We start from the raw sequence: 53126 nt of genomic DNA on the forward strand, positions 1-53126 counted from the left end.
CTGCAGGCCATGGCGCGGGCCGTGACCCTGGGCGTGGCGCCCAGCGCCACGCCGGTCAGCACCGACACGCCCGCGTTGCGCGAAGCCGCCGGCGCCATCGAAGCGCTGCGCGCCACCCTGGCCGGCCCCGGCTTCGCGGCCGACCCCGGCCGCGCCCGCCCGCCTTCCCCGACAACCCAACCGGACTGAACCATGTGCCTTGCCGTCCTCGCCCTGCATACCGTGCCGGGCCTCCCCGTCCTGATCGCCGCCAACCGCGATGAATTCCACGCCCGGCCTACGCTGCCGGCGGCGCAGTGGGCCGACGCCGCCCACGTATACGCCGGGCGCGACGGGCTGGCCGGCGGCACCTGGATGGGCGCGACCGATGGCGGCCGCTACGCGCTGGTCACCAATTTCCGCGAACCCGGCCGCGTGGTCGCCGGCGCGCCCTCGCGCGGCGCGCTGGTCGAGGACTTCCTGCGCGGCACCGCCTGCGCGGCCGACTACATCGCCGCCGCCCATGCCGCCGGCCAGGCCTACAACGGCTTCAACCTGATCGTCGGCGATGGCGATGGCGCCTGGTATGCCAGCAACCGCGACGGCGCGCCCCAGCCGCTGGCCGCCGGCGTCTATGCCTTGTCCAACCACCTGCTGGACACGCCCTGGCCCAAGCTGGCGCGCACCAAGGCCGCCTTCGAGCGGGTGCTGGCGCGCCATCCGCAACCGGACCTGCCCGCGCTGTTCCAGGCACTGGCCGACCGCAGCCCGGCCGACGACGCCGACCTGCCCGCCACCGGCCTGGCGCCGGATCGCGAAAAGCTATTGAGCAGCCCCTTCATCGTCAGTCCCAACTATGGCACGCGCAGTTCCACCGTGCTGGCGCTGCGCGACGACGGTACCGGCCTGCTGACCGAGAAGCGCTTCGCTCCCGACGGCAACGCCAATGGCGAAAGCGTCCTGGCGTTCGCCTGGCACGATCGATGCGCGAGCGATACGCCCCGGTAGTCCATTGCCCAAGAAAACACCTCGCCGGCGGCGAACTTGCCGCCCCCGTGCCGGTCGAACTTCTTGCGTGATCATCCCTTCAAGGAGAATTGCATGAACAAGCGCATCGAACGTTGCACCCTGGCCGCCGCCATGGCGGTGGGCACCCTGGCCCTCGCCGGCTTCCTGAATGCCGCCCAGGCGGCCCTGCCTGCCGTCCAGCACCAGGGCAGCGTGCAATATGTCAGTGGCGGCATCGGCCTGGACGAATCCGAGGCCATGAAGGCCGCCGCCAAGGACTACCCCCTGGCGCTGACCTTCGCCGCGCAGCGCGACGGCAAGGCCGACTACGTCGCCGACGTCGCCGTCGTCATCAAGGACGGCCACGGCAAGCAGGTGCTGCAGGCCGAGTCGCAGGGCCCCTACATGCTGGTCAAGCTGCCCGCCGGCAGCTACAAGGTCTCGGCCACCTTCAACGGCAAGACGCAGGAACGCGAAGTCAGCGTGCAGAACAGCGGCACCGCGCGCGCCGTGTTCGAATGGAAATGAAGCGAAAGTGAAGGCCATGTCGCCTGGCCGGGCGCGCGGGGCGCACCGGGCCATGCATGGACCATGGCCGCGGGCTACACGCCCGCGAACAGAATGGCGATGATGAACCCCACGCTGATCGCCCACACCAGCGAACGCAGCGCGCCCCACCCCGCCAGGTACATCGCCAGATATCCCAGGCGCACGCCCAGCCAGCAGGCCATCAGCGTGGCCACGTGCATGGGCGCCGCCTGGTTGTACAGCGCGAACAGCACCGCCGCATAGAAAAACGGCAGCGCCTCAAACGTGTTGGCCTGCGCCGCGTTGGCGCGCGCGCGCCAGCCTTCCTGCCGCGCCAGCCATGCGCGCGGATCGTTGTTGTCGAACTTCTTGCCGCCGGCCTTGGCGACGATCGTGCACACAAACGGCAGGATCGCCGCCGCCAACATCAACCATGCGATCAGTTTCATTGCTGCTCCTTGTGCGGAACGTGTTCCTTGCCGCCACCGGGCGGGAAGCGCCGCTGCGGCATGGTCGCCCGAAAGCGCGCAAATGAAAAGCGGCGCGGCGCAAACGGAGGCCGCGCGATCCGGCGCTTACACTTGCGGCTTTGGGCGCCTGCCGCGAACGCGATGCCGGCGGCGCGCCGCCCGTTGCCCCACAAGAAGCACTATGTCCCTCGCCTCTCCCGGCTCCCTGATGTTCCTGGCTGCCGCCCTGCTGTGGCCGCCGGCCACACGCCGCTGGGCGCTGCTGCCGCTGGCGCTCGCCTATGCCTGGGCCTGGGCGCAGGGCGGTATCGAGCCCCTGGCGCTGGCCTGGCCCGCGCTGCTGGCGATGGCCGCCGTGCTGGCGCGGCCGGCCATGGCTGCGCCCGCTCGCGCCACTGGCCATGCGCTGTTCCTGGCCCTGGCAATGCTGCTGTTCCTGCATTGGCTGCCCGGTTTCCACAACCCGCTGGTCATCCCGCGCGCCGCACTGACGCCCGACGCCGTGCCCTTCGCCATGTACCTGAACCTGGACAAGCCGTTGGTGGCGTTCTGGGTGGTGCTGGCCGCCGCGCCCGCCATGGCCGGCGCCAGCGCGCGCGCCACGCTCACGGCGGCGCTGGCGGCGTGCGCCGGCGCGATCGTGGCCTGCCTGGGGCTGGCCCCGGTGCTGGGGGTGGTGGGATGGACGCCGAAGTGGCCCGACTCGGGCTGGCTCTGGCTGGTCAACAACGCGCTGTTGGTGACGCTCGCCGAGGAAGCGCTGTTCCGCGGCTATGTGCAGGAACGGCTGACGCGCGCCTGGCGCGACCGCCCCTGCGGCGCCACGGCCGGGCTGCTGGTCGCCGCGCTGCTGTTCGGGCTGGCGCACTACGCCGGCGGCTGGCAATGGATGCTGCTGGCCGGCATTGCCGGCGTTGGCTACGGCCTGGCCTACCGCCACGGCGGCCTGGCGGCCGCCGTGCTGGCCCACCTGGGCCTGAACGCGGCGCACTACGGCTTGTTCACCTATCCGATGCGCGCCGCGCTGCATTGACGCGCAAGCGCCGCCGCCGACCCGCCGCGACCGGCAGCGGCGCGCCGCTTCAAGCCGTCGCCAGAGCCGGATAGTCGGTGTAGCCCGCCGCGCCCGAGGCGTAGAAGGTCGACGGATCCGGTGCGTTCAACGGCGCGTTCAGCGCAAAGCGGCGCACCAGATCGGGATTGGCGATGAATTGCACGCCGAACGCCACCGCGTCGGCGCGGCCGGCGGCAATCGCCGCCTCGGCCGATTCGCGCGTGAAACCTTCGTTGGCGATGTACACGCCGCCGAACGATTCCTTGAGCTGTGGCCCCAGGCTGTCGGCGCCCTCGTGTTCCCGTGCGCACAGGAACGCCAGGCCACGGCGGCGGGCCGCCCGCGCCACATAGTTGAAGGTGGTCGCCGGATCCGAATCACCCATGGTGTGGGCATCGCCGCGCGGCGACAGATGCAGGCCGACGCGGCCGCCTCCCCAGACGCCGACGCAGGCGTCCACCACTTCCAGCATCAGGCGCGCCCGCGCCTCGAGCGAACCGCCGTAACCGTCGGTGCGATGATTGGTGCTGTCCTGCAGGAACTGATCCAGCAGATAGCCGTTGGCGCCGTGCACTTCGACGCCGTCGAAACCGGCATCCTGCGCCAGCTGCGCGCCACGGCGATAGGCCTCGACAACCCCCGGGATCTCATCGGTGTCGAGCGCGCGCGGCACCACATAGCCGCGCTTGGGACGCACCAGGCTCACATGACCGCCGGCCGCGATCGCGCTCGGCGCCACCGGCAGCTCGCCATTCAGGAACACGGGATCGGAAATCCGGCCCACGTGCCACAACTGCGCGAAGATGCGACCGCCGGCCTCGTGCACCGCCGACGTCACCTTGCGCCAGCCCTTGACCTGCTCCTGCGACCACAGCCCCGGCGTATCGGCATAGCCCACGCCCTGCGGCGTCACCGAGGTGGCCTCGGTCAGGATCAGGCCGGCGGACGCGCGCTGGACGTAGTACTCGACCATCAGGTCGTTCGGCACCCGGCCCTCGCTGGCGCGCTGGCGCGTCAACGGGGCCATGATGATGCGGTTGGGCAGGGTCAGTTCCCCCACTTGCAAGGGTTCGAACAGCAGGCTCATAACAATCCTCGTGCCCGGCGGGCGGGCTTGGGTAGCGGCGGCAGGCTACATGTCTTGATTCAATTGCCGCAGGAACGCGGCAATCACGGGTTCATTGCGACGGAAAAACACCCACTGCCCCACCTTGGTGGCCGAAATCAGCCCCGCGCGCTGCAGCACCGCGAGGTGCGAAGACACGGTGGACTGCGACAACCCGCAGCGCCCATCGATATGGCCCGCGCACACCCCGTGTTCGAAGGTATGCCCCGGACGCTCCTCGAAGTGCGCCTGCGGCGTCTTCAACCACCCCAAAATCTCGCGGCGCACGGGATTGGCCAACGCCTTGAGAATGGCGTCGACATCGATCTCCGTGGTGGCCTCGGCGGCGGGGGCAGCAGTGGTCGTCATATTGAAATATCGCAATTTATCGAATCTTATATCGAGACATCCCGATATATCGTTATACCCCTGCCGGCCGAGGGGCCTTCTTCGGAATTCAAGGGACCCTCACTCCCCCTGCACCCGCCCGCGCAACCGCTTCACCTCGCCATGCAGCACCTTGCGCTGCACCCGCCGCCGCTGCGACGCCCGCGTCGGCTTCGTCGCCCGCCTCGGCTTCTCCACCTTCGCCGCCGCGCGCACCATGTTCACCAGCCGCTCGATCGCCTCCGCCCGGTTCTTGTCCTGGCTGCGGAACGACTGCGACTTGATGACGATCACCCCCTCCTTGGAAATGCGATGGTCGCTCATCGCGCACAACGCATCCTTGATATCCGCCGGCAACGACGACGCCCGCACATCGAACCGCAGATGCACCGCGCTCGACACCTTGTTGACGTTCTGCCCGCCCGCGCCCTGCGCCCGGATCATCGAGAACTCAATCTCGCGCTCGTCGATATAGAGAGAATCTTGAACATGAAACATAGCGCGAGAGTATATAAGCCTTCGCCAGGCGATAAACCCTCCGCTCCCCCCACCCCATGGCGCGAAAATCCCTCACGCCACCCCCCCTCGTGGCGCAAGCACAACACCGCCCCCCCAGATCCGCCCCCCTCGCGCATCCGCCACGCCTGCGCGCCAGCGAACCCCGCCCAACACCCCACACCGCGTATGCCTGGAGCGGCCGCCCGGGCGGCCACTCCAGGCGGGCCCAGCAAGACTCTCCAGAACCCTGAAGCCCCGCAGCGCCACGCACCCAGGGCGACCTACGAAGCCCCCCGGCAACGTCACTCAAACGCCCCAACAAACGAGAAAAAGCCCACGACATCAAGGACATCCCAAACCCAAGCTCCCAAGACCGACTAAAATAATGCCCTTTTGCCCCTCCCTGGCGCGCCGCCCAGCGCCACTCCCCCATGACCTACACCGCCAAAGAGATCTTCAAAACCCTGCAAGGCGAAGGCGCCCACGCAGGCCGCGCGGCGGTCTTCTGCCGGTTCGCGGGCTGTAATCTCTGGAGCGGCCGCGAAAGCGATCGCGCCAGCGCCGCCTGCACCTTCTGCGACACCGACTTCATCGGCACCGACGGCGACGGCGGCGGCAAATTCGCCACCCCAGAGCTGCTCGCCGACGCCCTCGAAGCCGCCTGGGGCCCCGACACCGCCAACCGCTACATCGTCTTCACCGGCGGCGAACCCCTGCTGCAACTGGACGAAGCCCTGCTGGCCGTCGTCCACGCCCGCGGCTTCACCGTCGCCATCGAAACCAACGGCACCGTCCAGCCGCCCCCCGGCATCGATTGGATCTGCGTCAGCCCCAAAGGCACCGCCCCCGTCGTCATCGAACGCGGCAACGAACTCAAGCTGGTCTACCCCCAGGCCAACGCCCTGCCCCCGCGCTTCGAACACCTGGACTTCGACCACTTCTTCCTGCAACCCATGGATGGCCCCGCCCGCCAGGCCAACACCGAACAGGCCGTCCAATACTGCATGCAGCACCCGCAATGGCGCCTGAGCCTGCAGACCCATAAATACATAGGCATTCCATGATTTCCGTGACCCGCAGGCTTGAATTCGACGCCGGCCACCGCATTCCCGACCACCGCAGCCAGTGCCGCAACCTGCACGGGCACCGCTACGTGCTCGAAATCACCCTGACCGGCGACGTCGTCCAGGCCCCCGGCGAGTCCGACAACGGCATGCTGATGGACTTCGCCGACATCAAGCGCATCGCCAAGACCCACGTCGTCGACGTCTGGGACCACGCTTTCCTGGTGTACGAAGGGGACACCGCCGTGCGCGGCTTCCTCGACTCGATGCCTGGCCACAAGACCGTGGTGCTGGACCGCATCCCCACCGCCGAAAACCTGGCCGCCATCATCTTCGGAATCCTGGCGCCGCACTATCACGGCCACTACGGCGCCGACCTGCGCCTGACCCGCGTGCGCCTGTACGAAACGCCCAACTGCTGGGCCGACTGCAACGGTTGATGCCCCTACGGGCTGCCGGCATGGCTGCCCGCAAATCGATTTGACGGCATGCGCGTGCCGCCCGGCGCGGCAACGCTTGCCGGGCGCTTGTTGCCCACATGGCAGGCACGGATGATTGCCGGCCTTGGATGACGCCAGGCTCGCGCCAGCCTGGCCGCCCTGCATCACGCTCTCCCGCCACGTCAAAGCCGCCCCTCGCCGCCCACCTTTCCACTCACGGAAAATCCGCCCCTGATTTTCCCGATTGAAAAAATCAATGGAGATCTTCGCCATTTTCAATTAATAGTAAGCTAATAGATAGGATACAATCGATTTCCATGAACACCCCCACCGACTCCCAACTCATGGCTACCACCGCCAACCTGATGGTGCTGTCGCGCGCCTACCGCGGCGCCGCCGACAAGGCCCTGGCCGACTACGGCTTGTCGCAAGCCACAGCCTGGCCCGTGATCCTGACCGGCCGGTTGGGCGACGGCGTGCGCCAGGGCGCGCTGGCCGAGGCCCTGGGGGTCGAAGGCCCGTCGCTGGTGCGCGTGCTCGACCAACTGGTCGCCGCCGGCCTGATGGAACGCCGCGAAGACCCGCACGACCGCCGCGCCAGGACCCTGCACCTGACCGACGCCGGCCACGCCCTGCGCAAGCAGGTCGAGGACGTGCTGGTGGAGTTGCGCCGGCGCCTGTTCGGCGGTGTCAGCGAAACCGACCTGCAGGCCTGCCTGCGCGTGTTCGACGCGCTCAAGGCCGCGCTGGGCCGCAGCGCCGCCGGGGCCCAGGAGGCCCCGCGGCCATGAAACTGCCCAACGTCCGCGAGACGGTCTTCTCCCTCAAGAGTTACCTGGGCGCCATCATGGCGCTCTATCTTTCGTACAGCATCGGCCTGCCGCGCCCGTTCTGGGCCATGACCACGGCCTACATCGTGGCCCAGCCCTGGTCCGGCGCGGTGCGCTCCAAGGCGCTGTACCGCCTGATCGGCACCTTCTGCGGCTCGGCCATGACCGTCTACATGGTGCCGCGCCTGTCCAATTCGCCGGTGGTCATGACCGCCGCCATGGTGGCCTGGGTCGGCTTCTGCCTGTACCTGTCGGTGCTGGACCGCACGCCGCGCTCGTATCTCTTCATGCTGGCCGGCTACACCGCCGCCATGATCGGCTTTCCCAGCGTCACCGACCCGTCGCTGGTGTTCGACACCGCGTTGGCGCGGGTCGAGGAAATCAGCCTGGGCATTGTCTGCGCCACGCTGGTCCACAGCATCGTGCTGCCGCGCGGCCTGGCGCCCGCCTTGACGCTGCAATTGGACAAGGCGGTGCGCGACGCCAAGCTCTGGATCCACGACACCCTGAGCGGCAAGACCACCGAACAGAAAGACCGCGACCGCCGCGAACTGGCCAACGACATCACCCAATTGCGCCTGCTGTCGACCCACGTGCCGTTCGACACCGGCAACCTGCGCTGGACCGCCGGCGCGGTGCGCGCCATGCAGGACCAGATCGCCGCGCTCACTCCCGCCGTATCGGCCGTCGAGGACCGCATGCGCGCATTGCAGGCCGATGGCCAGGCGCTGCCCGAGCCCGTCTCGCAGGTGCTGGCCGACATCTCCGAATGGATCAACGCCGGCGCCCAGGCCACCCATGAAACCGCCGTGCAGTTGCGCGCCGCCGTCTCGCGCCTGACGCCCGCCATCGACAGCCATTCCGGCTGGCGCGACGCGCTGCTGGCCAGCCTGATGACGCGGCTGCGCGAACTGATCGACACCTACGACGAATGCCTGGCGCTGCGCCGCGAGATCCGCGCCGGGCTGGCCGGCGCCCCGCTGCGCGCACCGCGCGCCGCCGCCAGCGCCACCAACCGCGCCCTGCACCGCGACCGCGGCATGGCCTTGCTGTCAGCCGCCGCCGCTGGCGTCGCAATCTCGGTCGTCTGCCTCTTCTGGATCGGCACGGCCTGGAGCAACGGCGCCACTGCCGCCCTGATGGCCGCCATCTTCAGCAGCTTCTTCGCCTCGCAGGACAATCCGGTGCCGGGCATCATGCAGTTCCTGACCTATACGGTGTATTCGATTCCGCTGTCGGCGCTGTACCTGCTGGGCATCATGCCCGCCATCCACTCGTTCGAAATGCTGGCGCTGGCGATGCTGCCCACCGCCTTCGTGCTCGGCATCTTCATCGCGCGGCCCGCCTCCACCGGCAAGGCCATGGCGGTGCTGTTCGGCTTCCTGGGCACCATGGCGTTGCAGGACACCCATGCCGCCGATCTGGTGTCGTTCATCGATTCGCAGGTGGCGCAATGCCTGGGCGTGGCCACCGCCGCCACCATTGCCGCCATCTTCCGCACCGTCAGCGCCGACTGGAGCGCGCGCCGCATCCAGGCCGCCAACTGGCACGAACTGGCCGCGCTGGCCAGCTCGCCGCGCGCGCCGGCCCGCCATACCTATGCCGCGCGCATGCTCGACCGCATCGGCCTGCTGCAACCGCGCCTGGCGCTGGCCAAGCGCGCCGACGACCTGGTCGCGGCCGACGCGCTCAAGGACCTGCGCGTGGGCCGCGACATCGCCGAACTGCAACGCGCCCGCCGCCACCTGCCCATGGCCGACGCCAGCATCGGACCGGTGCTCGACAGCCTGGCGCGCTTCTTCCGCGAACGCTCGGCCAATCGCGCTGGCGACAAGACACCCGCAATGCTGGCGCAGATCGACCGCGCCCTGGCCAGCGTCAGCGCCACCCCCGGAACCGTCGCCGCCCGCGACCGCGCCGTGGTGGCCCTGGTCGGCTTGCGCCGCGCCTTCTTCCCGGACGCGGCCGATTACCAACCCGCCCATCCCACGCTGGAAACCCCATGATCGGCGAATTCAACCTCTACGGTATCTACTTTCCCTGGCTGCTGGTGCTGGGCGTGGTCACCCTGGGCGTGGCCTGGGCCGTGCGCCGCGTGCTGGCGCGCGCCGGGCTGTATCGCCTGGTGTGGCACCCGGCGCTGTTCGACCTGGCGCTGTTCATCGTGCTGCTGTATGGCGTCTCCCTGATTTCCCCTTATTTTCTGCAGAGATAGGTATGAAACTCCCCAATGCCCTGCGCCCCGCCGCTCTCGGCAAGTTCGCGGTGACCGCCGCCGTGGTCGCGGCCGCCGCCTACGCCGGCTGGCAACTGTGGGTGCACTATGAAGTCGAACCCTGGACCCGCGATGGCCGCGTCAAGGCCTACGTGGTGCAGGTGGCGCCGGACGTGTCCGGTCTGGTGACCGCCGTGCCGGTGCACGACAACCAGGACGTCAAGGCCGGCGACGTGCTGTTCGAGATCGACCGCGCGCGCTTCCAGCTGGCCTACGACCAAGCCGAAGCCTCGGTGCGCTCGCAACAGGTGGCGCGCGACCAGGCGTTGCGCGACGCCAAGCGCAATCGCTCGCTCGGCCAATTGGTGGCCGCCGAAACGCTCGAGCAAAGCCAGACCAGGCTGCAGCAGACCGAGGCAGCACTGGCGCAGGCCGAGGTGCAATTGAACACCGCGCGCCTGAACCTGGAGCGCAGCCGGGTGCTGGCCGTGACCGACGGCCGCGTCACCAACCTCGACCTGCGCGCCGGCTCGTACGCCAGCGCCGGCCACGGCGTAATGGCGCTGGTCGACGCCGGCTCGTTCTACGTCGAAGGCTATTTCGAGGAAACCAAGCTGCCCGGCATCCACACAGGCGATCCCGTGACCGTAACGCTGATGGGCGACAACCGCCAGATCCACGGCCACGTCGAAAGCATCGCGCTGGGCATCGCCGACCGCGACCGCAGCACCGGCGCCAACCTGCTGCCCAACGTGAACCCGACCTTCAACTGGGTGCGCCTGGCGCAGCGCATCCCGGTGCGCGTGAAGCTCGACGAAGTGCCCGCCGGCGTGCGCCTGGTCGCCGGCCAGACCGCCACCGTCGTGGTCAACGCCGCCCCAGCCGCCCAGGGCGGCGCGCGCCAGCCCTCTTGAGCGCCGCTTTGCCGCCCCCCCGCAACCTTCCAGACAACGCCAAGCCGTAACCACCATGAACACCAGATTCCTCCTGCCGCTGATGCTGTCCGCCGCGCTGGCCGGCTGCGCCGCCGTGGGCCCTGACTACCAGGTGCCCGCCGACGCGGCCGTCTCCCGGCCGCAGGCGCAGGGGCCGTTCGCCGAGGCGCAGGCAGGCGTGTTCCAGCGCGACCAGGTACCCGGCCATTGGTGGCGGCTGTACAACGATCCGGTGCTCGATGGCCTGGTGGCAAAGGCGCTGGCCGCCAACACCGACCTGCGCGTGGCCAGCGCCAACCTCGAGCGGGCTCAAGCCGCCGTGCGCGAAACCCAGGCGCAGCAACAGCCCAACCTGGGCGTGAACGCCTCGCCCACTTTCGGCCATGTGTCCGGCCTGCAGGAAATGGCGCCCGGCATCGATCCGCCCAACCGCTGGTCGTATTCGGCCGGGGCCAGCATGTCGTATCAGGTGGACCTGTTCGGCCAGATCCGGCGCGCGGTGGAAGCGGCCGGCGCCGACGCGCAGGCAGCCCAGGCGGCATACGACGCGACCCGCGTCACCGTGGCCGCCGAAACCGCCCGCGCCTACGCCAACCTGTGCGCGGCCGGCATGCAACTGGCCTCGGCCGGGCATTCGGTGAAAGTGCAGCAGGAATCGCTGGACGCCGTCAGCCGACTGCAGCGCGCCGGCCGCGGCACCGCGCTGGACGTGACGCGCGCGCGCAGCCAACTGGAACAACTGCGCGCCAACCTGCCGCCGTTCCAGGCGCAACAACGCACCGCGCTATACCGGCTGGCCGCGCTCACCGGCCAGACCCCGGCCGAGATTCCGACCGCGCTGCTGCAATGCGCCGCCGCGCCGCAACTGAGCCAGACGATTCCGGTGGGTGATGGCGCCGCGCTGCTGCGCCGCCGTCCCGACATCCGACAGGCCGAACGCACACTGGCCGCCGCCACCGCGCGCATCGGCGTGGCCACGGCCGACCTGTACCCCAAGATCACGCTGGGCCTGTCCGGCGCCTCGGGCGGCCCGGCCGCCATGTTCGGCGACCGCGGCACCTTCAGTTGGAGCGTCGGTCCGCTGATCTCCTGGACGCTGCCCAACACCGGCGCGGTGCAGGCGCGCATCGCCGAGGCCGAGGCCAACACCAAGGCCGCCGTGGCGCGCTTTGACGCCTCGGTGCTGAACGCGCTGCGCGAAACCGAGAGCGCGCTGGTGGTGTATGCACGCCAGCTCGACCGCCAGGCCGCGCTGCAGGCCGCGCGCGACCAGGCCGCCCAGGCCGCATCGCAGGCGCGCCAGTTGTTCCAATACGGCAAGACCGACTACCTGACGGTGCTCGACGCCGAGCGCACGCTGGCCAGCAGCGAAAGCGCGCTGGCCGCCGGCCAGGCCGAACTCAGCAACGACCAGATCGCCGTGTTCCTGGCGCTGGGCGGCGGCTGGGAAACGTAGACGCGGCGGGCCGCCCGGCCCGTCCATCGTTGCGGTGCGCGGGCCGCTTCTTCACCTCACGGACATCGCGCCGCGCTTGCCGCGCGTGATCGTTCGCCCCCCCACTGCCCGTCCCAGCGCAGGACCTGTATCAAGACCCCGCGCACATCTGGGCGCACGCCTCAGCGCCTATCTCACCCTGCGCGCGCCCCACGCGGACGATGCCGCCGGCCGGGCCGATTCGCCATATCCCTCCCGTCTGGCCTGTCCCGCCCGGCTATTTTCAAATAGATTCCATAATATGGAGGCAGTGTTGTGAATCGGCGCCGCCCCCTCTTAGAATCATCTTCATATCATTATTCAAACTCATATAGAGACAAAGCAATCCTCTGGAAATCCCTCGATTCCTGGAGCGATTTCGATCAAATATCCATAATATGGAAGACTGTAAGCCTATCGGGCCCGCGCGCATCCTCGACAGCATCACCAAGCTGGCCCCCACAGACGCCGGCCGCGTGGTGATCGCCGGTTCGCACGGCGGCAGCTACGCCGCCTATTGCGCCGCCCGGGGCCGGGTACGCGCGGTGGTCTTGAACGACGCCGGCGTGGGCTGGCAGCAGGCCGGCATCGCCGGCCTGGACGAACTGCAGCAATGGGGCGTAGCCGCCGCCACCGCCGACTACCGCAGTTGCCGCATCGGCGACGGCGCCGACATGGCGCGCCACGGCATCATCAGCCACGTCAATGGCCTGGCCCACGCGCTCGGCTGCCGCCCTGGCATGGCCGTGGCGCAGGCCGCGCAGCGGCTGGCCGAGGCCGACATGGCGCCAAGCTGGCCGGCGCCGCGCCACGAGGCCCGCGCGGTCCTGGCCACGGCCGCCGACGGCACGCCGCGCGTGATCGGCGCCGACTCGGTCTCGTTGCTGGAGGCGGACGACGACGGCCGCATCGCCGTCACCGCCTCGCACGGCGAACGGCTGGCCGGCCTGGCCACCGACGGCGTGCGCCCGCGCCCCTGGCTGGTGACCTTCAACGATGCCGGCATCGGCAAGGACAGCGCCGGCATCGGCCGCCTGCCCCTGCTGCAGCAGCGCGGCATCGCCGCACTGACGGTGTCGGCCCATAGCGCCCGCATCGGCGACGCGCGCTCCTGCTACGAGGACGGTGTGGTGTCGTGCGCCAACGCCCGCGCCCGCGAACTCGGCTGCCGCATCGGCGCCCCCCTGAAATCCTTTATCGACGCCCTGCTGGCCGGGCGCGCAACCCACCTGGAGCATTCCCCGCATGTCGGAAACCCTTGAAATCACCGGCGGCGAAGCCATCGCCCGCATGTTCGCGGCGCATGACGTCGGCCTGATGTTCGGCATGGGCGGCTTCCAGCTGCTGCCGTTCTACGACGCGGTGCGGCGCCTGAAGCTGAACCACAACCTGATCAACGACGAACGCTGCGCGGTGTTCGCCGCCGACGCCTACACCAAGGTCAGCGGCCGTCCCGCAGTGTGCGACGCCACCCTCGGCCCCGGCGCCACCAACCTGGTCACCGGCCTGGCCGAGGCCTACAACGCCGGCACCGCCATGGTGGCGCTGGTGGGCGACTCGCACCGCATGCATTCGTGGAAGAACATGACCCAGGAGGCGCGCCAACTGGAAGTGCTGCGCCCGGTGGTCAAGGACGTGCTGCGGGTCGAGAAGATCGAGCGCATTCCCGAACTGGTGCGGCGCGCCTTCGCCATCGCCACCAGCGGCCGGCCCGGCCCGGTGGTGCTGGACGTGCCCGAGGACATCGCGCATGAAGTCCACGCCTTCGACGCCGCCGCCTTCCACGCCGGCGAGACCTACCGCCGCGCGCCCGCGCTGCGCTGCCGCCCGGATGCCGACGCGCTGGCGCAGGCCGCCGCCATGCTGGCCGGCGCCGACCGCCCGCTGATGCTGTGCGGCGGCGGCGTGCACATCAGCGAGGCCGCCGAGGCGGTGCAGGATTTCGCGCGGCGCTACAACGTCCCGGTCGCCCACACCATGAGCGGCAAGGGCGCCATCGCCTGCGACGATCCGCTGAACGCGGGCCTGTTCGGCCGCTACAGCCGCATCGCCAACGACCTGATCGCCAAGTCCGACTGCCTGTTCGTGGTCGGTTGCAAGCTGGGCGAAGTGGCCACGCGCCGCTACGACCTGCTGGCCACCGGCGCGCCCATCATCCACCTGGACATCGTGGCCGAGGAATTCGACCGCACCACCACGCCGACGCTGCGGCTATGGGGCGACGCCCGCGCCACGCTGGCCGAACTGGACCAGGCCCTGGCCGCCCAAGCCGACCACGGCGGCGCCCGCCGCGAAAGCTACGCCGCCGAAGTCGGCCAGGCGATGCACACCTGGCGCGAATCGGTGCGCGCCAAGCTGACCTCGGCTGACCGGCCCATCGGCATGGCGCGCCTGATGCACGAGATCAACGCCAGCCTGCCCGAGGACGGCGTGCTGGTGGCCGACGGCGGCTTCGCCGCGCACTGGGGCGGCCTGCTGTTCGACACCAAGCGCGCCGGGCGCGGCTTCGTGCCGGACCGCGGCTTCGCCTCCATCGGCTACGGCATCCCCGGCGCCATCGGCGCGGCCGCCGCCGCGCCCGGTCGGCAGGTGGTGAGCCTGACCGGAGACGGCGGCTGCAACATGTCGCTGGGCGAACTGGAAACCGCCGTGCGCATGGGCCTGGCCTTCACCCTGGTGGTGGTCAACAATGCCGCCTCGGGCTATATCAAGGCCTTGCAGCATCTGATGTACGGCAGCGGCAGCTACCAGTCGTCGGACCTGGCCGAGACCAACTACGCCAACGTGGCGCGGGCGCTGGGCTGCAACGGCATCCGGGTGGAGGACCCGGCCGAGATCCCGGCCGCGCTGGCCGCCGCCTATGCCTGCAAGGACCGCCCCACCGTGCTGGACGTGGTGGTGACGCGCGACCCCGCGCACATGCTGCCGGGCGTGGACAGCCGGGCCGCCAAGATCAAGCCGGGCGACCGCATCGCCTGAGCCTGAATAACAACACAGACATTCCAAGCGAGGAGACAACCCCATGAAAATCCGTACCTGGCTGACCGTGGCCGCCGCCGCCCTGGCCACCGTGCTGGCGCCATCCGCCGGCGCCCAGAGCAACTACCCCGACCGCCCGATCCGCCTGATCGTGCCGTTCCCGCCCGGCGGCACCTCGGACGTGGTCGGCCGCATCTTCGCCGAGGCTCTGGGCAAGCAGATCGGCCAGCCCGTGGTGGTCGAGAACCGCGGCGGCGCCGGCGGCACGGTCGGCACGCGCGCGGTGGCCAGCGCGCCGGCCGACGGCTACACGCTGCTGCTGGGCACCTCCAGCACCAACGGCACCAACTCGGCGGTCTACAAGAACCTGCCCTATGACGCGATCAAGGACTTCACGCCGGTCACGCAGATCATCCGCGTGCCGGGCGTGATCGTGGTCAACAAGGATTTCCCGGCCAAGGACTACGCTTCTTTCGTCGCGCTGATCAAGGGCGCGCCGGGCAAGTATTCGTATGCCTCGTCGGGCAACGGCGGCGCCACCCACATGGCGATGGAGTACTACAAGTCGCTGTCGGGACTGGACATGATGCACGTGCCGTATCGCGGCACCGGCCCGGCGCTCAATGACGTCATCGCTGGCCAGGTGCCGATCCTGTGGGACACGGCGGCCTCGTCGATGGCGCACATCCAGTCGGGCAGCCTGCGCGCCATCGTGGTGGCGGCGCGCAAGCGCCTGCCGCAACTGCCGGATGTGCCCACCTTCGCCGAGGTCGGCCTGCCGACCTATGACGCCGAAATGTGGAACGGCCTGCTGGCCCCGGCCGGCCTGCCCGCGCCGGTCCTGGCCAAGTTGGGCGAGGCCTCACGCCGTGCCCTGGCCGACCCCGGGGTGCAGGCCAAGTACGCCGGCGTGGGCGCCTACGTGGTGGCCGACAAGCCGGAGGCCTTCGCCGCGATGATCAAGGAAGACGTGGCCAAGTGGAAGAAGGTGGCCGAGTTCGCGCACATCTCGGTGGACTGACATGGGCCAGCGCATGCAGGGCAAGACCGCGCTGGTGTTCGGCGCGGGTTCTTCCGGCCCGGGCTGGAGCAACGGCCGCGCCGCCGCCGCCCTCTATGCCCGCGAAGGCGCGCACGTGTTCGCGGTGGACCTGCGGCCGGAATCGGCCGAGGAAACCCGCCGCATCATCACCGGGGAAGGCGGCCGCTGCACCGCGCTGGCGGCCGACGTGACCGACAGCGCGCAGATCCTGGCGGCGGTGCGGGCCGCGCTGGCCCAGGCCGGCCGCATCGACGTGCTGCACAACAACGTCGGCATCACCGAGATGGGCGACCCGATCGAGGCCAGCGAGGATAGCTGGCACCGGGTCATGGACACCAACCTGACCGGCGTGTTCCTGACCTGCAAGCACGTGCTGCCGGCGATGCTGGCCCAAGGCGGCGGCAGCATCGTCAACATCTCGTCGCTGGCCTCGATCCAGGTCAACACCTATCCATACACCTCGTATTACGCCGCCAAGGCCGGGCTCAACCATCTGACCCGCGCCCTGGCGGTGCGCTACGCGCCCGACAACATTCGCGTCAACGCGGTGCTGCCGGGCGTGATGGACACGCCGCTGATCTACGCGCAGATCGCCGGCCAGTTCGAGGATGTCGAGGAAATGCGCCGGCGCCGCCACGCCGCCAGCCCGATGGGCCGCATGGGCGACGCCTGGGACGTGGCGCACGCGGCGCTGTTCCTGGCCAGCGACGAGGCGAAGTACATCACCGGCGTGTGCCTGCCGGTGGACGGCGGCAAGTCCTGCGCGGGACGATAGCCGGCGTAGCAGGCCTGGCGGCGTCGCGCTTCAGGCCGGACGCGGCCCCAGTTCGGCGCCCAGTTCCGTGGCGGCGCGTTGCAGCGCCGCCACCACTTCCTGCAACCGCGCCCCCGACAGCCGCGAGCGGATCGCGGCCACGCTGAGCGCGGCCACCACGTGCTGCTCGCGGTCGTACACCGGCACGCCCACCCCCAGCATGTCCGGGATGATGCGCCCCGGGTTCAGCGCATAGCCATTCTTGCGGGCCGCGGCGATGTCTTCGCGCAGCATGGCGGTGGACGGCAGGTCGGGCGCGGCCGAGGCGTCGTAGCGCGCCAGCACCCGCTCGATATCGTCGTTGGGCAGGAACGCCAGCAGCGCCAGGCTGCCCGCCCCCACACCCAGCGGCCGGCGGTGGCCGACCTCCAGCGTCAGGATCTTGATGGGAAAATCGCCCGTCTTGCGGTCGACGCAGACCGCCTCGTGGCCGGAGCGCACCGACAGGAAACTGGTGTCGCCGGTCGATTGCGCCAGCCGCAGCACCGCCGATTCGGCGAACGCCTTGATGCCGTGGCGGCTTTCGGCCGCCAGCCCCAGGATGTACGACTCGCGGCCCAGGCTGTAGGTCTTGAGCTTGGGATTGAGCGCCAGGAAGCCCTCCTGCAGCAGGGCCGACAGCATGCGGTGCGCGGTGGGCGGCGTCAGGCCCAGGTCGCGCGCCACGTCGGTCAGGCCGACCCCGCGCGCGGGCGCGGCGCCCACGTACTTGAGGATGCGCAGCACGCGGAAGATGCTCTGCGCGCCGCCGACCGGATCGGCGTCGCGCGCGGCGGCGGGGGATTTGGCGGGGCTCATCCGGGCAGGCTCATCCGATGGGATTCAGCGGCGGAATTGATCAGGCCGACATGGTATCTGCAAATGCCGGCGTCGCGCGCCTTCAATGCACCGTGGTGCCGTCGGGCGGCGACTGGTTCAGGCCCAGCGCCGCTTCCCAGCTACGCAACGGCACGCAGGTCTGCAGGCGCACGATGGCGCGCTGGATCAGGGCCGGATGCAGTTCGTGGCCGACGTGCGTGGCCACGTCGATGGTCGAATCGCCATGCAGTTCGTCCAGCCGCGCCTGCGCCGCCTGGATCAGGGCCACCGGCATTACCGGGTCGTTGGCGCCATGCAGCAGGTGCAGCGTGGTGTACTGTGGCGCGGCCTTGGGCAATTGTGCGTAGCGGCCCGAAAACGCGATCACGCGGCCGGCCATGCCGTCGTGCGCCTGCACCAGTTCGAGCGCCATGATGGCGCCCTGCGAGAAACCGGCCAGCGCGGTGTCGGACTGCAACAGGCCGAAGCGGGCCTGGGCCGCCTTCACATAGGCTTCCAGCGGCGGCAGGGCCTGGGCCACGCGCTCGGGCCGGTTGTCCTCGGACACGCCGCGCACCGAGAACCACTGGCGGCCGGCGCCGCCGCCGTCGAAGGGCTCGAAGCCTGCGGGAATCAGCACCGCCGCGCTGGGAAACGCGGCGCGCACCGCTTCGGCCAGCGGCACCAGGTTGTCGGGCGAGCCACCGACGCCATGCAGCAGGATGAACAACTGTCGAACCTCGGTGCCGGGCTCGGGCAGGAATTCGATTTCGTGGGGGGACGCGGGGGAAGAAGTGGCCATGCTACGGCTCCGGACAGGCTCTGGATGGCCCCATTGTAAAATGCCCGCCACACGCAATCCTAGGCAAGGCGCCCACCGGGCCGGCTACTGCCCCCGGTGTCCACCAGGCGCTGACGGGCGTTCGTGGCCAGCGCAGCGCTTTGCATCAACCTGTGCATTCCATGAAAACACCGACGACAGATTCGGGAACCCCGCCGGCCGGCAAGAACCAGTTGCACCGCGTGCTCAAGGCGCGCCACCTGACCATGATCGCCCTGGGCGGCGCCATCGGCACCGGCCTGTTCATCGCCTCGGGCGCGGCCATCGCCCAGGCCGGCCCCGGCGGCGCGCTCACGGTCTACCTGCTGATCGGCCTGATGGTCTATTTCATCATGACCAGCCTGGGCGAACTGGCCACCTTCATGCCCGTGTCGGGCTCGTTCTGCACCTACGCCTCGCGCTACGTGGACGGCGGCTTCGGCTTCGCGCTGGGCTGGAACTTCTGGCTCAGCTGGGCCACGGTGGTGGCGGTGGACGTGGTGGCCGCCCAACTGGTAATGGCGTACTGGTTCCCCGACACCCCCGGCTGGATCTGGAGCGTTCTCTTCCTGGCCCTGACCTTCGGCCTGAACGCCTTCTCGGCGCGCAGCTTCGGCGAAGCCGAATACTGGTTCGCCATCATCAAGGTGGTAGCGGTACTGTGCTTCATCGTGCTGGGCCTGGCGATGCTGGTGGGCATCATCCATAGCGACGCGCCGGTCGGCCTGGGCAACTGGACGGTGGGCGACGCGCCCTTCGTTGGCAACGCCGCCACCTGGGTCGGAGTGGCCATGGTGGTGGCCTATTCGTTCCAGGGCACCGAGCTGGTCGGCGTGGCCGCCGGCGAATCCGAGAACCCGCGCCGCAACGTGCCGCGCGCCATCAACCACGTGTTCTGGCGCATCCTGCTGTTCTACGTGCTGGCGATCCTGATCATCGGCCTGCTGATCCCCTACACCGACCCGCAGTTGCTGCGCAACGAGGTCGAGGACATCGCCGTCAGCCCCTTCACGCTGGTGTTCCAGCACGCCGGGCTGCTGTCGGCGGCCACCGTGATGAACGCGGTGATCCTGACCTCGGTGCTGTCGGCCGGCAATTCGGGCATGTACGCCGCCACGCGGATGCTGTTCAACATGGCGGTCGAGGGCCAGGCGCCGAGGCTGTTCCAGCGCGTGACGGGCAACGGCGTGCCGCTGTACGCCCTGCTGGCCACCACCGCGCTGGCCTGCCTGTGCATGTTCAGCGTGGTCTACAGCCCCAAGGCGGTCTACATCTGGCTGCTGAACTTCGCCGGCATGACCGAATTCATCGTCTGGCTCAGCATCGCCGTCAGCCACTACCGCTTCCGCCAGGGCTACGTGAAGCACGGCTACGACACCGCCAACCTGCCCTACAAGGCCGGCCTGTTCCCGTTCGGGCCGCTGCTGGCCTTCATGCTGTGCCTGCTGGTCACGCTGGGCCAGAACTACCAGGCCTTCCTGGACGAGCGCATCGACTGGATCGGGGTGGTCTCGACCTACCTGGCGATCCCGCTGTTCCTGGCGTTCTGGATCGGCCACCGGCTGGTGAAAAAGTCGCGCTGGATCCGCTACCAGGACATGCAGTTCTACGGTTTCGAGGCCGACCGCGCCGCCGGCGTGGGCCAGGACGCGCCCGTGGCCGCCGGCCAGCCCGCGCGGACCTGACCCGCGCCGCCCCTATTCGAAGCTGTCGCGCGGGCGCTGCGCGATGACGCCGTACCAGCCCAGGCCGGCATAGGTCTCATAGCCCGGCGTCAGCGAGAACCCCACCAGGCCGCGATCGGCGTTTTCGTAGTAGCCGCGCGGCCGCTCGTCGTGGCGCAGCACGTAGCGCTCCTTCAGCGACACGGGGCCGTCCGAGGCGGCGATGACGCGCTGGCGGCTGTCGACCAGCAGGCAGCGGGTGCGCGCCCACTCCTCTTCCGACAATCCCACCGACCTGACGATACTGTCGGCCTGCTGGCTCCAGTCGAAGAACACCCCCAGCACGCCCAGCGGTTCGCCCTGCTTGTCGGCATCGCGTCGGATCGCAGTGGCGTAGGTGGCGACGTGGGCGCCGTCCAGCAGGCGCTCGCTGTCGATGTCCATGGCCACGTACTCGCCGCCGTCGGCCGTGGCCATGCCGCGCCGGAACCATTCGGCCTGGCTGACGTCGGCGCCGCGCGCCTGGGGATAGCGGTCCGGGCGGCCGCTGGCCACCACCCGGCCCTGCGCGTCGGCCACCCACAGGTCCAGGTAAACGGTATAGCTGTCCAGGATCACGCCCAGCCGGCCGCTGGCGTGGCGGGCGCTGTCGGCGCCGGGTTCCTGCAAGGCCCGCACCACCGCGGAATCCGTGGCCCACCAGCGCACGTCGCAGGAACGCTCGTACAGGTTGCGGTCCATGGTCTCGATCATGTTCAGCGCCAGGTCGCCCAGGCGGCGGCCCTCGTAGCCGCGGATTTCGTGCAGAGTGTTTTCGCCGATGCGGATCAGGTCGGCGATGGACCCGGCCAACTCTTCCTTGAGCGCGTCGGCGATGCCGGTGATCTGCTCGGACACGTACTGCACCTGGTTGGCCACCACCGCGAAACCGCGTCCCGCCTCGCCCGAGCGCGCGGCTTCGATGCGCGCGTTCAGCGACAAGTACTTGGCCTGCTGGTTGATGTCGACGATGCTCTCGATCTTCTCGTTCGAAATGCGCTCGACGCGGCGTGACAGTTCGACGATGCGTTCGGGTTGATGGGCCATGTTCAGCACTCCTTTTGTTGGACGTTGTTGCGTGAGGAGACGGTGACATGGGGACAGAAGCAGGAAGCGTGCCAAGCCGTGCACGGGTTAATGACCGGCACCTGCCAGGGGCGTGGCGCGGGTGGCGACGGCGCATCGCGCCTCGAAGCGGGCCTTGCGGCGCGCACCAATACGGTGCAAGCGACAGATACATCCGGTGCCTTGCGGGTCGGGTAAAATACTGTATATTCATACAGCAACAAGCGATTCCGGACAGGCGCTTCCCTGCCCGGCCGTACCGCCGCCCACCGAATCTTCACCCAGGAAAACCGGGTCGTCCGCCCGCCATGCCGTCGCCAGAACAGATCCATCCCGCGTTGTGGCGCGCCACCCAGTTGGCGCGCGGCGCCGCCCGCAGCCTGCCCACCGGCCACGCCGCCCTGTCGGCCGAGCTGCCGGACGGCGGCTGGCCGCTGGGCTCGCTGATCGAGCTGCTGGCGCCGCAACCCGGCATCGGTGAAATCCGCCTGCTGCGCCCGGCCCTGGCGCAACTGGAAACGCGCCGCGCCATCGCCCTGGTGCAGCCGCCGCACGCGCCGCACATCGCCAGCTGGATGAGCTGGCGGCTCGACCCGCGCCAACTGCTCTGGGTCGCCCCCGAAAAACCGCTGGACGCCCTCTGGGCCGCCGAACAGATCCTGAAAAACGGCAGCTGCGGCGCCCTGCTCTGCTGGCTGCCCCACGTGCGCCCCGAATCGCTGCGCCGGCTGCACCTGGCGGCCCAGGCCAGCGACCTGCTGTTCGTCGCCCTGCGCCCGGCCAGCGCGGCGCAGCACGCCACTCCCGCCCCCTTGCGCCTGGCGCTCGCGCCCGCGCCGGGTGGGCTGTCCGTCCATATCCTCAAGCGCCGCGGACCGGTCTGCGAGGCCCCGCTGTACGTGGGCCTGGAGCCCGGCGTCCTGGCGCCCACCCGCCATGCGCCTCTGGATCGCCGCCTGCCTGCGCTGCCTGCCGCTGGACGCACTGCGCCCGCACTGGCCGCTTGAGGCGCAGGCCTACGCGGTCCTCGACCAGGAACGCGTCGCCGCCCTCACGCCCGCCGCGCGCCAGGCCGGCGTGCGCCCGGGCATGCGCCGCGGCGGCGCGGCCGCCATCGCGCCCACGGTCGAACTGCTGGCGCGCGACCCGCTGGCCGAGGCCGACACCCTGCAAGGCGCGGCGCTGGCGCTGCTGCAATACACCCCCGAGGTCGCGCTGGCGGACGCAGACACCGTGCTGCTCAACGTCGGCGCCAGCCTGCTGTTCTTCCGCGGGCCGCGCGCGCTGCACCGGCGCGTGGCCGCCACGCTGGCCGCGCTGGACCTGCGCGTGTCGCTGGGCATGGCGCCCACCGCCGCCGGCGCCTGGCTGCTGGCGCACCGCGGCGGACGCCGGCCGGCGCGCCGGGTGCTCACCCCGCGCACGCTGGCGCGCCGGCTCGACGCCCTGCCCGTGGCCCTGCTGCCCCAGGCCCGGCCGCGCCTGGACTGGCTCAACGACATCGGCTGCCACACCCTGGCCGACCTGCGCGCCCTGCCGCGCGCCGGCCTGCAACGGCGCAGCGCGCCCGACCTGCTGCAGGCGCTGGACGCGGCCTATGGCCAGTCGCCCGAACTGCACCGCTGGATCGAGCCGCCGCCGCGCTTCGAGCGCCGCATCGAGCTGATGGAATACCTTGAACACACCGACGCGGTGCTGGCCGTGGCGCGGCGCCTGGCCGAGCAACTGGGCGGCTGGCTGGCGGCTCGGCAACTGGCGGTGCGGCGCGTGCTGCTGCGCCTGGACCACGAACGCGGCCGCCATGCGCGCCCACCCACCGACCTGGAACTGGCGCTGGCCCAGCCCGTGTGGCAGGCGCCGCAGATCCTCAACCTGCTGCGCGAAAAGCTCGGCCGCCTGACGCTCGAAGCGCCGGTGATCGCGGTGACGCTGCTCGCGCCCGACACCACCGAACAGCCCGCCACCAGCACCACGCTGTTCCCCGAACCCGGCGGCACCGCCGCCGACCACGCCCGCCTGCTGGACCTGCTGACCGCGCGGCTGGGCCGCGACCAGGTGCGCCACGCCTGCCCCATCCCCGACCATCGGCCCGAAGCCGCCAATGCCTGGGGCGACGCGCTGGAACCGCCGCCGCGCCCCGAACCGCAGCCCGAACCCCTGGACCGCCCCTTCTGGCTGCTGGACCCGCCGCTGCCGCTCAAACTCGCCGGCCACCGGCCGCAATACGCCGGCCAGGCACTGCGGCTGATGCGCGGCCCCGAACGCATCGAAAGCGGCTGGTGGGACCCGGCCTTGACCGTGCGCGACTACTTCGTGGCCGAGGACGCCGCCGGCGCGCGCTACTGGATCTACCGCGAGCGCGACGACGCGCACGCGCGCTGGCACCTGCACGGGCTGTACGCCTGACTCCGCCATGCAAGCGCCCGACGATCCGCATGATGACGCCCCCGGTCCGCCTGTCGGGTTGCCCGGCTACGCCGAACTGCAATGCCAGTCGAACTTCTCGTTCCTGCAGGGCGCCTCGCACCCCGAGGAACTGGCCGCCCGCGCCGCCGAACTGGGCTACGCCGCCCTGGCCATCACCGACGAATGCAGCCTGGCCGGCGTGGTGCGCGCCCACGTCGAAGCCAAGACCCAGAAGCTGCCGCTCATCATCGGCGCCACCTTCCGGTTGCGCGCCGGCCCCGAGGCCGCGCCGCTGGACCTGACCCTGCTGGCCCAGACCCGCGAGGGCTACGGCAACCTGTCCGAACTCATCACCCTGGCCCGCACCCGCGCCCCCAAGGGCGAATACCGGCTGGCGCCCGAGGACCTCACCCATCCACCGCCGGGCTACGAACACCTGCGCCACCTGCCCGAATGCCTGGCGATCCTGTCGCCCGTCTACGGCGACGACCCCGACCGCATGGCGCAGCAGGCGCGCTGGCTGGCCGCCACCTTCCCGCGCCGCGCCTGGGTCGGCCTGACCCTGCTGTACCGCTCGCGCGACGACCTGCACCGCGCCGCCGTCGACCACGCCGCGCGCGCCGCCGACCTGCCGGTGGTCGCGCTGGGCCAGGTGCAGATGCACGTGCGCTCGCGCAAGCCGCTGCACGACACCCTGACCAGCATCCGCACCCACCAGCCCGTGTCGCAATGCGGCTACGCGCTGTCGGGCAACGCCGAGCAGCACCTGCGCACCCGAATGCGGCTGGCCAACCTGTATCCGCCCGAGGCGCTGGCGCAGACCCTGGTGGTGGCGCGGCGCTGCGCCTTCTCGCTGGACGAACTGCGCTACGAATACCCCGACGAAATCATCCCGCGCGGCCACACCCCCGCCACCTACCTGCGCCAGGAAACCCTGGCCGGCGCCGCGCGGCGCTTTCCGGGCGGCACGCCGGCCCACGTCAGCGAACAGATCGAAAAGGAACTGGCGCTGATCGCCGACCTGCAATACGAGGCCTACTTCCTCACCGTCTACGACATCGTGCTGTACGCCCGCAACAACGGCATCCTGTGCCAGGGGCGCGGTTCGGCCGCCAACTCGGCGGTCTGCTACTGCCTGGGCATCACCGAGGTCGATCCGCGCCGCGGCACCAACCTGTTCGAGCGCTTCATCAGCAAGGAACGCAACGAGCCGCCCGACATCGACGTCGACTTCGAACACCAGCGGCGCGAGGAAGTGATCCAGTACATCTACCGCAAGTACGGCCGCCAGCGCGCCGCCCTGACCGCCGTGGTGATCTCGTACCGCCCGCGCAGCGTGCTGCGCGACACCGGCCGCGCGCTGGGCGTGGACCCGGGCGTGATCGACGCGGTGGCGCGCGCCCACCAGTGGTGGGACAGCAAGCAGGAAATGCTGCGCACCCTGGGCGCCTGCGGCCTGGACCCGGAATCGCAAATGGCGCGGCAGTGGGCCGCGCTGGCCCAGACCCTGATGGGTTTTCCGCGCCACCTGTCGCAGCACCCGGGCGGCTTCGTCATCTCGCGCGGCAAGCTGTCGCGGCTGGTGCCGATCGAAAACGCCGCCATGGCCGACCGCAGCGTGGTGCAGTGGGACAAGGACGACCTGGACGCGCTCAAGCTGCTCAAGGTCGACGTGCTGGCGCTGGGCATGCTCTCGGCGCTGCGCCGCACCCTGGAACTGGCCGGCCAGCGCCGCGGCCAGCCGCTGCGGCTGCAGGACATTCCCGAAGGCGACGAACCCACCTACGACATGATCTGCGAGGCCGACACCATCGGCGTGTTCCAGATCGAATCGCGCGCCCAGATGACCATGCTGCCGCGCCTGCGGCCGCGCGAATACTACGACCTGGTGGTGCAGGTGGCCATCGTGCGGCCCGGCCCGATCCAGGGCGGCATGGTGCATCCGTACCTGCGCCGCCGCCAGGGCAAGGAAAAGGAAAGCTACCCCAGCGAGAAAGTGCGCGGCGTGCTCAGCCGCACCATGGGCGTGCCCATCTTCCAGGAACAGGTGATGCAGATCGCGGTGGTCGCGGCCGGCTTCTCACCGGGCGATGCCGACCAGTTGCGGCGCTCCATGGCCGCCTGGAAGCGCAAGGGCGGCGTCGACAAATACCGCGCCAAGCTGGTCGGCGGCCTGCTGGCCCACAATTACACGCTGGAATTCGCCGAGGCGCTGTTCCGCCAGATCGAAGGTTTTGGCGAATACGGCTTCCCCGAAAGCCACGCCGCCAGCTTCGCGCTGCTGGCCTACGCCAGTTCCTGGCTCAAGCGCCACGAACCCGAGGCCTTCCTGGCCGCGCTGCTCAACTCCCAGCCCATGGGCTTTTACGCGCCGGCGCAACTGGTGCAGGACGCGCGCCGCCATGGCGTGCGGGTGCTGCCGGTGGACGTGACCGTCAGCGGCTGGGACGCGGCGCTGGAGCCCGCGCCCGTCGACGCGCCGCCGCGCCGGCCCCATCCTCACGCCCCCCCGCCGGACGAAATCCGCCCCGCCGTGCGTCTCGGCCTGAGCCTGATCCAGGGCCTGCACCAAGACAGCGCCCGCCGCATCGAGGCGGCCCGCGCCGACGCCCCCTTCACCAGCACCGGCGACCTGGCCCGCCGCGCCGCCCTGACGCGCCACGACCTGAACGCCCTGGCCGCCGGCGACGCCCTGCGCACCCTGGCCGGCCACCGCCGCCAGGCCAGTTGGGAAGCCGCCGCCAGCGTCCACAGCCGCGACCTGCTGCGCGACGCCGCCATCCACGAAACCGAAATCCCGCAACTGACCGCGCCGACTGAAAACCAGACCGTGGCGGCCGACTACCGCAGCGTCGGCCTGACCCTGCGGCGCCACCCCGTCGAGCTGCTGCGGCCGCAACTGGCGGCGCGCAATTTCCAGCCGGCCAGCGTGCTCAACGGCTACCCCGACAAGCGCGTGGCGCGCGCCTGCGGCATCGTCACCGTGCGCCAGCGGCCGCAGACCTCCAAGGGCGTGATCTTCGTCACGCTGGAAGACGAAACCGGCCCGGTCAACGTGGTGGTGCGCCCCGAACTGATCGAACGCCAGCGCCGCGAGCTGCTCGGCGCCAGCCTGCTGGGCGTGTATGGATCGTGGCAGAGCGTGGACGGCGTGCGCCACCTGATCGCGCAGCGGCTGGTGGACCTGTCCGAACTGCTGGGCGGCTTGACCACGCCCAGCCGCAATTTCCACTGATGGCGGCGCGCGGCGGCGAGACGTTGGCCCCCTGTTCCACCGGGCACGGCGCAGAGGCGCGGCGGCCACGGCGACGCCCCGGGGTCCGACCGCATGCCTCGGCCAAGCGCGGCGCGGGCGGCTGGTCTATGATGGATTTTCCGCGCCGCCCGCCAGCCCGCGTGATGGCCGTGCCGTGGAAGTGTTTTCTTTTTAGGAGTGATCATGATCCGCAAGCTGATTCCCGTTCTGCTGGTAGCCACGCTGAGCGCCTGCGCCAACACCGGGGCCCCGCGTTCCTCTTCATCCGCCTCCTCCAGCAGTGCCAGCTCGCCCACCGCCTCCGACAGCGCGTCCGGTGCCTCGTACGCATCGTCTTCCACCCCGTCCGCCAGCGCCCGCAAGACCTGCGATGCCAGCGCGCTGCAATCCCAGATCGGCCAAAAGGCCACCGAGTCCGTCATGGAAGACCTGCGCAGCCGCAGCGGCGCCACCAAGGCCCGCATCCTGCGTCCGGGCCAATTGGTCACCATGGAATACAACGACACCCGCCTGAACCTGATCGTCGACGACAAGGACGTGATGACGGCGATCCGCTGCGGCTGACGTCACGGCGCGACGGGCGCCACGGGCACTCGCCCCGCGCCCGCTTCTTCCAGACGGCGCGGTTGCCCGGGTCGTCCATGGACATCACCCCCGGGGCCGCCCCGCCCGCGGACATCCATCCCCCAGCGAACGACCGGCCGGTCCCACAGGCAGGGCCGGGCCGGCGCGCCAGCAAGCTTGCCGGCGCGACCGCCTCCCTGCACGCCCGGCCCACGAATCGATCCACAAATCGATCCGCCAACGCTTGACCCTTACGTAACGTCATGCCCAAAAGTTCGGCCTGCGCCATTCACGAAGGAACCCCATGCGACTGAAAGTAGGAGAACTGGCCAAGCGCAGCGGACTGACCGTCCGCACGCTGCACCACTATCACGCGATCGGCCTGCTGACGCCTTCGGCGCGCGCCGACAACGGCTACCGGCTCTACGGCCGCGACGACATCGCCCGACTGCACCAGATACAGGCATTGCGTCGCTTCGGATTGCCGCTGGCCGAGATCGGCGCCTACCTGGACCAGCCCGGCACGCCGCTGGACGAGATCATCGCCAGACAGATCGCGATGCTCGACAGCCAGATCCAACATGCCACCCGGCTGCGCGAACGCCTCGCGCAGTTGCAAGGCCAGTTGGCGATGGGAGCGGAGCCGGAACTGGCCGATTGGCTGACCACTCTGGAACTGATGAACATGTACGACAAATATTTCTCCCAGGAAGAACTGGCGCGTCTGCCCATGTACCGCCGAGGCCCGAACGACGACGCCGGCTGGCTTGCGCTGATCGCCGACGTGCGCCGGCAGATGGACGACGGCGCCCCGCCCGAGGACCCGCGTTCGCAGGCGCTGGCCCTGCGCTGGATGACGCTGCTGCTGCGCGACACCAACGGCGATGCGCGCCTGCTCGTGAAGCTCAACCAGATGCACGAACGGGAACCGGCCATGCAGGAACACATCGGTATCTCGCCGGCCATGCGCGACTACGTGGTGCGCGCCTTCTCCGAAAGCAAGCTGCGGCTCTACGAAAAACACCTGACGCCGGACGAGGCCCGGTTCATGCGGGCGCATTATCACGACCGCGCCGGCGAATGGCCGGCCCTGATGGCGCGGGTGCGCGACGCGATCGATGCCGGGCAGGCGCCCGACTCGGCCGCCGGCCGCGAACTCGCGCGGCAATGGCTGGAACTGTTTTGCAGCTACGCCGGCAACGATCCCGCGACCCACGCGAAATTCCGCCACGCCCTGATGACCGAGCCCGAACTGACCGCCGGCACCTGGGCCGATGACGCCACGCTGGCTTTCATGCGCCAGGCCATGGGCGCATTGACGGCGGCGCGCTAAGCGGCGTCGGCGTCCGCAGACACGGGTGCCGACGCGGTTACGGTTGAGGTCGAGGCCGAGGTCACTATCGCGGTAGCGGTAGCGGCGACAGTCGCAGCCGCGACCGCGCTACCAGCGCGCCGCCTGGACGAAATCCACGAAGGCACGCAACGGCGCCGGCAGATAATGCCGGCCCGGAAAATACAGCAAGGGGCCGGTGAAGCTGGGCCACCAGTCAGCCAGCACCGGCTCCAGTTCGCCCCGATCCAGGTACGGTTGCAGCCAGTCCTCGAACAGATAGACCACTCCGGCGCCCGCCACCGCCGCATCGACCGCCAGGTCCACCGCCGCCCCCAGGCTGACGATCAGCGGACCATCCACCTCCACCGTGACGGACTCGCCGTCGCGTTCAAACGCCCACGCCGGCATCGCGCCGCTGGTGAAACGGCCGCGCAGGCACAGGTGCTGGCGCAGGTCTTGCGGATGTTGCGGCCGCCCATGCCGGGCCAGATACCCCGGCGCGGCGGCCGCCGCCATCCGCTGGCGCCGCGGCCCGATCGGGACGGCCACCATGTCCTGGTCCATGCTTTCCTCGTAGCGGATGCCCGCGTCGCAGCCCGACTGCAGCAGCTCGACAAAACGATCGTCGACGATGACCTCCAGCCGGATCTCCGGATACTGCGCCAGGAACGGCGGCACGATGCGCGGCAGCACCAGCCTGGATGCCGCCAGCGGCACATTCAGCCGCAGCCGGCCCGCCGGCCGGTCGCGGAAATTGTTGGCCACGTCCAGCGCCGACTCGACCGCGTCCAGCGCGGGCGTCAGTTGCTCCAACAGGCGCTGCCCGGCCGCCGTGGTCGCCACGCTGCGCGTGGTGCGGTTCAGCAGCCGCAGGCCCAGCCGGGCTTCCAGCCGGCGCACCGCTTCGCTCAACTGCGACGCGCTGGTCCCCGTCTGGCGCGCCGCGCCGCGAAAGCCCCCATGCGTGGCCACCGCCACAAAGGCGCTGATGTCTTGAAGGTTGGACATGACGGGTCCCGATTGTTCGCTATTTTGCACAAGCTGTGCGATTACCAGGGATTGTCGCACGCCCCGCGCCGCCCTAGACTCGCTCTCATTCCCCTGCCTCGGAGCAAGTCATGACCTCGATTCAACAAGCCGGCGCCTATTCACTGGGCGACCTGACCGTCAACCGCCTGGGCTACGGCGCCATGCAACTGGCCGGCCCGCACGTGTTCGGCCCGCCCAAGAACAAGGCGCAGGCCCTGGCGGTGCTGCGCGAAGCGCTCGAACTCGGCATCAACCACATCGACACCAGCGATTTCTACGGCCCGCACATCACCAACCAGCTGATCCGCGAAGCGCTGCACCCCTACCGCGACGACCTGGTCATCGTCACCAAGGTCGGCGCGCGCCGGGGCGACGATGCCTCGTGGCTGCTGGCCAATTCCCCCGCCGAACTCGAATCGGCCGTGCACGACAACCTGCGCAACCTGGGCCTGGACGTGCTGGACGTGGTCAACCTGCGCCTGATGTTCGACGTGGCCGGCCCCGCCGAAGGCGACATCGAACCGTCCTTCACCACCCTCGCCGAATTGCAGCGCAAGGGCCTGATACGCCACCTGGGCCTGAGCAACGCCACCGCGCGCCAGGTGGCGCAGGCGCGCGGCATCGCCGACATCGTCTGCGTGCAGAACCAGTACAACATCGCGCACCGCGCCGACGACGCGCTGATCGGACAGCTGGCGCAAGATGGCATCGCCTACGTGCCGTTCTTCCCGCTGGGCGGCTTCTCGCCGCTGCAATCGGCCACGCTGGAGCGCGTGGCGGCCGACTGCCAGGCCACGCCGATGCAGGCCGCGCTGGCCTGGCTGCTGCAACGCTCGCCCAACATCCTGCTGATCCCGGGCACCTCGTCACTGGAACACCTGCAGCAGAACGTCGCCGCGGCCAGCCTGGCGCTGCCGCCGCGGGCCGTGGCCGAGCTGGACGGGATCGGCGCCGCGGGCTAGTTCAATGGGCGCGGTTGACCAATCCGCCGCATAGTGGCACCTTACCCCGAAGTGCCACGCCCGGAACCCCACTTGGACCACCCACAGCCCCTCGTCACCGTCGACGCCGTCCTGCTCACCCTGCGCGAGACCGGCCTGGAAATCGCCCTGCACCCGCGCGACCGCGCGCCGTTCAAGGGCGCCATGGCCTTGCCCGGCGGCGTGGTGCACGTGGACGAAGACGCCAGCACCGAAGCCAGCATCCGCCGCGTGCTACGCGAGAAGACCGGCTTCGAGCCGCGCTACCTGGAGCAGTTGCAGGTGTTCTCCGGCCCCGGCCGCGACCCGCGCAAGTGGTCGCTGTCGGTGTCCTACGTGGCGCTGGTGCCGGCCGCCGAACTGGAGGCGGCCCCGGCGGGCTTTCGCTTCGTCAGCGTGGACGCGCTGCCGCCGCTGGCCTTCGACCACGCCGACATCGTCGCCGCCGCCGTGGCCCGCCTGCGCGGCAAATCCAGCTACTCCACCCTGCCGTTCTTCCTGCTGCCCGAACGCTTCACCCTGACCGAGCTGCAGCGCACCTACGAAGCCATCCTCCAGACCACCCTCGAGAAATCGAACTTCCGCCGCAAGATGGAAGCCTGGGACGTGCTGGAAGCTACCGACGACTACGCGCTGGGCGCGCAGCGTCCCGCCCGCCTGTACCGCCTGAAAGACTTCGCCCTGTTCGACCGCAGCGTCGGCTGACCTCGCGCCCGACCCCATCTTAGTTGCAAACAAACAATAAGTAGGCTTATACTTGCCTCACTTAGTTTTAATTTGCCACTAAGGCCAAATCATGTTCACCCTCACCGCGGTAGTAGAAGGACAACGCCACACCGATACGCCCAGCGCGTTCGTGTTCCCCGGCGGCGAAAGCCAGGTCACCGTGCCCGCTGCCTTGCAGGCCCGCGCCGACGCGGCCAGCGAATTCCACATCCACGCCCTGCTGAAATCGGCCGACGAGGTCATGCAGTTGCTGCTGCTGACCGACGCCTTGCGCCGCCTGAACCCGGCCGCGCCCGTGCACCTGGACATGCCCTACGTGCCCTACGCCCGCCAGGACCGCGTCTGCAATCCGGGCGAGGCGCTTGGCGCGGCGGTGTTCTGCAAGCTCATCAACGACCAGCAATACGCCACCGTCACCGTGGTCGAACCGCACAGCGACGTCACCCCCGCCCTGCTGCAATGCGTGCGCGTGATCGACGCCGCCGCCTTCCTGAAAAACGCGCTGGCCAACCCCGCCTTCTCCAACGGCGTCACCCTGATGGCGCCCGACGCCGGCGCCCGCAAGCGGGTGCAGGCCCTGGCCAAAAAGCTGGGCGTGGCCGACGTGCGCTACGCCGAAAAAGTCCGCGACCCGCAAACCGGCCGCATCACCGACACCCGCGTGCCCGACGACATCCCCGCGCAACCCGTGCTGGTGGTCGACGACATCTGCGACGGTGGCCGCACCTTCCTGGAACTGGCCGCCGCCTTGCGCGACAAGACCGACCAGCCGCTCTACCTGTACGTGACCCACGGCCTTTTCAGCAAAGGCCTGGCCGAGCTGAACGCCCGCTACGCCGGGATCTACACCGCCTATGACTGGACCGCCAGCGAAGGCGCCGGCGCGCCCGTGGTCGTCACCCCCAACAACTGAGCACGAAGAAGGACTCCATCATGAATGCCCCCATCCCCGCCACCAAGAACGGCATCAACCCCTTGCTGCAAGCCGACTTCTACAAGACCGGCCACCCCTTCCAGTACCCCAGGGGCACCAACAAGATCCTGGCCAACTTCACCCCGCGCTCGGCCCGGCTGGCGCCGGTGCTGCCCGAATTGTTCGACAACAAGATCGTCTGGTTCGGCCTGCAAGGCTTCATCAAGGAAATCCTGATCGACCTGTTCAACCGCGAATTCTTCGGCAAGCCCGCCGGCGCGGCCGTGCGCCAATACCAGCGCCGCGTCGACAATGCGCTCAGCAAGGGCGCGGTCACCGTCGATCACCTGCAGGCGCTGTATGACCTGGGCTATCTGCCGCTGGAAATCCGTTCCCTGCCCGAAGGCGCCCGCGTCGACATCCGCGTGCCGCCCGTCACCTTCGTCAACACCAGGCCCGAATTCGCCTGGCTGGTCACCTACATCGAAACGCTGTTCAGTTGCGAATCGTGGAAGCCGTCCACCGTGGCCACCATCGCCTTCGAATACCGCAAGCTCCTGACATACTTCGCCCGCCTGACCGGCAGCCCGATGGATTTCGTCAACTGGCAAGGCCACGACTTCTCGATGCGCGGCATGGCCGGCCTGTACGACGCGCGCAAGAGCGGCGCCGGCCACCTGCTGTCGTTCACCGGCACCGACACCATTCCCGCCATCGACTACCTGGAAGACCTGTACGGCGCCGATTCCGACCGTGAACTGGTCGGCGGCTCGGTGCCCGCGACCGAACACTCGGTCATGTGCCTGGGCAGCAAGGAAGGCGAAATCGAAACCATCCGCCGCCTGGTCACGCAGGTCTATCCGGCCGGCATCGTGTCGGTGGTGTCGGACACCTGGGACTTCTGGCAAGTGGTCACCGACTTCGCCGCCGCGCTGAAGCCGGAGATCCTGGCGCGCCAGCCCGATCCCTTCGGCAACGCCAAGGTGGTGTTTCGCCCGGACTCGGGCGATCCCGTGAAGATCCTGACCGGCTATTTCTGCGCCGACGTCCCCAGCATCGAAGACACGGCAGCCCTGGCCGCCGCCCGCCGCGACGGCTTCGAAGCCGTGCGGGATATCGAGACCGGCCGCTACTGGCGCCTGGACGACGACGCCCGCGCCAGCCAGGCGCTGCGCGAGGCCGAAGCCAAAGGCGCGGTGCAATGCCTGTGGAACATCTTCGGCGGCGTGGTGACCGAGCGCGGCTACAAGCTGCTGGACCCGCACGTCGGCCTGATCTACGGCGATTCGATAACCCTGGCGCGTGGCCGCGACATCCTGGTGCGGCTGGAAAGAAAGGGTTTCGCGTCGGGCAACGTGGTCCTGGGCATTGGCTCGTACACCTATCAATACCTGACGCGCGACAGCTTCGGCTGGGCGCTGAAGGCGACGTATGCCGAGGTCAATGGCGAACCGCAGGAGCTGGTCAAGGACCCAGTCACCGACTCCGGCGTGAAGCGGTCGGCCAAGGGCTTGCTGCGGGTGGATGAAACGGCGACGGGCTATGTGTTGCACGACCAGCAGACGCCGGAGCAGGCGGCTGGCGGCGCGCTGGTGCCGGTGTTCCGGGATGGGGTTCTGCTGGTGGAGCAGGATCTGGCGCAGATCCGGGAACGGTTGCAGGGGTCCTGGGTTTGTCCGGAGCCGGGGAGCATTGATTGGGGACGGCGTTGATGAGGCATACGAAGCAGCCGGGACTTCGTCCTCGATAAATCTGGGAAAAATGGAAAAACTGAAAAAAATTGGCTAAGCTGGCAATCAACCTGACTGTTCGCCTGAGGAGATGACCATGGGCCTGCCCACCCGAAAGTACCAGGCAACCCCCAAAGATGTCCGGGCGATTGTCAATGGAAGCTATCCAGGCGATCCCCACGCAGTGATCCAAAGCATGGCGTCCACGCTGGCCAAGGAGCTTTCCCCGCTCCAAAAACCTGGCCACACGGATGCCCTGCTGAGCATTCTTGTGCGACAGCTCGAAGACTGGTTGGGATGTGACGCAAATCTAGCGCTGCCTGAAGAAAAGGCGACCGCGCTGCCAGTTACCATGTGGTCTCCCGCCGAGGTGGTGGCCAAGCAAAAGCTGAGCGCGTTGACGACCCTGTATCGATACGACAAGGCCGGCAAGCTCTATTGCGTGAAGCCCTCAGCGAAGCAGAACGGGCGCATGTTCCCGGCCTGGCAGTTCGTTGATCCGGTTCCCAGCCTTTTGCCGCACGTCATCACCGAGTTGCGTGGAGTGTTGCAGTTCGAGCTTCATGCTTTTTTCGTTACCCAGCAAGACGACCTCAATGAACTATCACCCGCGGAAATGCTGGCGGGGCTGCCGTTTGAAAATCGAGGCGCAGTATCGCCCGCACAGGCGCGACTGCTCTCGCTTCCAACGGCAGAACGGTTGCAGCGGGTTCTGGCGCTTGCACGGTATGCAGGAAGGGGCATGACTGATTGAAATCGGTCGTATGCCATTTGATGAACCAACGCGTTACGAGCCGCCGTCTCACCTACAGGCACTAGTTCCCAGTACCGCCGCCCTGCTGGCCGCGCTGACCCATTCCGTCGAGCGGCTGGCGGCGGGCACCGTTCTATACCGCACGGCCGGCGACGCAAGATACCTGTTGCCGGAAGTCCTGATCAACGTTTATCGGTTCGGTCCACCGATGGCGTTGCGTCAGGGGGAAGAGCCACTGCCTTACGCTTGGCTCTATCTCGCCCGGGACCTCCCTACCGCTATTTGGGAAGGCCAACTCGTCCGAAACGACGCCACGCGCGCGGGGAATTTCTATATACCTCCATCGGCAGTGGAAACCGGCGTCATCGGCACCCTGGCCTTCGCCCGCGACCTCCGCATTTGGAACCTGTCAGGGGAAGCGTGTGCAAAGCTTGGCATCCACGACACGATCTCATCGAGCGACTACGAGGCGTGCCATTGGATCGGCCATCGCCTTCGCGAAGCCATGATGAGCCGTGAACCGGATGCGAGGCCCGATGGCTTCTGCTATCCCTCCAGGCGGGTGCGGGGGCATCAGGCGATCGCCATCCGCAGCGACATTCTGCCCGACCTCAAGGCAGGCGCCCTGGTCACGCACGAATCATTCGGGAAAAGCGCTGCCTACGAAGCCCTGCGCGCCGATGCGCTCTGCGAACCTGCGCCGAGCGCAACGCGGCCCATGCTCCGCCAACGTTGAAGGGCGCAAAAGTAAACCCGCTCTTTGGGAGGCGTTCCGTTCTGGTAGGCACGAGGCGTGCCAGGATGGAACCGCCCCGACGCCCACCGGCCGGGAGCAATGCCCCACCCTACTTCCCCACCGCCGGCGGCACATGCGGCAGAAACGCCCCCGCCACCTCGAACGCGCATTCCTCCCGCGCAATATCGATCACCCGCGACACCACCGGATTGACGATGCTCTTCTTGTGCACCGCGTAGTAATTGATCGTCGGCAGATCCGGCTGCACATCCAGCTGGCACAGCGCCCCGCGCTCGACCAGCGGCGCGAAATACGCTCCCGGCAGGTAACTGATGCCCAGCCCCAGCATGGTCAACTGCGCCATCATGCCCAGGCTGTTGCAGGTCAGCACCCGCTTGACCGACAGGCCCTGCTCGGCGAACCAGGCATCGTATAGATGCGACAGCGCCGAATTGGTCGGCTGTGAAATCACCGGGTACGGCGCCAGGTCCTGCGGCGCCAGCCTGGCCGAGAAATCGATGTCCAGCGACGGGCTGGCCATCCAGACGTTCGTCACCGCGCCCAGGTGGACGCAGTCGTACTGGTAGCTCCAGAACGGCCCCGGCATGATGGCCAGGTCCAGCTGGTCCTGCTCCAGCCGCTCGTACAGCGTGATGCCGCCATCGATCTCGGGCATCAACTGCACCTTGGGATAGCGAAGGCTGATCTGGTTGACCAGCCGCGCCAGCCAGGTCATGCCGACCAGCTCGGTCACGCCCAGCCGCACCACGCCCTCGAAGCTGGCCGGATCGGCCATGTTCTGCACGATGCGGCTGTTCAGGTCCAGCATCTCGCGCGCCAGTTCGAACAGCTTGCGGCCCTGGGCCGTCAGCACCAGCTTCTTGGCGCGGCGCTCGAACAGCGGCGCGCCGGCAAAGGCTTCCAGCTCCCCCACCCGCTTGGCGACCGCCGACTGGGTCGTGTGCAGCTTGCGCGAGGACGCGCTGAAGCTGCCCAGTTGCGAGCTCCAGTAGAACGCCTCCAGCTGTTTGAGGGTGTACATCGCGGCGGTGGATGTGAAATGCATGAAGAACCCTCGCATTATCGTCGACGCGGGCGCGGCTGCGCGCCCGCCCTACCCCCGCGGATGCAGAATATCCGCCAGAAACCGCTGCGCCCGCGGATGCTGTGGCGCGCTGAAGAAGCGCTCCGGCGTATCAACTTCCAGGATTTCGCCCGCATCCATGAACACCACCCGGTCGCACACGTCGCGCGCGAAACCCATCTCGTGCGTCACGCAGACCATGGTCATGCCGTCCTTGGCCAGGCCCTTCATCACCTGCAGCACCTCGCCCACCATCTCCGGGTCGAGCGCGCTGGTGGGTTCGTCGAACAGCATCACCGGCGGTTGCAGCGCCAGCGCGCGGGCGATCGCCACGCGCTGCTGCTGGCCGCCCGACAGCGAGCCGGGATAGGCGTCGATCTTGTGCTCCAGCCCCACCCGCGCCAATAGCTGGCGCGCCAGTTCGGTGGCCTGCTTGCGCGGTTGCTTGCGGATGTTGACCGGCGCGAACACCACGTTATCCAGCACGCTCATGTGCGGAAACAGGTTGAACTGCTGGAACACGAAACCGATCTTCTGGCGCAGCGCGTTCAGGTTGACGCCCTTGCCGTAGATGTCGGCGTCGTCGATCAGGATGCGGCCCTTCTCGATCGGTTCCAGGCGATTGATGGTACGGATCATGGTGGACTTGCCCGAGCCCGACGGCCCGCACACCACCAGCACCTCGCCGCGCGCGACCGACAGGTCCACGTCCTTCAGGACGTGATGCGCGCCATACCATTTGTTGACTTTCTCAAGCTTGATCATGATGAATTCCGATAAGCGCCGGCTCAGGGCCTGTTCTCGCTAAAAGGGGCCTCGCACGGGCCCTAGGCCATGGCGCGCTGGCGGCGGATGCGCAGGTCCAGCCAGGACAGGCCGCGGCTCAGGCTGAAGCACACCAGGAAATAGATGATGGCCAGGATGCCGAACACCTGCAGCGGCTTGGTCAGCACCACGTTGTTGACCTGGTTGGCGGCAAACGTCAGTTCGTTCACGCTGATCACATACCCCAGCGAGGTCTCCTTGATGGTCGAGACGAACTGGCTGGTCATGCTGGGCAGCACGTTGAACAGCGCCTGCGGCAGCACCACCCGGCGCATCGTCGTCCAGTAGCCCACGCCCAGCGAGCGCGAGGCCTCGATCTGGCCGCGCGGCACCGCCTCGATGCCCGAGCGGATCACCTCCGACAGATAGGCGCTCTCGTACACCACCAGCGCCGCGATCAGCGTCCAGAAGCCGCTGATCACCTGCCCCGTCAGCTTCGGAATGACGAAATAGGCCCAGAAGATCAGCATCAGCAGCGGCATGCCGCGCACCACGTTCACCAGCGTCTTGCTGGCCACGCGCAGCCAGCCAAACGGACTGACCCGCGCCAGCGCGATGGCCAGCGCCAGCGGCAGCGACAGCGCCAGGCCGCACAACGCCAGGATCAGCGTCAGCGCCAGCCCGCCCAGCGGCCCATTGGGGTATTGGCCGACCAGCAGCGTCGGCCAGTATTGCGACAGGAGATCAAGCACCGTGGCCTCCCCGGTTCAGGCGGTAGCGCGCATAGATGCGCGAGCCGATCAGCATGATGAGGAAAGATCCCAACAGGTACATGAGGGTCGCCGCGCCAAACGTGGCGAAGGTGCGGTAGGTCTCGTTCTCGATCTCGCGCGCCTGGTAGGTCAGTTCCATCACGCCGATGGCCATGGCCACGCTGGTGTTCTTGAACAGCAGCAAGGCGCGGCCCACCAGCGGCGGGATGGAAATCCGCACCGCCTGCGGCACGATCACGAAGCGCATGCATTGCAGGTAGCTGGCGCCCAGCGCCCGGGCCGCCTCGAACTGCGTGCCCGGAATGGCGCGCAGCCCGCTGCGGATGTCCTCGGCGATGTAGGCGGCCGACCCCAGCGCCAGCGCGATCGCCGCCAGCGACATCTCGGCGTTGTGCTGGTACAGCCACATCCGGAAACCCTCCGGCAGCAGCTCGGGCATGCCGAAGTACCAGAACAGCACCTGCACCAGCAGCGGCACGTTGCGGTGGTATTCCACATAGGCGTCGACCAGCCAGCGGCACGGCGCCAGGTTGGTGGCGCGCACCACGACCAGCGTCACCGCGATCGTGAACGCCATCACCCAGGACACCAGGAACAGCTGCAGCGTCACCACCATGCCGCTGGCCAGCAGCTGGTATTGCGAAGCGTCAAGTAAGCTCATTGCGCGGGCACCGGCGCTCAGCCCGCGATGGGGCCGATCTTGAAACCGCGCTCGAGCTTGTACGGCGTCTGCGGGCCGAACCACTTGTCGAACAGCCGCGCGGCCGCGCCCGAGCTTTCCGCCTCGTCCAGCGCCTGGTTCACCACCGTCAGCATGCCCGGCTCCGACTTGCGCACGCCCAGGCCCCACGGCTCGTCGAACACCGACTTGGCGATCACGCTGACCGGCGCCGTCGGCGGGCTCTGCAGCACCAGGCGCACCAGCACCAGTTCCGACGCGAACTGCGCGTCCACCTTCTTCTGCTGCAGGGCCAGATACGTGGCCGAGCTGTCGCCGTAACCGATCACCTGCGACTTATCGAGAATGCGCTTGATCTCGCGTTCCGAGCTGGACCCCTTGGTGGCGCCGATGCGGTGGCCGTTCAGCGACTCAATCGTGTCCAGCCCCGAATCCTTGCGCACCAGCAGCTTCTGCGGGCTGACGTAGTACGCGTGGCTGAAAGCGATCTGCTGGGCGCGGTCCGGCGAATAGCCCAGGTTCGCCGCCAGGATGTCGACGCGCCCCTCGTTCAGCTCCGGCACGCGCGCCGCCACCGACAGCAGCTTGTAGCTGATCTTCACGCCCAGCTTGTCGGCCACCAGCTTGCACACGTCCACGTCATAGCCCACCAACTGGCGCGTCGCCGCGTCCTGGAAACTGAACGGCTGCGACGTGCCCAACGTGCCGCAGATCAATTCGCCGCGGGCCTTGATGTCCGCGACCTGGTCAGCGCGGGCGCCAGCGCCCAGCGACAACGCGGCCAGACCCAGGCAGGCGGCGATAAGTGAATGGCGTTTCATGGTGATTCCCCTTGTGTTGTGGTTTGAACAGAAAAACGGAACCGGCCCGCTCGTTGGCGGGCCCGGGAACAACTAGACGAGCTTGGCGCAAGCCTCGCGGATGCCCGCGCAGCCCTGCCGGATATCGTCCAGCGAAGCCGCGAACGACAGCCGGAACGTGCCCGGCGCGCCATAGGCATGGCCGTCGATCACCGCCACGCCAGCCTCGCGCAGCAGGTAATGCGTCAGGTCGGTATCGGTGCGGATCTCGACGCCTGCCGGCGTGTGCTTGCCCAGCAGCCCCGAGCAATCCGGAAACACGTAGAACGCGCCCTGCGGCACCACGATCGCCAACCCCGGCGTGCCGGACAGCTCCGCCACCGCCAGATCGCGGCGCTCGCGGAACACGCGGGCGAACTCCGTCACGCAGTCCTGCGGCCCCGACAGCGCCTCCAGCGCCGCCGCCTGGCTCACCGACGACGCGCCCGACGTGCTCTGCGACTGCAGAATCGCCATGGCCTTGATCAGCTCGTCCGGCCCGGCGCCGTAACCGATGCGCCAGCCCGTCATCGCATAGGCCTTGGACACGCCATTGACCACCAGCGTGCGCGCCGCCAGCGCTGGCGCCACCTGCAACGGATGCACCGTCGGCGCGTCGGTGAAGTTCAGCCGCGCATAGATATCGTCCGTCATCAGCCAGACATGCGGATGGCGCTCGAGCACCGCGGTCAGCCCGCGCAGCTCGTCGGCAGTGTAGACCGAGCCCGTCGGATTGCTGGGCGCGTTCATCATCAGCCACTTGGTGCGCGGCGTGATGGCGCGCTCCAGCGCCTCGGGCGTCAGCTTGTAATCCGTGGCCGGCGTGGTCGGCACCGTCACCGGCACCCCGCCGTTAACCAGCACCATGTCCGGATACGACACCCAGAACGGCGCCGGAATCAGCACCTCGTCGCCGTCGTTCAGCGTCGCCGCCAGCCCGTTGAAAATCACCTGCTTGGCGCCCGTGCTGACAATGATGCGCGCCGCCGGGTAATCGACGCCGGTCGCTTCCAGCAGATGCGTCCGCGCCGCCTTGCGCAGCGCCACCGTGCCCTGGGCCGGCGGATACTTGGTCTCGCCCCGGTTCATCGCGGCCGTGGCCGCCTGGCGGATATGCTCCGGCGTCGAGAAATCCGGCTCGCCGATCGTCAGGTCGATAATGCGCCGGCCCTGCTCGCGCAGCTCGGCGATGATGGCGCGCGCCGCCACGCTGGGCGACAGCTTGATGCGCTTGATGCGGTCGGCGACGATGCTGGCGGCTTGCGAGGGCTGGGGTTGCGGCTGGGTCGGGGTTTGCGTCGGAGTTTGGGTCGGGGTGTGGTTCACTTCGCGGCTCCCGTCTTCTCGGCCAGCGTCTTTTCCAGCCAGGGCTTGGTGTAGGTACCGGCGCGCAGCTTCTCCTTGGCCACCGCCTCGTCGGCTTCCTTCTTGACCGCCAGCGCCAGCACCGCCGCGGCATGCTCGGCGGGAATCACCACCACGCCGTCGGCATCGCCGACCACCACGTCGCCCGGGTTGACCACCTGGCCGCCCACCGACACCGGCACATTGATCTCGCCCGGACCATCCTTGTACGGCCCCTTGTGCGACACCGCGCGCGCAAAGCAGCCGAACTGCCCCTGCGCGAAGACGTCCAGGTCACGCACCGCGCCGTCGATCACGAACCCGGCAATGCCGCGCCCCTGCGCGTCCATCATCATCAACTCGCCGACCAGCGCATTGCTGGTATCGCCAGCGCCATCGACCACGATCACATCGCCCGCGCCACCCAGCGAAATCGCCTTGTGGATCATCAGGTTATCGCCCGGCCGCGTCTTCACGGTCAGCGCCAGGCCAACCGTACGCTGGTTGCCGGCGTGCAGCGGACGCAGCCCGCTGACGCCGTACAGGCGGTTCATGCAATCGCTGATCTGGGCCGAGCCAATGGCGGCAAAACCGGCCAGCACGTCAGCGGCGACGGCCGGCGCGGGCCGGGGAAGAATGCGGTATCCGATGGGATTCATAGCGAGGAATTTTCTTGAAGGCGTGAACGGCAATAAGCGAACACGCATTACAAGGCCTCGCGGGGCGATCCTCAAAACGATATAAATTCCCGGTTATGTAGGAATTATTTTCGTGGATGTTATTGGATCGAGGGGGGAGCGTTGTGGGTGGGATTGGAAGCTTCCCTTTCGTCGTCGGGTCGCAGGGCCTGGTCGAGCATGGCTTCGGTCAGGGTGCCGAGGTGCTCGCAGAGGCTTTCGACGCCGCCCATCAGGGCGCTGATTGCCCAGGGGTCCAGCGGTGGGGAGCCGGTGGCGTCGGGTTCGGATGCGCTGTTGCCGACCATGCGGGCGATGGTCTGGATGGCGTAGCGGGTGCGGTCTAGTTGGTGGAGGTGGGAAAGGGAGACGGGGCCGGATTCGCGGTCTGTGTCTATTTGCCAGGGGTTTTGAGTGAGGGGGTGCAGCATGGGCTGCCTCCTATAGCGAGTGGAGAACCCGCCTCCCCGCTTCCAAACGGGGCGGGCGGGCACAAGACAGGGTTGGAAGACCGGAGCTATAGGACCCGGCGTGCGCAAGCGCACCCCCGTCCAGGCCCGCCCATAGGGACGTGCGTAGACGCTGGACATGAAAATGCCGCCTGAGCGGCGGCTGTCCGCCTATAGCTTACCCGGCTTCCATTCCGGGACTACCGTTGGTGCGGTAGTGGGGGGAGTATACGGGAGGTGCGGCCGGTGGTGGGTCTGGGAGGGACAATTTGGCTACTTGTGTACGCGCACAGAGGATCATGTTAAATGACGGCTTTCGACCCGAGGCGGTCATTGAGCGCCTAGTTGTCGCCAGATTGAAATCTCCACGAAAGCAGGTGTGATTCATACTGGCTGGCTTCGGGGCACGAGCAACATTCAAGAGGGAAAAATGAGCAAAGCAGGCATCCAATCCAACCGCGGAGATGGTTACCAAACTCTTGTTGCCCTTGATTTGGCTTTGACCCTTTTATCAGATCCGGAGTATGAATGGCTCGAGGTTGATTCAGTCAAGTGGTTGGTGGACGATGTGGTGCTTGGAAAAGCAGACGGCAGCAAAATTTGCTGCCAATGCAAAAAGAATCAAACATCGTTCAAGGCGTGGTCAATAGTCGACTTGAGCAATGAATTGCATAAAGCGAAGAGCCTGCTTACCAGCGATGACACAGCGCTAGTTCGTTTTTATTCACGCAACAATTTTGGCGACTTGACAGCGTTGCACGAATTTAGCACCAATTATGCCGACGAATCTGCCTATCAGGCCTATCTCGGCCTAATGCATCAGGAGACGGATACACAGCTGGAAAAACTACTTTCCCAGCAGGCCCCAAAACTCTCGACATACACATTCCTGAGTCGAACAAGCTTTGAGGTTAGCCCCGACTTGGACCGTATGCAGGCACTGCTGCACGAACGTTTACGCCGATTGGTAAGCAATCCTTCAGCGGCTTATAATGCCCTGTGGACACGTCTAGATTGCCTTGGAATGCGAGTCAACGGCAATGCCCACAACTCCGCTGCACAACATCGACTCACCAAAGCAGATCTCGTAGACCTCCTGAATCAAGCTGGATCAATGCTGACCCCCTCCGTAGATTTGAGGGAAGTTCGAGCTTCATTCCAAAGCACCTCTGCCATTGGTCGTATATGGCGCAGAGATATTGGCAACGAGCGCATTCCAAGCACGCTGGTCAACGATATCCTCGCAGCTATTGCAGCCAAGCATCGCTCCATTCTACTGACCGGATTGCCAGGCTCGGGCAAAACCTGCGTGATGCTTGCCTTGCAAGATGAGTTGGAGCGGCTCGCCCAAACCCGCTCAAACTTGCTGCCGCTATTCATTCAATCACGCGAGTTTGCGGACTTTACCACCGTACAAGATCGCCAAGCTCAGGGGCTATCCGAGGACTGGGTGGGCAAGGTTGCACGCATGGCAGAGGATGTCCATGTTGTGGTGCTTATTGATTCCTTAGATGTTCTGTCCATTGCCCGAGAGCATCAAGTTTTGACATATTTTCTGGCTCAAATTGATAAGCTCCTTCTGATCCCCAATGTCACCGTCACCACAGCCTGCCGTGACTTTGACCGTCAATACGATCGGCGCATTGCTCAAAGAACGTGGGATGAAGAATTCACTTGCCGGCCATTGAGTTGGGAAACGGAAATTACCCCACTGCTTATCAAGCTCGGCATTGATACTTCCGTCACTGATGCAGCCACGCGCGAGTTAATCCGCAATCCGCGTGAACTGGCTTTGTATGTGGAACTGGCGCAGCAAGGCGGCAGCTTCAATGTAGTGACAAGCCAAGCATTAGCGCAGCATTATCTGACAACGATCGTTCAATCCAATAGCGCGCTGGGAGATGCTGCAATGCAAGCCATCGAAGCGATGGCCTCGGAAATGCTCAGACTGCGCAGCTTGGCGGTGTCCCGGCAGCGATTTTCTGCATCTGAAAAAACCCTGAGGGCGCTGCTCAGTCACAACGTACTGATTGCAATGCAGGGCGGACAATTGACGTTTGGGCATCAAACTCTGCTGGATGTACTGGTGACAAGTGGGGCAGAGCGACACGGTGTAAGTTTGAATGCGTTCATTCAAAACTTGCCGCCCGTGCCTTTTGTGCGTCCCAGCATTCGCAACTTTATTACGCAACTAGCCACTAGGGATCGACGCGAGTTCCGAAAACAATTGCGCACCGTTTTGATGAGCTCACACGCCTTCCACATTCGCCGCCTAGTGGCGGAGTCTTTTTCTCAGCAAGTACCTCAGGATGAGGACTGGCCATTAATACGCGACTTAAGAGCTACGCATCGCGAAGTTTTTCAGGTTATCTATACCCAAGCAATCCGACCGGAATGGCACTACTTTTGGCTCAAGCATCTGGTTCCGATGTTGAAAGACTGGCGGGATATGGACGGACTGACGACACATGTGCACCGGGTGTCACAGTGGAAAAACGACGATGCAGCGGGCGTAGTCGCGTTCTGGATTGAGGTGCTGACCATGGACGGGGTGGATAAAGCCCACTTTGTCCATTCAATGACACATGACATCACCCAAATTCACGCTAACCATTTGGCGCTGTTTGAGCCTTTGCTGCTGATCTTGCTCAAGTTACCGCGGCAGGAACACAGCTTTCTTGGGCACGCGCTCGCACACTGCATAAAATCCGGCAATCTAGATGATTCCGTGTTGTGGCACTACATTGCGGGCGAGATCAGCAACGAGGATGTACTGGGATATCACTTTGGCTCGAAGCTACATTGCCAGTCGCATGAATTTGGCAATAGCCACGACAAGTTTCTTGCAGATCGAATGCAAAAGTCCACCACTCTACTGGACATGGCCATTGTTTCTGTTGAGCAATGGAGCCAAATCATACAGTTACGGTATGGAGAAACACCAGTAAGCTACTGGAGCGGATTCCTACGCAAAACGTCTTACAATGACGTGCACAGCGAAGTCGAGTATCGGCATGTGGGTAGCGAACGCATCCTTCTGGACGCGATTGAATCTGCAGTCTTGCACCATGCAAACACCAATTCCGATTGGTGGCGAAATAACCGTGAACGTTTATGTTTCAGCGCCGAAGGTGCATTACGTTATTTCGCCATCCTTGCGTGCACGGCGACATCAGCAAGCAACCTCGATGTGATTGGACGCCTGTTGCACGAAAAACCGCTGCTGCAATCAATTCTTTCCTATGAATTGGGCACGCTGATACAAAGCTCATTTGCGCAGCTTGACAGTGCGGCGCAAGATGCGATTCAAGCGATCATTCTAGGCCTTCATCGGAAAGACGCTGCCGACCCGAGGCGACGGTCATGGATGATGAAAATGCAAGCGCAGCTGATTCTTACTATCCCATGTCATCTGCGCTCGTCTGCCAGTCAAGCGGTGCTAAATGAATGCGAAAAATCGTTCTGGCCCGTAGAGCGCCAACCTGACATTGGTATGCGTAGTGGCATGGTGAGCGCACCTTTTTCTTTTGAAGTTTTTCTTACCGCAAGCGATGACGCAACGCTGCGACTATTAGCCCACTATAACGGGCACGATCGGAATTCATTTGATGATTTTCTAGTGGGTGGAGAAGAAGAAGTTGGCGGACAATTGCGTGAGGCCGCTTCACGTCAGCCCGAACGCTTTTTGCGCTTATTGCAAATACGTTGGGCACAACTCCCCAAACGTTTTCGCGACGACATCATGGACGGCGTCGCCGCCTATTTGGCTTATCGCCACGGCAGCTTGCAAAGCCAAAACGGTTGGTCAGCCATTGAGGAGCCAGATTCCGATGCATTGGCGCGGCACATCTTGGATGAATTGGAAAGACACCCCGCCCACTGGCACCACAACCGAATCGCGTCGAATGCGTTGCAAGCATGTGCACACGTACTTAAAAGCACGCTGTCTGCTGAAAGGCTGGTGTTTCTGACGATCGATTTTTTAACGCTTAGGGAAGAGAGCTCCATTTCTGGAGATTCCGTCGATTTGCTTACTATCGGCATTAATATGGCACGTGGTCACATTGTGGAGGCCCTGATGATCATGGCCACTCAATTGCACGAAAACAATTTGGCTTGGCCTGAATATCTAATGCCTACGTTGCGCCAATTTGCCGCCGACGAGCACCCTGCTATCCGCAGCCTGATTCTGAGGCGCTTGCCTTATTTACAGAGCCTTCAACCAGATCTCGGTTGGGAACTGTTCGATCTTGCCATGCAAGAAAACACCACCGGACTTTGGGCTACGGCGGAGCCGTGCCTGTATCACGCTTACCACCAAAATTTCGGCATTGTTGCCCCATGGCTATCACGTCTCTACCACGATGGGCAAGATAAAGACTTGGAAACCTGGGGACGCATATCAGCCCTGGCTGCTTTTTCGAAAAATATTGAATTCCCCGCCTTTCTCTCTGAATTAATATCGAGAAATTCCGGCCAAGCTTGGCGTGGCGCAGCAAGCGTTTGGACACACCCCGGCAATATGCAGCAACACCGCGATCAATGTATAAAAGGTATTCAGGAGGGCTTAAGCGCTGCGAATTCCGAAGCTGCCGCTGTAGCGCGCAAATGCAGAAGCCTTTTTAGAGAAAAAGCACCGCTTGTTTCAGTGCCAACTGAACTGATCAGGCGTTGCTTTACCTTGCTTGAAGCCGAGACTGAATCCACACAAAGAGATGTATATGGATTCGACGAATGGTTAAACGCTACATCAGTTCGTGATCCGATGTCAGCGCTGGAATCCACTGAGATTTATCTGAACTATATTCGCCGAGTAAGCCCGTATCTGTATGACCATGAGAACAATCTGACACAGCTTCTGACCCGCCTCTTTGCACAGGCCGAAGAACAGGAAGAGTCAGATGGGGGGGCCATGCTGCAACGTGTGGTTGCGGTGCAGGATACGTTGCTGGCTTTGGGAGTGAATGGAGTGAATGAGTGGCTTAAGGATGCAGAACGGCCATGATCGATCTGCCCTGAAGTGGTGCCGGGCATGAGCATCATGTAATGCTGAATGTTGGCTGTTTGATAATGGGGTGCGTGGACCTAAGCCTCCTCCGGGTAGCCAGCGTGAACTCAGTCTAAGCAGAAGCGGTCCATGGTGAGGCGGAATTATTAGAAGTTTTAGAATTGTGGTCTGACACTTTTTCCTAAGTGACGCACTGTTCCATGATTTCGGCAACCGCAGTTAACTGTGCTTGAGAGGCTTGGTAGAAATGAATTTCAGTTTGGCTCAACGGCCATTTTCCTGTTTCTTTGCGAATTAGATACGCAAATTCGGCCTCAACCGTTTCGAGTACCCGAAGAAAAGGTTTGCTCTCTTCCGGAAAGCACCAAACTATGAGGCGCAAGGGAGATTTCACATTCTTCCATTTGTAGCCATGATAGCCACCTTTACCTTTCGCCTTGAGTCCCAAGTTGATTCGTGCAGCCATTGGCCTATTCGTCACGCCCACGTAATGAACATCTTTTTCGCGAGTAATGACATAGAGCTTAGGACACACCGTAGTTGCCGGTAGAACAAAACCCGAGCGCAGCGAACCCTCCAGTACTGCTTCATAGCCTGTCGACGGAGTCAGGGTAAGTTTGTAAAAGTGCGGCTTCGGGAGCTTCATGAATGCATCAAACGAAATGGTGTAAGGCTGGGGCTTTTTTGGTGGCGAATGGTAGCCCGCCACTGTTTTTGAAGCTAGGTCTTGCGAGTTAGTATCTTACGAACGAATTCAAGGGATTGAGGATGGTATGACATTTGCGGTGCCTGAACTTGTCAGGGACTCCTGGGTCGTCCAAGGGCAAAGTTCAAGCCACAAGGAGGCGAAAGCGATAAAGGACGAAAGGCTCATTCGTCGGGAACGACCGAAATTCATCGATAAGACGCTCCACGTGAGGAATGACCTCAAGGTTTCGAACAGTCTTTCCCGAGCCGATAGCACAGAGAAAGGAGAAGATCGGAATGTCCGAGGCATTTTCGGAGGGCGAGGCCTCGCTCGTGTATCTCGGTGCTCCACTGCTGCTTTTTCTGGGGATAAAGATTATCGAAATCTGCGCCCCGCAGTCAGCAAGACCTCTCTTCGGTATTGGATTAGTGGCCTGGATTTTAGCTCCAATCGTCGTAGCATTTCGAGGCATGAAGTTCGGAGAGGTGCTAGGGGTGTTGCAGACGTGATATGCATTATGGGCGCTCTCTTCCTGCTCGGATTAGTTTTCCATCGTCGCGCACGAATTTTTCGTCTCATGACGATCTCAAATGAGCAAGAAAACCTCGATAATCGCAGGACCACTTCGGGTCGAAAGCGGCCAAACAAGGTTGGCGCCTTCCGGACCTTTGCTGTCGTCCGTGCTCCGTGGATCTATATCCATTGCGCCGCGAGGGCCGCCGCTCAGTGGCCGGCTGCTGTCTTAGCTATTAGCTAAGAGTGGTCCTTTGCGGATGCACTTCCAACTATGCCCTTTGCACAGTAAGCTGACATTCGCATGCGCTCAACCCATGGGCATAACAGTCCAGTTTTCGAATGCGGTTCAGCTCAATTGATCACTGGGTTCGGAGCCACACTACGACGCTAGCTGCGCGCTTCGTACTCACCCATTAGAGAGATCGAGGAATGAGTAAAGAACGCTACCCAAATGACTTGGCGATCTCACTTGACGATTTTCTTGCTTCTGGGTGGAAGCAGGCGCTAGGCCAAGCATCTCGCGAAGGCTACTCGGCAATGTGGCAGGTTTTTTCAGCGGCCGCACGCAGCTCGATCGAGCAGGGCCATCATAAGCATGGAAAGGTGCTCTGGCTGCTTGCCGATGCCTGCTCGATGATGCTTTCGCCGTCGAGTCCGAACGAGCCCTTCAAGCCCTTTGCTGTGCTCCATGATCGCCGGTCGGTCGTTCCGGATGACCTTTCCGACGCGGACATCCTGTTCTTCGCAGAGATTGTCGATGCAGTAGACGACGATTGGCTGAAGGCACGGCTCAGCGATCTGGTCTGGCTGAAGGGTAAGCCTCGCAACACTGCATTCGCACTGAAGGCCATTGACGCCTACCGATGCCTTTCGCTCGACACGGAAACATGGATACACGGTGGGCGAGACTGCTGGCCACGCGCCATCAGCCTGGCGCAGATGCTCAGGGGCGGTGCTGGCGACCGATTGGCGAAAATGGAGGCGACTATCGTCGTTGCATTCAACGCAGCAACCCGCGCTAGCGGCTTCCTTGGGCTCTGGTTGGCCGACCTTTTAAAGTCGAGTGGCCTGGGACGAGCCCACCGAGTAGAGGTGGCAAGGAAACTAGAAACCTTGGCCCAAGAGTTCGATGGAGAAGGAGATCTGCACAGGGCGCGAGAGTATTTCTCTGCGGCCGCCAACTGGAACAAAGCCATCCCCGACGAGGCCAAAGCGGCCGAAATGATGGCAGCCGTCGCCGAGGGCTGGGTTAAGGAAGCCATCGCACGAACCGCGTCGGCAAGTCCAAGCCACATGGTGGCCGCAACTTTCTACGAGAATGCTATCCAGACTTATCGAACGATTCCCAAGGCTGAGCGCGCGACACACCGAGTGGATGAACGAATTGCTGAGCTGCGAGTTCACCTGAACGACTCAGGTGAAAGATCGTTGGGGGAGATGGGCCTGATACGGACACCCGGTGTCGATATAACCCAGATCGTCGAGAACGCAAGGAAATCCATCACCGGCAAATCAGCGCAAGAAGCGTTGCTCGCATTTGCAAATCTGCATGGTGGTGTAAATGCGAAAGAACTGCGCAGCAGTGCGCTGGAAAGGATGCGCCAGCATCCCTTGCAATCACTCTTTGCCGTGACCGTGATGAGTCGTGATGGCCGGGTCATTGCCAAGCGTCCCGCGATGAGCCTACGTGGAGAGTTGACGGAGGACGATGAGATAGCCATCCGCGCCGAGATGATCCGCGACTACAGCATCCTGGTCAGCATCGTGGTGCAAGGCGACATTTGGCCAGCCTTGGAAGTGCTTCTGTTGGAACACCATTTGCGCGAGGCTGATTTCCTCAACTTGGCACGCCACTCGCCTATCGTACCTAAGGAGCGTACTGGGCTTTTCGGCAAGGCGCTGTTTGCCGGTTACGAGCGTGATTTCGTCACCGCATTGCATCTCCTCATTCCACAAATCGAGCACTTAGTACGCGTGCATCTCAAACAGGCCGGGGCAAGGACCGCGAATCTCGACAAGGATGGGATTCAGAACGAAAGCGGAATGAGTACCTTAATGGATTTGCCGGAAGCCGAACAGGTATTCGGCAAAGATTTGGCTTTTGAACTCAAGTCACTGTTCTGCGATGCCTTCGGCCCCAATTTGCGCAACGAGCTGGCCCATGGGCTGCTCGACGAGGATGGGTGTCATTCACCGTTTGCCATCTATGCATGGTGGCTGGCATTGCGGCTCACCTTCAATACATGGTGGAACGCCGCTCGTAGGATCGAAGTTCGGGAGGACGCCACTAATGAGGGCCATTCCGAACATGACGAGGCCGCAGCCTAGGACCACATATTTGGCAAAATAGTGACCATCTGCTAATGGACTCTAACCTACTGCTTGGATCGCGAAATGCCTGTGACAGACCGGAGTCGCTGGGCCACCAGAACCACTCATATATGCTGAGTAGCCGCAACTGACGGCTCAGCTGCCGGTCGACTCACAGGGTGAGTTTTGCTAATCGAAGTGCTTGCTTCCTTATGAACTACTATTGCCTGCCATCTTGACGCGAGACTGCTTCGCATCACAAAGCGGTCGGAAGTAGATAAACGGCGGATGCCTCTTGCGAGCCGACAAGCGACCGGCATTACGGCGCATTCGTGGCGATCCATCCAAACTCTCGTAACGCGAACCCCAGACTCTGTACCGCGAGGTCTGCGTCGTCCTCGTCGGGTGTGCGGCTCTGACGGCGAAGGCGCTCATTGTCTTTACCGCGCGCGTGCAAGCGGGCGATCAGGCTGGCAATGGCCTTGATGCAGTGGTTGTCGTCAGACACCTTTTTTGTCAGCTCGCCTAGATCCTCGGTAAGCACCGTGTGCGGTTTCCCGTTTTCCTGAACCAGCCAACGGGCGAGGCAGACTACCAGGGTGTTGCGGCATTGATCGATCACCGAAACGGGGGATTCCCGATAAGCGGCGTCCGCCGCTCTGCCAAGGGCGCTCGTGACATCGGCACGGAAATTCACATTGATTTTCCCCAGATCGACATCTGGCAGCGCACCCAAGTAGCTGCGAGATTTCAACGTCACCAACACCGCACCACTGACCGAAAATTCCGCCTGGACGACTTGCCATAACGACCAGGATTCAGCCGTTCCGAGCGCCAATGTCGCGCCGATACCGGCTCTGGGTAATCCAATCAATTCCCGACACGGCTCGTAGGGATATACCGCCCGAAGGAATCTAAACTCATCCACTCTATCCGCCTTCGGAACCGCCGTAAGTTCCTGGGGCGGATGGTCAATAATCTGGGCTGCGGGCCAAGGTTTTTGCGTTTCTGGCTGATACAGGTTGCCGCGCCTCAATCGGGACGTGGGATCAAACGACAATTCTTGGAATATCCAGTGCTTATTACTCAACACTCCACCGGAGGGAAGGTCGCTCGCTTGGAATTCTCTCGTCACAGAAGTCGCCTGCGTGACAGCAGAACCAAAAGGCATTGTGCGATTCGCTGAATCCTTACCCATATAAATGTGCATAGTCTGCACATCAATTGCGAGTTTCATTCTAGATATCTCCGAGGGCGATTGAATGGCGGTTACCCATCCATCCCTAAACGTTGTTATATGCGAGCATAACTAAATCTGTTGCTTGCGCAGGATAGTGTACTGATAGACATGCCCGCTTTACATATCACATACCCCCAATCGACCTCGTTCATAGGCTATGTCGTTGAACGGCTGGCAGTTTTCTCCGCAGCCGTCGCGCTGGCGGGGTTACCTGCGCGATGCGGGTTGGCCGTATCTAGGCGCTACGGTATCCAGGGTGAGGACGTGGGTGCTCCTAGCTCGCTATAAGCGGAGATTTCCTTGACCGCCGTTCCAGTGTTCGGAATTCTGGCACCGTACGAGCCTTGGTTGCGTAAGCAAATGGCCAGACCGTCTTCATTACTGGTATGCATTCTGTTCCGGCCGTATTAGTCCCGCGTATGCTGCAGGGAGGCCTTCAGACCTGCCAGCACTCGGAGGGTTGCATTTGTCATTCGCTCGCTGGCCAAGGCATGGCCTTGTATATCCAGTGCGGCTGCAACGCGACTGATGCACTGGCATGTCGCGTCTACCAAATCGCGTAGCTCATCAATAGTAATTCCGTTGGCCCTGTATATGTCATCCCGCGAAAGACCGAACGAATTATGAACAACGGACTGGCTGCGGATTTCCATGATACGTTCGACTTTCGGACGCAAGGGGGTCAAGGTTGCCTCGATTTGTGCGGCGACCTCTGGCCTTCCCTCTTGCTCCAATGCCGCTCTTAGCGACTGAAAGCCTGCCGAACGAGGATCTCTGTCGAACATCTTTGACAAGGCCAGCATAAACAGCGTGAAATAACCCGGACTGGCTGCGTAGAAGAAATCCGAATATTCCCAGTGTTGTATAGTTGATTCGTAGTCTGGATAGGCGCGATTATTCAAGACCCACCAAATCTGGAAATAGGATCGGGCCTTGGTCCCTTCTTCGATTAGTCGCACTGTGATGTCGTTGGCTTGGCTCATATCCGAGTCTGTAATGACCCAGCAGAACCTGCTCAGTTTAAGCGGCTAATGCAAATGCCTCAGCCGGGGTCTTCATGCCGAGCGCCTGGTGTGGGCGCCGGTGGTTATAAAAGCGTATCCAGTCCCCTACAACGCG

General features: G+C 65.5%; 49 protein-coding genes and 1 pseudogene. 30 read left to right on the top strand and 20 right to left on the bottom strand.

What is annotated here, in order from left to right:
• From AC6LKG_RS17175 to AC6LKG_RS17185, 3 genes and pseudogenes are all read left to right on the top strand, one after another.
• A pseudogene (locus AC6LKG_RS17175) lies at positions 1-189 on the top strand (hypothetical protein); the annotation flags it as partial.
• 3 nt (positions 190-192) lie between these two features.
• Positions 193-987 carry an NRDE family protein gene (locus tag AC6LKG_RS17180; RefSeq protein ID WP_498166186.1) on the top strand — a complete coding sequence of 265 codons (795 nt, stop codon included), beginning with the start codon at positions 193-195 and terminating at the stop codon, positions 985-987.
• Between the two features lie 93 nt (positions 988-1080).
• A complete protein-coding gene (locus tag AC6LKG_RS17185) occupies positions 1081-1515 on the top strand; it encodes a peptidase associated/transthyretin-like domain-containing protein (RefSeq protein WP_498166188.1) in 435 nt (144 codons plus the stop codon).
• Between the two features lie 74 nt (positions 1516-1589).
• On the opposite strand, the gene AC6LKG_RS17190 is transcribed toward AC6LKG_RS17185, so the two are convergent.
• Positions 1590-1964, bottom strand: a complete 375-nt coding sequence (locus tag AC6LKG_RS17190) for an MAPEG family protein (RefSeq protein WP_498166190.1) — start codon at positions 1962-1964, stop codon at positions 1590-1592.
• Between the two features lie 202 nt (positions 1965-2166).
• Here AC6LKG_RS17190 and AC6LKG_RS17195 point away from each other — a divergent pair, with 202 nt between their 5' ends.
• On the top strand, positions 2167-3018 hold the full coding sequence (locus AC6LKG_RS17195; protein ID WP_498166192.1) for a CPBP family intramembrane glutamic endopeptidase: 852 nt from the start codon (positions 2167-2169) through the stop codon (positions 3016-3018).
• A 49-nt stretch (positions 3019-3067) separates the two neighbouring features.
• Here AC6LKG_RS17195 and AC6LKG_RS17200 read toward each other — a convergent pair whose 3' ends face one another.
• The 3 genes from AC6LKG_RS17200 to arfB all read right to left on the bottom strand — a co-directional run bounded on the left by AC6LKG_RS17200 (position 3068) and on the right by arfB (position 5029).
• A complete protein-coding gene (locus AC6LKG_RS17200) occupies positions 3068-4126 on the bottom strand; it encodes an alkene reductase (RefSeq protein ID WP_498166194.1) in 1059 nt (352 codons plus the stop codon).
• Positions 4127-4171: 45 nt separating this feature from the next.
• Positions 4172-4513, bottom strand: a complete 342-nt coding sequence (locus tag AC6LKG_RS17205; protein ID WP_054502736.1) for an ArsR/SmtB family transcription factor — start codon at positions 4511-4513, stop codon at positions 4172-4174.
• Between the two features lie 99 nt (positions 4514-4612).
• Positions 4613-5029, bottom strand: coding sequence for an alternative ribosome rescue aminoacyl-tRNA hydrolase ArfB (gene arfB / locus AC6LKG_RS17210; RefSeq protein ID WP_049073397.1), 417 nt, complete (start codon positions 5027-5029; stop codon positions 4613-4615).
• A gap of 431 nt (positions 5030-5460) precedes the next feature.
• On the opposite strand from arfB, the gene queE reads away from it, so the two are divergent.
• From queE to AC6LKG_RS17265, 11 genes are all read left to right on the top strand, one after another.
• The gene (gene queE / locus AC6LKG_RS17215; RefSeq protein ID WP_498166196.1) at positions 5461-6093 is read left to right on the top strand and encodes a 7-carboxy-7-deazaguanine synthase; all 633 of its coding nucleotides are present in this window, start codon (positions 5461-5463) and stop codon (positions 6091-6093) included.
• Positions 6090-6533, top strand: coding sequence for a 6-carboxytetrahydropterin synthase QueD (gene queD / locus AC6LKG_RS17220; protein ID WP_498166198.1), 444 nt, complete (start codon positions 6090-6092; stop codon positions 6531-6533). Before queE ends, queD begins: the two co-directional genes overlap by 4 nt.
• Positions 6534-6850: 317 nt before the next feature.
• Positions 6851-7324, top strand: a complete 474-nt coding sequence (locus tag AC6LKG_RS17225; protein ID WP_498166200.1) for a MarR family winged helix-turn-helix transcriptional regulator — start codon at positions 6851-6853, stop codon at positions 7322-7324.
• Positions 7321-9369, top strand: a complete 2049-nt coding sequence (locus tag AC6LKG_RS17230; protein ID WP_498166202.1) for an FUSC family protein — start codon at positions 7321-7323, stop codon at positions 9367-9369. The genes AC6LKG_RS17225 and AC6LKG_RS17230 overlap by 4 nt, the downstream gene beginning before the upstream one ends.
• Positions 9366-9578, top strand: coding sequence for a DUF1656 domain-containing protein (locus AC6LKG_RS17235; RefSeq protein WP_020927916.1), 213 nt, complete (start codon positions 9366-9368; stop codon positions 9576-9578). The genes AC6LKG_RS17230 and AC6LKG_RS17235 overlap by 4 nt, the downstream gene beginning before the upstream one ends.
• 2 nt (positions 9579-9580) lie before the next feature.
• Positions 9581-10492 carry an efflux RND transporter periplasmic adaptor subunit gene (locus tag AC6LKG_RS17240; RefSeq protein ID WP_498166204.1) on the top strand — a complete coding sequence of 304 codons (912 nt, stop codon included), beginning with the start codon at positions 9581-9583 and terminating at the stop codon, positions 10490-10492.
• Positions 10493-10547: 55 nt separating this feature from the next.
• Positions 10548-11969 carry an efflux transporter outer membrane subunit gene (locus tag AC6LKG_RS17245; protein WP_498166206.1) on the top strand — a complete coding sequence of 474 codons (1422 nt, stop codon included), beginning with the start codon at positions 10548-10550 and terminating at the stop codon, positions 11967-11969.
• A 416-nt stretch (positions 11970-12385) separates the two neighbouring features.
• A complete protein-coding gene (locus AC6LKG_RS17250; RefSeq protein WP_498166208.1) occupies positions 12386-13249 on the top strand; it encodes a hypothetical protein in 864 nt (287 codons plus the stop codon).
• Positions 13233-14966 (top strand): thiamine pyrophosphate-binding protein, encoded by a 1734-nt coding sequence (locus AC6LKG_RS17255; protein WP_498166209.1) that lies wholly within the window; start codon positions 13233-13235, stop codon positions 14964-14966. The genes AC6LKG_RS17250 and AC6LKG_RS17255 overlap by 17 nt, the downstream gene beginning before the upstream one ends.
• A 43-nt stretch (positions 14967-15009) precedes the next feature.
• Positions 15010-15987 carry a Bug family tripartite tricarboxylate transporter substrate binding protein gene (locus AC6LKG_RS17260; RefSeq protein ID WP_498166211.1) on the top strand — a complete coding sequence of 326 codons (978 nt, stop codon included), beginning with the start codon at positions 15010-15012 and terminating at the stop codon, positions 15985-15987.
• Position 15988: 1 nt separating this feature from the next.
• The gene (locus AC6LKG_RS17265) at positions 15989-16783 is read left to right on the top strand and encodes an SDR family NAD(P)-dependent oxidoreductase (RefSeq protein WP_498166213.1); all 795 of its coding nucleotides are present in this window, start codon (positions 15989-15991) and stop codon (positions 16781-16783) included.
• A gap of 30 nt (positions 16784-16813) precedes the next feature.
• On the opposite strand, the gene AC6LKG_RS17270 is transcribed toward AC6LKG_RS17265, so the two are convergent.
• On the bottom strand, positions 16814-17620 hold the full coding sequence (locus AC6LKG_RS17270) for an IclR family transcriptional regulator (RefSeq protein ID WP_498166215.1): 807 nt from the start codon (positions 17618-17620) through the stop codon (positions 16814-16816).
• An 82-nt stretch (positions 17621-17702) separates the two neighbouring features.
• Positions 17703-18422, bottom strand: a complete 720-nt coding sequence (gene ypfH, locus AC6LKG_RS17275) for an esterase (RefSeq protein WP_498166217.1) — start codon at positions 18420-18422, stop codon at positions 17703-17705.
• A gap of 161 nt (positions 18423-18583) precedes the next feature.
• Between ypfH and AC6LKG_RS17280 the strand changes: the two genes are divergently transcribed.
• Positions 18584-20125 carry an amino acid permease gene (locus AC6LKG_RS17280; RefSeq protein ID WP_498166219.1) on the top strand — a complete coding sequence of 514 codons (1542 nt, stop codon included), beginning with the start codon at positions 18584-18586 and terminating at the stop codon, positions 20123-20125.
• A 12-nt stretch (positions 20126-20137) separates the two neighbouring features.
• Here AC6LKG_RS17280 and AC6LKG_RS17285 read toward each other — a convergent pair whose 3' ends face one another.
• Positions 20138-21199: a methyl-accepting chemotaxis protein gene (locus AC6LKG_RS17285; protein ID WP_498166222.1), complete on the bottom strand. Its 1062-nt coding sequence runs from the start codon at positions 21197-21199 to the stop codon at positions 20138-20140.
• Positions 21200-21516: 317 nt separating this feature from the next.
• On the opposite strand from AC6LKG_RS17285, the gene imuA reads away from it, so the two are divergent.
• The 5 genes from imuA (at position 21517) to AC6LKG_RS17310 (ending at position 28767) form a co-directional block, all read left to right on the top strand.
• Positions 21517-22215, top strand: coding sequence for a translesion DNA synthesis-associated protein ImuA (imuA, locus tag AC6LKG_RS17290; protein ID WP_054502749.1), 699 nt, complete (start codon positions 21517-21519; stop codon positions 22213-22215).
• Positions 22145-23614 carry a Y-family DNA polymerase gene (locus tag AC6LKG_RS17295; RefSeq protein WP_498166224.1) on the top strand — a complete coding sequence of 490 codons (1470 nt, stop codon included), beginning with the start codon at positions 22145-22147 and terminating at the stop codon, positions 23612-23614. The genes imuA and AC6LKG_RS17295 overlap by 71 nt, the downstream gene beginning before the upstream one ends.
• Before the next feature lie 7 nt (positions 23615-23621).
• The gene (locus AC6LKG_RS17300; RefSeq protein WP_498166226.1) at positions 23622-26849 is read left to right on the top strand and encodes an error-prone DNA polymerase; all 3228 of its coding nucleotides are present in this window, start codon (positions 23622-23624) and stop codon (positions 26847-26849) included.
• A 204-nt stretch (positions 26850-27053) separates the two neighbouring features.
• Complete coding sequence (locus AC6LKG_RS17305; RefSeq protein ID WP_498166227.1) at positions 27054-27434, top strand: I78 family peptidase inhibitor; 381 nt, start codon at positions 27054-27056, stop codon at positions 27432-27434.
• 304 nt (positions 27435-27738) lie between these two features.
• The gene (locus AC6LKG_RS17310; RefSeq protein WP_238919423.1) at positions 27739-28767 is read left to right on the top strand and encodes a MerR family transcriptional regulator; all 1029 of its coding nucleotides are present in this window, start codon (positions 27739-27741) and stop codon (positions 28765-28767) included.
• A gap of 108 nt (positions 28768-28875) precedes the next feature.
• Here the strand turns inward: AC6LKG_RS17310 and AC6LKG_RS17315 are convergent, their stop codons facing one another.
• A complete protein-coding gene (locus AC6LKG_RS17315; RefSeq protein ID WP_498166230.1) occupies positions 28876-29775 on the bottom strand; it encodes a LysR family transcriptional regulator in 900 nt (299 codons plus the stop codon).
• 110 nt (positions 29776-29885) lie between these two features.
• On the opposite strand from AC6LKG_RS17315, the gene AC6LKG_RS17320 reads away from it, so the two are divergent.
• The 6 genes from AC6LKG_RS17320 to AC6LKG_RS17345 all read left to right on the top strand — a co-directional run bounded on the left by AC6LKG_RS17320 (position 29886) and on the right by AC6LKG_RS17345 (position 35635).
• A complete protein-coding gene (locus tag AC6LKG_RS17320; protein ID WP_498166232.1) occupies positions 29886-30758 on the top strand; it encodes an aldo/keto reductase family oxidoreductase in 873 nt (290 codons plus the stop codon).
• Positions 30759-30830: 72 nt separating this feature from the next.
• Entirely contained in the window at positions 30831-31481 is a 651-nt protein-coding gene (locus tag AC6LKG_RS17325) for an NUDIX hydrolase (protein WP_063583150.1), read from the top strand.
• A 91-nt stretch (positions 31482-31572) separates the two neighbouring features.
• Positions 31573-32415, top strand: coding sequence for a ribose-phosphate diphosphokinase (gene prs, locus AC6LKG_RS17330; RefSeq protein ID WP_498166234.1), 843 nt, complete (start codon positions 31573-31575; stop codon positions 32413-32415).
• 20 nt (positions 32416-32435) lie between these two features.
• Positions 32436-34127, top strand: coding sequence for a nicotinate phosphoribosyltransferase (locus tag AC6LKG_RS17335; RefSeq protein ID WP_498166235.1), 1692 nt, complete (start codon positions 32436-32438; stop codon positions 34125-34127).
• A gap of 115 nt (positions 34128-34242) precedes the next feature.
• A complete protein-coding gene (locus tag AC6LKG_RS17340; protein ID WP_064523920.1) occupies positions 34243-34899 on the top strand; it encodes a hypothetical protein in 657 nt (218 codons plus the stop codon).
• 10 nt (positions 34900-34909) lie between these two features.
• Entirely contained in the window at positions 34910-35635 is a 726-nt protein-coding gene (locus AC6LKG_RS17345) for an RES domain-containing protein (protein ID WP_498166237.1), read from the top strand.
• A 109-nt stretch (positions 35636-35744) separates the two neighbouring features.
• On the opposite strand, the gene AC6LKG_RS17350 is transcribed toward AC6LKG_RS17345, so the two are convergent.
• The 8 genes from AC6LKG_RS17350 to AC6LKG_RS17385 form a co-directional block, all read right to left on the bottom strand.
• Positions 35745-36701 carry a LysR family transcriptional regulator gene (locus tag AC6LKG_RS17350; RefSeq protein ID WP_156515861.1) on the bottom strand — a complete coding sequence of 319 codons (957 nt, stop codon included), beginning with the start codon at positions 36699-36701 and terminating at the stop codon, positions 35745-35747.
• A 48-nt stretch (positions 36702-36749) separates the two neighbouring features.
• Complete coding sequence (locus AC6LKG_RS17355) at positions 36750-37484, bottom strand: amino acid ABC transporter ATP-binding protein (RefSeq protein WP_054479247.1); 735 nt, start codon at positions 37482-37484, stop codon at positions 36750-36752.
• Positions 37485-37546: 62 nt separating this feature from the next.
• Positions 37547-38236 (bottom strand): amino acid ABC transporter permease, encoded by a 690-nt coding sequence (locus tag AC6LKG_RS17360; RefSeq protein WP_498166238.1) that lies wholly within the window; start codon positions 38234-38236, stop codon positions 37547-37549.
• Complete coding sequence (locus tag AC6LKG_RS17365; protein WP_006386293.1) at positions 38229-38918, bottom strand: amino acid ABC transporter permease; 690 nt, start codon at positions 38916-38918, stop codon at positions 38229-38231. Before AC6LKG_RS17365 ends, AC6LKG_RS17360 begins: the two co-directional genes overlap by 8 nt.
• A 17-nt stretch (positions 38919-38935) precedes the next feature.
• A complete protein-coding gene (locus AC6LKG_RS17370; protein ID WP_498166240.1) occupies positions 38936-39757 on the bottom strand; it encodes an ABC transporter substrate-binding protein in 822 nt (273 codons plus the stop codon).
• A gap of 72 nt (positions 39758-39829) precedes the next feature.
• Positions 39830-41026, bottom strand: a complete 1197-nt coding sequence (locus AC6LKG_RS17375; protein WP_498166256.1) for an aminotransferase class I/II-fold pyridoxal phosphate-dependent enzyme — start codon at positions 41024-41026, stop codon at positions 39830-39832.
• 71 nt (positions 41027-41097) lie between these two features.
• A complete protein-coding gene (locus AC6LKG_RS17380) occupies positions 41098-41778 on the bottom strand; it encodes an RraA family protein (RefSeq protein WP_054498853.1) in 681 nt (226 codons plus the stop codon).
• 119 nt (positions 41779-41897) lie between these two features.
• Positions 41898-42227: a hypothetical protein gene (locus AC6LKG_RS17385; RefSeq protein ID WP_498166242.1), complete on the bottom strand. Its 330-nt coding sequence runs from the start codon at positions 42225-42227 to the stop codon at positions 41898-41900.
• Between the two features lie 448 nt (positions 42228-42675).
• On the opposite strand from AC6LKG_RS17385, the gene AC6LKG_RS17390 reads away from it, so the two are divergent.
• Complete coding sequence (locus tag AC6LKG_RS17390) at positions 42676-47250, top strand: AAA family ATPase (RefSeq protein WP_498166244.1); 4575 nt, start codon at positions 42676-42678, stop codon at positions 47248-47250.
• Positions 47251-47434: 184 nt separating this feature from the next.
• On the opposite strand, the gene AC6LKG_RS17395 is transcribed toward AC6LKG_RS17390, so the two are convergent.
• Positions 47435-47899, bottom strand: coding sequence for a hypothetical protein (locus AC6LKG_RS17395; RefSeq protein ID WP_498166246.1), 465 nt, complete (start codon positions 47897-47899; stop codon positions 47435-47437).
• A 338-nt stretch (positions 47900-48237) separates the two neighbouring features.
• On the opposite strand from AC6LKG_RS17395, the gene AC6LKG_RS17400 reads away from it, so the two are divergent.
• Together AC6LKG_RS17400 and AC6LKG_RS17405 are read left to right on the top strand one after the other, a co-directional pair.
• Positions 48238-48450 carry a hypothetical protein gene (locus AC6LKG_RS17400; RefSeq protein WP_498166248.1) on the top strand — a complete coding sequence of 71 codons (213 nt, stop codon included), beginning with the start codon at positions 48238-48240 and terminating at the stop codon, positions 48448-48450.
• Positions 48451-48886: 436 nt separating this feature from the next.
• A complete protein-coding gene (locus AC6LKG_RS17405; protein WP_498166250.1) occupies positions 48887-50785 on the top strand; it encodes a DUF4209 domain-containing protein in 1899 nt (632 codons plus the stop codon).
• 301 nt (positions 50786-51086) lie between these two features.
• On the opposite strand, the gene AC6LKG_RS17410 is transcribed toward AC6LKG_RS17405, so the two are convergent.
• From AC6LKG_RS17410 to AC6LKG_RS17420, 3 genes are all read right to left on the bottom strand, one after another.
• Positions 51087-52004, bottom strand: coding sequence for a hypothetical protein (locus tag AC6LKG_RS17410; RefSeq protein WP_498166252.1), 918 nt, complete (start codon positions 52002-52004; stop codon positions 51087-51089).
• A 410-nt stretch (positions 52005-52414) separates the two neighbouring features.
• On the bottom strand, positions 52415-52990 hold the full coding sequence (locus AC6LKG_RS17415; protein ID WP_498166254.1) for an AbiU2 domain-containing protein: 576 nt from the start codon (positions 52988-52990) through the stop codon (positions 52415-52417).
• Positions 52991-53027: 37 nt separating this feature from the next.
• Positions 53028-53126, bottom strand: a 99-nt coding sequence (locus tag AC6LKG_RS17420) for an integrase core domain-containing protein (protein ID WP_156525619.1), incomplete at its 5' end; no start/stop codon positions are given.

This window comes from Achromobacter sp. 46006, from assembly GCF_059761975.1.

Coding starts and splice junctions, on each gene's coding strand:
- AC6LKG_RS17180 (WP_498166186.1), top strand. CDS start 193: ATGTGCCTTGCCGTCCTCGCCCTGCATACCGTGCCGGGCCTCCCCGTC.
- AC6LKG_RS17185 (WP_498166188.1), top strand. CDS start 1,081: ATGAACAAGCGCATCGAACGTTGCACCCTGGCCGCCGCCATGGCGGTG.
- AC6LKG_RS17190 (WP_498166190.1), bottom strand. CDS start 1,964: ATGAAACTGATCGCATGGTTGATGTTGGCGGCGGCGATCCTGCCGTTT.
- AC6LKG_RS17195 (WP_498166192.1), top strand. CDS start 2,167: ATGTCCCTCGCCTCTCCCGGCTCCCTGATGTTCCTGGCTGCCGCCCTG.
- AC6LKG_RS17200 (WP_498166194.1), bottom strand. CDS start 4,126: ATGAGCCTGCTGTTCGAACCCTTGCAAGTGGGGGAACTGACCCTGCCC.
- AC6LKG_RS17205 (WP_054502736.1), bottom strand. CDS start 4,513: ATGACGACCACTGCTGCCCCCGCCGCCGAGGCCACCACGGAGATCGAT.
- arfB (WP_049073397.1), bottom strand. CDS start 5,029: ATGTTTCATGTTCAAGATTCTCTCTATATCGACGAGCGCGAGATTGAG.
- queE (WP_498166196.1), top strand. CDS start 5,461: ATGACCTACACCGCCAAAGAGATCTTCAAAACCCTGCAAGGCGAAGGC.
- queD (WP_498166198.1), top strand. CDS start 6,090: ATGATTTCCGTGACCCGCAGGCTTGAATTCGACGCCGGCCACCGCATT.
- AC6LKG_RS17225 (WP_498166200.1), top strand. CDS start 6,851: ATGAACACCCCCACCGACTCCCAACTCATGGCTACCACCGCCAACCTG.
- AC6LKG_RS17230 (WP_498166202.1), top strand. CDS start 7,321: ATGAAACTGCCCAACGTCCGCGAGACGGTCTTCTCCCTCAAGAGTTAC.
- AC6LKG_RS17235 (WP_020927916.1), top strand. CDS start 9,366: ATGATCGGCGAATTCAACCTCTACGGTATCTACTTTCCCTGGCTGCTG.
- AC6LKG_RS17240 (WP_498166204.1), top strand. CDS start 9,581: ATGAAACTCCCCAATGCCCTGCGCCCCGCCGCTCTCGGCAAGTTCGCG.
- AC6LKG_RS17245 (WP_498166206.1), top strand. CDS start 10,548: ATGAACACCAGATTCCTCCTGCCGCTGATGCTGTCCGCCGCGCTGGCC.
- AC6LKG_RS17250 (WP_498166208.1), top strand. CDS start 12,386: ATGGAAGACTGTAAGCCTATCGGGCCCGCGCGCATCCTCGACAGCATC.
- AC6LKG_RS17255 (WP_498166209.1), top strand. CDS start 13,233: ATGTCGGAAACCCTTGAAATCACCGGCGGCGAAGCCATCGCCCGCATG.
- AC6LKG_RS17260 (WP_498166211.1), top strand. CDS start 15,010: ATGAAAATCCGTACCTGGCTGACCGTGGCCGCCGCCGCCCTGGCCACC.
- AC6LKG_RS17265 (WP_498166213.1), top strand. CDS start 15,989: ATGGGCCAGCGCATGCAGGGCAAGACCGCGCTGGTGTTCGGCGCGGGT.
- AC6LKG_RS17270 (WP_498166215.1), bottom strand. CDS start 17,620: ATGAGCCCCGCCAAATCCCCCGCCGCCGCGCGCGACGCCGATCCGGTC.
- ypfH (WP_498166217.1), bottom strand. CDS start 18,422: ATGGCCACTTCTTCCCCCGCGTCCCCCCACGAAATCGAATTCCTGCCC.
- AC6LKG_RS17280 (WP_498166219.1), top strand. CDS start 18,584: ATGAAAACACCGACGACAGATTCGGGAACCCCGCCGGCCGGCAAGAAC.
- imuA (WP_054502749.1), top strand. CDS start 21,517: ATGCCGTCGCCAGAACAGATCCATCCCGCGTTGTGGCGCGCCACCCAG.
- AC6LKG_RS17295 (WP_498166224.1), top strand. CDS start 22,145: ATGCGCCTCTGGATCGCCGCCTGCCTGCGCTGCCTGCCGCTGGACGCA.
- AC6LKG_RS17300 (WP_498166226.1), top strand. CDS start 23,622: ATGCAAGCGCCCGACGATCCGCATGATGACGCCCCCGGTCCGCCTGTC.
- AC6LKG_RS17305 (WP_498166227.1), top strand. CDS start 27,054: ATGATCCGCAAGCTGATTCCCGTTCTGCTGGTAGCCACGCTGAGCGCC.
- AC6LKG_RS17310 (WP_238919423.1), top strand. CDS start 27,739: ATGCGACTGAAAGTAGGAGAACTGGCCAAGCGCAGCGGACTGACCGTC.
- AC6LKG_RS17315 (WP_498166230.1), bottom strand. CDS start 29,775: ATGTCCAACCTTCAAGACATCAGCGCCTTTGTGGCGGTGGCCACGCAT.
- AC6LKG_RS17320 (WP_498166232.1), top strand. CDS start 29,886: ATGACCTCGATTCAACAAGCCGGCGCCTATTCACTGGGCGACCTGACC.
- prs (WP_498166234.1), top strand. CDS start 31,573: ATGTTCACCCTCACCGCGGTAGTAGAAGGACAACGCCACACCGATACG.
- AC6LKG_RS17335 (WP_498166235.1), top strand. CDS start 32,436: ATGAATGCCCCCATCCCCGCCACCAAGAACGGCATCAACCCCTTGCTG.
- AC6LKG_RS17340 (WP_064523920.1), top strand. CDS start 34,243: ATGGGCCTGCCCACCCGAAAGTACCAGGCAACCCCCAAAGATGTCCGG.
- AC6LKG_RS17345 (WP_498166237.1), top strand. CDS start 34,910: ATGCCATTTGATGAACCAACGCGTTACGAGCCGCCGTCTCACCTACAG.
- AC6LKG_RS17350 (WP_156515861.1), bottom strand. CDS start 36,701: ATGCATTTCACATCCACCGCCGCGATGTACACCCTCAAACAGCTGGAG.
- AC6LKG_RS17355 (WP_054479247.1), bottom strand. CDS start 37,484: ATGATCAAGCTTGAGAAAGTCAACAAATGGTATGGCGCGCATCACGTC.
- AC6LKG_RS17365 (WP_006386293.1), bottom strand. CDS start 38,918: ATGAGCTTACTTGACGCTTCGCAATACCAGCTGCTGGCCAGCGGCATG.
- AC6LKG_RS17370 (WP_498166240.1), bottom strand. CDS start 39,757: ATGAAACGCCATTCACTTATCGCCGCCTGCCTGGGTCTGGCCGCGTTG.
- AC6LKG_RS17380 (WP_054498853.1), bottom strand. CDS start 41,778: ATGAATCCCATCGGATACCGCATTCTTCCCCGGCCCGCGCCGGCCGTC.
- AC6LKG_RS17385 (WP_498166242.1), bottom strand. CDS start 42,227: ATGCTGCACCCCCTCACTCAAAACCCCTGGCAAATAGACACAGACCGC.
- AC6LKG_RS17390 (WP_498166244.1), top strand. CDS start 42,676: ATGAGCAAAGCAGGCATCCAATCCAACCGCGGAGATGGTTACCAAACT.
- AC6LKG_RS17395 (WP_498166246.1), bottom strand. CDS start 47,899: ATGAAGCTCCCGAAGCCGCACTTTTACAAACTTACCCTGACTCCGTCG.
- AC6LKG_RS17400 (WP_498166248.1), top strand. CDS start 48,238: ATGTCCGAGGCATTTTCGGAGGGCGAGGCCTCGCTCGTGTATCTCGGT.
- AC6LKG_RS17405 (WP_498166250.1), top strand. CDS start 48,887: ATGAGTAAAGAACGCTACCCAAATGACTTGGCGATCTCACTTGACGAT.
- AC6LKG_RS17410 (WP_498166252.1), bottom strand. CDS start 52,004: ATGAAACTCGCAATTGATGTGCAGACTATGCACATTTATATGGGTAAG.
- AC6LKG_RS17415 (WP_498166254.1), bottom strand. CDS start 52,990: ATGAGCCAAGCCAACGACATCACAGTGCGACTAATCGAAGAAGGGACC.